The following is a 55,419-nucleotide window of genomic DNA, read 5'->3' on the forward strand; positions in this document are numbered from 1 at the left end:
GTCGGTGCTGGACTGTAGCGACGGGCGGCCGTGGGGTGGCGGGTCAGTGGTGGTCGCGGTGGTGTTGGGTGTGGCGTAGGACGGCGTCGGTGCTGGACTGTAGCGACGGGCGGCCGTGGGTTGGCGGGTCAGTGGTGGTCGCGGTGGTGTTGGGTGTGGCGTAGGACGGCGTCGGTGCTGGCGGTGACCTGGTCGATCTGGTCGGCCAGGGTGGGGTGGTGGTCGAGGTGTGGGCGGGCGGCGGCGAGGAGGGCGGGCAGGGCGGTGGCGTCGGGGTCGGCGAGGGCGTGGTGGAGGCGGTGGAGGTCCTCGGTCGCGGCGGCGGGCGCGTCCGCGAGGGCGGCCACCTGGGCCGCGAGGCGGCGCAGGTCGGCGGTGTTGTCCGCGGTCCAGCGGGCGACGGCGCGGACGCCGGCGCGGTGGTCGCGCTCGGCGCGGACGCGGTCCTCGCGGGTGTCGCCGCCGGTGGTGGACGCGGCCCGCAGGTAGCGGCGCTCGGCGGCCTGGCGGCTGGCGACGCCGAGCGCCGGGGCGAGGGCCTGCCAGCTCACGCCGGCGCGCCTGGCGGCGGCGATCAGCACCGGCTCCGCCTCGGCGAGCTGCTCCTGTGCCCGGCGCAGCAGCACGAGGGACTCCAGGATGGCGGCCGGGTCGACCGGGTCGGCGTCGCCGGTCGCGGCGCGTTCGGTCATCGCGGCGACGACGGCGACGGCCGCGGTCAGGGCGGTGTTCGCGCTGGTCGTCATACATGTCCTGCCTGATGTCGTAGGTTCGTTGACATTCGGCTTGTCATCGGAACGATGACATGCTACAACCAAGGTATCGCGCATTGACCAATCAGTCGAGACCCAGGAGGTGGCCCCAATGTTGATGCGCAGCGAACCCTTCACCGAGGTCAACCGGCTCGCCCAGCAGATCTTCGGCGCTCCCGCGACCGGCACGTGGTCCCGGCCGACGGCCATGCCGGCCGACGCGTATCGCAACGGCGACGAGTTCGTGATCGTGTTCGACCTGCCCGGCGTGGACAAGGACGCGATCGACATCGACATCGAGCGCAACGTGCTGACCGTCCGCGCGGAGCGGCGCCCCGTCGACCTCGGCGAGCACGCCCAGGCGACCCTGAGCGAGCGGCCGCTCGGCGTCTTCTCCCGGCAGATGTTCCTCGGCGACGCGCTGGACACGGACCGCATCGACGCGACGTACCACAACGGCGTCCTCGCGCTGCGGATCCCGATCGCGGAGAAGGCCAAGCCCCGCAAGATCTCGGTCGGCGGCCACACCGAGCACGAGCAGAAGGTCCTGAACGGCTGATCCCGGGCCCGCTCCCGGCGGCCGGTGGCACAGCGCCGAGCCACCGGCCGCCGTGGAGCGCCTCAAGCCCGGCGGGATCCCGGACGGGCGGCGTTGAGCGTCAGCGCGACGGTGAGCAGTGCCAGGCAGGCGATTGCGGCGTACAGACCCCAGCCAGGGCCTTGCGGGACCAGGCCGCCCTCGTCGAGGTAGAGGTGGTCGGGGTCCAGGCCTGGCGTCGTGAACGGGTCGCCCCGATGGATGTACGCGGTGGCGGACAGCTCCGGCGCGGTGTCCGGCTCCGGTAGCGGCGGCGGCTGGATGCCGCGCCACTGGCGCACGCACAGGACGATCGGTGCCAGGCTGGCCAGTGCGAGCATGCCGCTGACGCGGCCTGGCACCTCGCCGCGCGCCAGACGCCACCCGGTCCAGGTCACGGCGATGAGCAGTCCGATGGTGACGGCGACCGGCCACCAGCCCGAGGTCTCCCATGCGGTGACGGCGCCGATCCCGCCTTCGGCGAGCGCACCACCGTCGGCGATGTCCAGGGTCCACCACGGGGTGAGGCTGCTGACGAGGACCAGCGCCCCGGCCACGGGCACCGGCCAGACCCGCCAATGCTTCAGCCTCACGGCACCGCCCCCGATCCGGCACCGGGCCGATGCGACCGACCATACGCGCGCGGACGGCCACGCACGTGGGGATACGTCCGGAAGTCCTGGCGTACGTTGGGGGCGAGGGAGCGGTGGCCCGGTCTGCGGTTCGGCGCCGCGGTACCGGAGGCGATCGGCGCGCTCGGAGACGAGGCGCTGCTGGTACACCTGCTGCCGATGCTGCACGAGGACCGCCTCAGCGTGTCGGAGCGGCACGCCGTCATCACGGCCTTCGCGAACTTCGGCGAACGAGGGAGGGCACTGATCGGGGGCGAAGGGGGCGTGCGGCGGATCGAGGACGCCGACGACGCGTTCCTGCGCGGGCGGATCGAGACCATGCTGGGCGGGGCGTTCGACGCGTACGCCGGCGTCCTGCTGGTCGAGCCGTCGGCGCACGCCGCGTTCCAGCTCGCCTGGATCGACCGCGCGTACGGCGCACCCGTCACCGCGGCGCGCGTCGACTGGATCCGCGGGCTCGGCTTCGCCGGCGAGGACCTCCTGGCCGAGGTCGCGCGGCCGGTGGATCGGCCGCTCGAAGGGCTGCGCATCGAGTGGGACTGCGGCCAGCTCGGAAGGCACGACCCAGCCCGCGCGGCCCGCGCCGCGTCCGCGGGCCTGCCGTCGCTCGCCAACGGCTGGCTCCGCCACGAGACGTATGCCGAGGCCGCCCGCATCCATCTCGACGAGGTCCGGGCGGCCACCGATGCAGCTTCCTGACTACCTGCCCGGCCAGGACGCGCCGCTGGTCGACGCCTGCCCTGGCTGGAGGACGAGCTGTTCTGGCCCGCGTTCCTGGTCGCCGTCGGCCACGTGGGGACTGCTGCCCACCGATCCGGTGCACCTGCTCCTGGCACTGCCGGCGTTCGGCAAAGGCGAGAACGGCGGCGGCGACCCTGCCCCCGTGGCGGCCGCCCTGCGAGCCGTGGGCGCGACCACGGCGGTCGACGAGGTGGCCGCCGAGCTGCTCGCCCGTCGATCCTACGGGCGCTAAATTCGGGTCGTGGATTAAGGTTGCTTTAGATCTCTGTCGGGCATGGGGCGGAGGCGCCTACGATCACGGCGGTCGTGCACCGTCCGCGCTTGTGGGGAGTCATCCGTTGTCGTACGCGTCGAACCACGGCGTTCCCTGGCGGCTCGGCCGGAGCAAGGTGGTGATGGCGGCGGCGGGCCTGATCGTCGTGGCCGGCGCGGCCGCGGTCTACCTCGCCACGTCGCCCGGATCGGCGAAGCCCCACTCCGTTGCGGATTCGTCGCCGGTGCCGGCGGAATCCGGCGCTGTGATCGGTGCGGCGCCCGCGCCGTCGGGGTCCGCGTCGGCCGCCACGAGCGCGAGCGCCGCGGCGTCGAAGTCCGCCACCGCCAAGGCGCCCGCGACGGGGTGGATCCCGGTGGACGCGGCGGCGTGGAAGGCGCAGGTCGACGCGTACCAGGCGCTCAAGACCGACCCGGTGCCGGCGGGGGTGGGCAACCTGGCCGAGTTCCGGGCGGACTGCCAGTACAGCCACTCCCTCGCCGACGACCCGATCGTCTTCCCCGGGCTCCCCGGCTCGTCGCACATGCACTCGTTCGTCGGGAACAAGGCCGTCACCGCCGCCACGACGCCCGAGGACCTGACGAAGTTCACGGCCACGACGTGCAAGCCGGTCCAGGACCACTCCGCGTACTGGGTGCCGACGCTGTACGACGCCGCGACGAACAAACCCGTCGAGACCACCGGCTTCCGGGTCTACTACCGGTCGCTGATGAACACGTCGGCCGGTCAGCTACCGATGCCCAACGGGCTGCGGATGATCAGCGGCGACGCCACGAAGCGGCAGCCGACGCCGCGCGGGGCGCAGGGCCAGTTCTACTGCGCCTTCTACGGCCCCGGCGACCTCGACGGCGTCGCGCGCAGCACCAACGGCAACTGGCCCATCTGCGGCGGCGACGCCACGCTGCACTTCATGATGCAGTTCCCGGACTGCTGGGACGGCAAGCACCTGGACAGCCCGAACCACAAGGACCACGTCAAGCACGGCTCGGGCAACGCCTGCCCGGCCAGCCACCCGGTGAAGATCCCGGCGATCACCTTCGACATCCAGTACGGCGCGAAGGGCACCCAGCAGGGCTACTACCTGTCCTCGGACAAGGAGGGCAGGAGCGCCTCCTCGATGCACGGCGACGCGTTCGTGATGTGGGACGCCGCCACCATGAACAAGCGCACGAAGAACTGCATCCTGCAGCGCCGTACCTGCGACAACAACGGCTACCAGCAGTAGGACGGCGGCATCGGTTAGGCTCTCCTTACTTTGCCACAGGGGGGATTGGCCGTGCCGTTCGTGAACGTCGGTGCCGTGACGCTGAACTACGAGGAGTCCGGCAGCGGCGACGCCGTGGTGCTGGTCGCCGGCACCGCCGCGCGCGGCCGCACGTGGCGGCTGCATCAGGTGCCCGCGCTGGTCGCCGCCGGCTACCGGGCGATCACCTTCGACAACCGCGGCGTGTCGCCGAGCGACCCGGCGAAGACCGGGCTCACCGTCGACGACCTGGTCGCCGACACGGCCGGCCTGATCGAGCGGCTCGTCGGCGGGCCGTGCCGGCTGGTCGGCTCGTCGATGGGCGCGCACGTCGTGCAGGAGCTGCTGCTGGCCCGGCCCGACCTGGCCACCCAGGCGGTGCTGATGGCGAGCCGGGGCCGCCCCGACGCGATGTCACGGGCGCTCGCCGCCGCCGAGCGCGCCCTGTACGACGAGCGCGTCCGCCTCCCCGGCGTGTACGACGCGACGACGCGCGCGGTGCAGAACCTGTCGCCGAGCACGCTGCAGGACGAGCAGGCGGTGCAGGACTGGCTCGACCTGTTCGAGATGTCCCCGGCAGACGTGACCGACGCCGGCCTGCGCCCGCAGCTCGACGTCGAGCTCGACACGGACCGGCTCGGCGCGTACCGGCGGATCGGCACCCCGACGCTGGTGCTGTCGTTCGCGGACGACGTGATGGCGCCGGCGGCCCGCGGCCGTGAGCTGGCCGGCGCGATCCCCGGCGCCCAGTACGCCGAGATCCCCGCCGCCGGCCACTACGGCTACCTGGAGCAGCCCGACGCCGTCAACGACGCGATGCTGACGTTCTTCAAGGGCTGAGCAAGGCTGATCAGCGCACGACCAGCTGTACCAGCAGCAGGTGGCCGGAGTGCGTCTCGACCTCGAACATGCCGGTCGTGTCGGCGCGGAACTCCAGCGTCGCCGGCCGGCCCGCTTCGAGGACGGCCTTGCGGTCGTAGCCGTGGACGTGCAGCTCGTCGGGCACGTCGGAGGTGACGGTGAGCCGGATCGTGCTGCCCTTGCCCACCTCGACCCGGCCGACGGGCGGCTCGACCCGGCCGCCGGTGATCGAGACCGTGATCGACCGGTCCTGTGGTGGTGTTTCGCCGGTACCGCCGCGGAACAGCACCCAGGCGACGACGCCCGCGGCGATCAGGATGGCGACGGCGACGAGCCGGAAGACGGCGTCGCGCGACCGGGTGGGCGCGACCTCGGTGGTGGTGGGCACGGCGGGTTCCTCACGGGAGCAGGGCAGGGCATGGCCCGGTGCGCCGCACACCGGTAGCCCGCCCCGGCCGCCGAGCCGGAGATGCGGACGGGCGTAAGCCTAACGGCCCGCCCGCGTCCGGGCGAGGGTCACCTGGTGCGGCGTCGCCGCTGCCAGACCGCGATGCCGGCGGCGACCACCGCGGCCGCGCCCAGCGCCGCCCACAGCAGCCCGGCGATGCCGCCGCCGTCCTCGTTCTTGGCCGCCGGCTCGGCGGCGGCCGTCGACGGGGGCTCGCTGGAAGGGGCGGCGGACGGCGAAGGCGAGGGCGACGGCGCCGCGCTCGTCGGGGCCGGCGCGGCGTTGGTGAACGTGAACCTGCCCTCCAGCGGGTGCCCGTCGCCGGCGGCCGTGCGCCACACGACCGTCACCGGACCCGGCGGCAGCGGCCGGACCGCCTGCGTGAGGGTCTTGTTCACCGATCTGGGGGTGCCCTCGCCGTACGAGACGCCGTCGGCACCGGTCACCTCGACGGTGCTCGCCTGCTGTTTCACCATCTCCGTGAACGTCAGCGTCACCGCGGCGATCGGCGTGCTGACCGTGGCGCCCGCGGCCGGGTCGCTCTTGGTGAGCGTCGTGTGTGCCCACGCCGGGGCCGGCGGCAGCAGGATGAGGAGCGTCGCCGCGGCGGCGGCCAGGGTCGCGCGGAGCGTCGCGTGCAGTCGCATGCGCCAATCCTGGCATGGGGCGCGGCGCGGACCTGGAAGCCGGTGGTCACAGCGGGCCGCATCCACTGTGACCACCGGCGCTCATGGGGTGCTACCTGCGGAAGACGAACCAGTCGACGTTGACGAAGTCGGCCGGCTGCCCGCTGCTGAAGCGCAGGAACACCGTGTGCCGGCCGGTGACCTGCGACGTCAGGTTGCCCGGGATCTCGCGGAAGCTGCTCCAGCCGCCGGTGTCGGCGACGGCGAAGCTCGCGACCGGCGCGTTGCCGACGTTGTCGAGGCGGACCTCGACGGTGCCGCTGACGCCGCCGGCGGCGCCGGAGGAGACGCGGGCGAGGAAGTCCTTCGGCGAGGTGGTGCCGAAGTCCACGTTGTCGTAGCGGGCCCAGTCACCGTTGGCGAGGTACCCGATCTGGTCGCTGCCGGGCACGACGCCGGACTGCGCGTTGTAGGACTCGGCCTGGATGGTGCTGTAGGCGCTGCGGCCGCCGCCGGTCTGGGTCGCGCGAACACCTCACCGTCCTCGCCAAGGCCGTCGACCTGGCCGGCGCGGCGGCCGCCGGGCGCCCCCCGGACCACGCCGGCGCGACCGCCGCGCTGCTCGCGCTCTACGCCCTGCAGGCCCAGCCGGAAGGCCTGCGGATCGTGGCCCGCGCCGTCCAGGAGTACGTCCAGCAGGTGCCCGCCGCCGACGTCGCCACGGCCCGGCGCCTCGACGGCTGCGTCCAGGAGCTGATCCTCGCCGTCGTGCGGGTCCGGCAGGTCGCCAACTTCGGCGACCGGTGGCGGCTGCGCTCCACGGTCGGCGCCCACTACGACCTCTCGATGGCGCTGCTCTACAACCGCCGATCCGACCCGCGGGACCTCGGCTGGCTGTCCGTCACCCCGGCGACCGCCGGCTCCCTCGGGCTCTGGGCCGCGGCAGGGCGGCTCGACGTCACGGACGGCTGGCGCCGCCACCCCGGCCCGGCGATCGGCGGCGGCACCTTCGAGGTGCGCGCGTTCCCGCCGGCCGGGCTGATCGACGCGGCCGGTCCAGGCGAGACGGTCTTCGTCGTGCCGGCGAAGGTCAACGCCAGCGACCGGGGTCTGCTCGCGGTCACCGGCGTCGTCGAGAGCCAGGTCGAGGACGGCCGCCGGCCAGCTCGTGCGGATCGGCGTCAGCATCGGCTGCACCCCGTGCGGTGACCGCGCCACCGCCGACGAGATCCTCTCCGCCGCCGACACCGCCATGTACCAGGCGAAGACCGCCGCCCGCTGAGGCGTTGCATCGCCGCCGACGCCTCGACAGGTGCCGTGCCTGTGCGACGGTGTCCGCGCTGTCAAGAAATTTCGGATGGCCTCAGGAAGATGCCGCTTTCACGGTACGTGTCGCGAATCCGGCGTAGCGTCGACGCGGGCTGCTCATCCTCCCTTTCGTCGCCGCCGTGAAGACACCGCACGTAGGATCGCGCCGCCGGCATGATCTCCATTTCGAAGACTCGGAGCAGATGTTCTTCGTCATGCTCACGAGGAGCCCTGATGGAATCAAATGCGACCTGGAGCGCGCGAATGGTAGCGTCCCCGACGCGAACCGCCTCGATCTGCATTCCGGCGTCAGGATGCCCTCGGGCGATTCTCTGCAACCGCCGTCGAAGCTCTGTCATCCACCGCGCCTGAAGGCCTGCCCATTCGCTGTTGAGATCAGACGGCGTGCCATCCGCGGACAGCACGGGAAGGCCAAGCGCCAACACGCCGGCATCCAATGTCAGGGTTGCGACATCGACGATCACATTGACCGCCTCGTCATGCCACTGCCTACGGTCTGCCCGTCGTTCTTCCGCAGCCTTGGTGATGGTCTGGACCTGCAACAGCACCAACCCTCCCGCGAGAGTAAGCAGCGAAGTAAGCGCCGCGGCGGCAACCGCTCCCCAAGTCATGGCCCAACTGTCGCACCGACGCACCACTCGGCGAGCGTCAATCACTCCGGGGGCGCCGTCGGCCCACGCACCGCGGCCCGCCCTGGCAGAACGTGACCGCGGCGGTTCGCCTCCGGGATACTTCAGGCGAACGTGAACAGGATCTTTCCGTGGCGTCCCGGTGCCATCGCGTGTTCGATCGCCTCGTGGTACTCGTCCAGGCGGTAGGTCGCGTCGACCGGGACGGTCAGGTCGCCGTCGGCGACGAGGTCGTTGAGTGCCCGGTAGGTCTGCTCGATCTCGGTGCGTGGAGCGTGGCGCAGCCAGTTGAGCAGCCAGAACCCGGTGTGCGTCACCTCGTTGAAGATGAGGTCGTGGGCGCGGACGGCGGGCGGCGCGTCGGTCGCGAAGGCGTAGCTGACGATCGCACCCCCGAACCTCAGCGCCGCGGCGAGGTCGGCGACCGTTCGTCCGGCCGTGGCGTCCAGGGCGAGCCCGAGCTCCGCGCCGTCCAGCGCGTCCGCGATCTGCGCGGGCAGATCGTCTCCGGCGACGATCACCCGGTCGCCGCCGGCGTCACGCACCGTTTCGGCGGCGGCCTCGCGTCGCACGACGTTGAGCGTCTTGAAGCCCCGCAGCCGGGCGAGGGCGATGACGCACAGCCCGACAGCGGAGTTGGCGGCGTTGAGGCCGACCCAGTCGCCGGGAGCCAGCGTGGCGAACTTGTGCAGCAGCAGGTACGCGGTCGCCGGGTTGATCGGCAGCATGGCGAGTTGCAGCGGGTCGCCGTCCTCCCGGATCGGCACGACGTTGCGGTACCCCGTGGTCACCTGGTCCGCCCAGGTGCCCTGCTCGTAGTTGGGCAGAATGACCACCTTCCGCCCGACCAGGTGCTGGCCCGCACCCCCGCCGGCGTCGATCACCCGACCCACTCCCTCGCCGCCGAGCGGGCTCGGCAGCGACGGCCGCATCCCATAGTCACCCCGGACGAGCAGCAGGTCGGACGGATTGACCGGTGCGGCCTCCATCTCGACCAGGACGTCGTCGGTCCCCAGCGCCGGGTGGGCCGTGCGCTCCAGCGACACGGACCGGCGCGGATCGCCGTACGACGTGACAAGCAACTGCGACATGAGCCCTCCAGGCCGGCTGCGCACTACCTCAGCGGTATGCCCCACCCACACCACGGCATGCCGCTGAAGCGGGTGATCCGGCGCCGGTCGCTCCTGCCATGAGTTGCCGACTCATCGCAGGACGTTCGGTCAGCGGCAATCAGCCGCCTCGCGGCCCAGGTGGCCGCCCTCGCTTCACCCGCCGCGCCTCCAACACCTTCCGCCACAGCTATCGTGACGCGATGGACGAGGCTCAGTTCTCCATCGACGGCGGCGACCCGCTCCGCGACGGGATGCGCCTGTCCGTCCGCCTCCGCTACGACTTCACCGTGACCGACGCCGCCCGCCTCCTTGCCGCCGCCCGCCGGCTCCACCTCGACCTGCACCCAGAGGCGACACCCGAGGACGCGGCCGCCGTCGTCACCTGCGCCGCCGACGCCATCTTCACCGTCCTGGAGCACGCCGGCGTCGGTGAGCCCCTCGAAGCCCGCCTCGCCGGCTTTACCACCGACGGCCTGGAAGCCGGCGGCTTCCGCGCCCAGGCCGTCATCGACGAACCGGACCCCTTGCCGGCCGGCTGGGACTGCTTCCGCACCGGCGACGTCTTCGCCCTCCCACCCTCCTCGACCGCCTGACCATGTTCCGCTTCGGTATTCAGTGGTTCGCCGGCGAGCCGGTGCGCTGACCACCAGTGCATCGTCCATGGCGTGAGGGGGCGGCCGGGCGCCCCGTCGGCGGGTGGCTAGGGCAAGATTTTACATATCCGGGTGTCCGGTTCGTGCACTACAGTGACTTCTGTTCATAGAGTGCCATCTTTGTAGATGGAAGTCTTTACTTTTGCTCGCCCCGTACATAAGTTGGCAGCGAATCGACAGAAGTCGATTGATGTCTCGTGACGGGGGATGCCGGGTGGTGATCGACCCTGCCCGGCGCACGGCCCCCTCGCGAGAGAGCGGAGGGGGATGGATGTTCCGTCGACGTACGTCGCGCAGATCGATGCTGGTGGGGGGTGCTCTGGCGGCATCGGCGGCCGGGTTCGGCACCGCGCTGACGCCCGCGCTCGCCCGGTCCCCGCAGCAGCAGGGCTTACCCGCGATGGCCGTGGGGGCGACCCGCAAGGTGACGATCTACGCCGAGGCGCTGCCGGGCAACCTGTACGGCTACGGGCTCGCCCCCGGACAGGCCACCGTCCCGGGGCCGACGCTGGAGATGTACGAGGGCGACACGCTCGAGGTCACCCTGGTCAACACGACGAACCAGCGGCTGTCGATCCACCCGCACGGCGTCGACTACAGCACCGAGTCCGACGGCAGCCCGCTGCACGCCTCGTTCAACAACCCCGGCGAGACCAGGACCTACACCTGGCGCTCGCACGAGATGACGGCCGCGGCGGGGCGGCGGTTCATGCCCGGCAGCGCCGGCTACTGGCACTACCACGACCACGCGATGGGCACCGACCACGGCACCGGCGGCGTGGCGCGCGGGCTGTACGGCGCGCTGACCGTCCGCCGCCGCGGCGACATCCTGCCCGACAAGCAGTTCACCGTCGTGTTCAACGACATGCAGATCAACAACAAGGTGGCGCCGGACACGCCGATGTTCGAGGCGAACCTCGGGCAGCGGGTCGAGTGGACCGCCATCGGCCACGGCAGCCTCTTCCACACGTTCCACCTGCACGCCCACCGGTGGGCGGACAACCGGACCGGGATGCTCGAGGGCCCCGCCGACCCGAGCCTCGTCATCGACAACAAGGACCTCAACCCGGGCAGCTCGTTCGGGTTCCAGGTGCTCGCCGGGGAGGGCGTCGGGCCGGGCGCGTGGATGTACCACTGCCACGTCCAGGCCCACTCCGACACCGGCATGGCCGGCCTGTTCCTGGTGCGCGACGCCGACGGCAGCATGCCGCCCGGCGCCCAGGAGGCCATCGACCGTTTCCACGGCCACGTGCACGACCCCGCCGCCGCAGCGGCAGCCCAGCCGCACGGCCACGTGCACGGCGGCTGACGACCCACCGACGAAGGAGCCCGATGAGGTTCACCCAATGGCGGCGCGCGGTCGCCGCCGCCGTCGCGCTGACCCTGCTGAACACCGCCCAACCGACCTTCGACGCCCAAGCGGAAGCCGCGCCGCCCGCCGAACAGCCGAAGGTCCTGCTGTTCCACGGCCCCGCCATCGAGCAGCTGGACCCGGTGGCCCGCGCCGCCGAAGAGATCACCGAGGTAGGAGCCGACAGCGGCATCGAGGTGACCGAGTCGGAGAACCCCGCCGTCTTCACCGCGGACAACCTCGCCAAGTACCGCGGCGTCGTCTTCCTCTCCGCCGCCGGCGCGGTGCTCAGCCGCGACCAGGAGACCGCGCTGCAGGCCTACGTCAAGGCCGGCAACGGATTCCTCGGCATCGGCGACGCCGCCAAGGCCCAGCCCGACTCGACCTGGTTCACCGGGCTCATCGGCACCCGCCCGGTCGGCGCGATCCCCAACGCGCTGCCCGTCAGCGCCGTGACCGCCAGTGCCGAGAACCCGCCGAACGAGACGAAGGAGAAGCTCACCGACGGCAACTCCGGCACCAAGTGGCTGACGTTCGCCACGACTGGCTGGGTGGCGTACCAGCTGAGCTCCCCGGAGGCCGTGAACGGCTACGCGCTCACGTCGGCCAACGACTTCCCCGGCCGTGACCCGAGGGACTGGACCCTGCAGGGCTCCACCGACGGGCAGACGTGGGTCGACCTGGACCGGCGGACGGGGCAGACGTTCGCCGAGCGGTTCCAGACCCGCCGGTTCGACATCGCCAACACCACCGTGTACCCGCGGTACCGGCTGAACATCACCGCCAACAGCGGCGAGCCGAGCATCCAGCTCGCCGACCTGCGCCTCTTCGCCGGTGCCGCCGAGCCGCCCGCGCCGCCGGTCGTGCAGGCGGGCGTGGTGGACGTCCTGGACCGGCAGCACCCGGCGACCGCGTCGCTGCCGCTGAAGGTGACCCGCTCCGACCGCTGGTACAACTGGGATCCGAACCCGGTCGGCACGGTGCACACCGTCGCGCAGGTCGAGGAGTGGAAGCACGTCGCCGGCTCCGGCGCCAACGGCCCGTTCCACCCGGTGTCGTGGTGCCGCGACTACGACGGCGGCCGGTCCTTCTACACCGGCATGGGCCACACCGAGGGCAGCTACGCCGAGCGGGACTTCCGCGCCCACCTCGGCGGCGCGCTGCGCTGGACCACCGGCGTCGAGCGCGGCGACTGCCAGGCGACGATCGCCGCCAACTACCGCGTCGAGCGGCTCACCGCCGCGAACCAGACCGGGCAGCTGGACCAGATCGGCGAGGCACACGGACTGACCGTCGCCCCGGACGGGTCGATCTTCTACGTCGGCAAGGCCGCCTGCCCGAGCGGGCCGGTCGTCGACTGGGCCAACCCCAATGTCGGTCTCGGCTGCGGCACCATCCACCGGTACGACCCGGCGGCGAAGACCGTGAAGCTGCTGACCACCCTGCCGGTCATGGGCAACCGCGGCAGCGGCTCGGAGCTGGTGAAGAACGAGGAGGGGCTGCTCGGTGTCGTCGCCGACCCCGGCTTCGCGCAGAACGGCTGGCTGTACGTGTACTGGATGCCGCACGCCTCCATCAACCGGGAGACCAGGATCGGGCAGCGGACGATCTCGCGGTTCACCTTCGACAAGTCGGCGCAGAGCATCGACCAGGCCACCCGCAAGGACCTCATCCAGTGGCCGGTGCAGATCCACAGCTGCTGCCACGCCGGCGGCGGGATGGCGTTCGACGAGGCCGGCAACCTGTACGTCGGCTCCGGTGACAGCAACTCCTCCGAGGGCTCCAGCGGCTACTCCGGCAACAACTGGACCGCCGAGTTCGCGGGCACGTCGTTCCAGGACGCGCGGCGCACCGCCGGCAACACCAACGACCTCAACGGCAAGATCCTGCGCATCCACCCGGAGCCCGGCGGCACGTACACGATCCCGTCCGGGAACCTGTTCCCGCCCGGCACCGACAAGACCCGCCCCGAGATCTACGTGATGGGCGTGCGCAACATCGCCCGGCTGCAGTGGGACCCGGTCCGGAACTGGCTCACCGCCGCGTGGGTCGGCCCGGACGCGGCGGCGCCGAGCCCGACGCTCGGCCCGGCCAAGTATGAGACGGCGACCGTCATCACCGAGGCGGGCAACCACGGCTGGCCGTACTGCATGGGCAACGGGCAGCCGTACCGCGACCGCAGCGACACCGACGCGACCGTCCTCACCGGCTGGTACGACTGCGCCCACCCGCGCAACACCTCGCCCCGCAACACGGGCCTGGTCGACCTGCCGCCGGTGAAGAACAACATGATCTGGTACTCGCCGGACGGCGGCGGCCCGGTCTTCCCCCTGCGCGCCGACGGCAGCGGCGTCCCGACGTACGTCGCGGCCGACGCCACCTACACGCAGCCCTACCTGCGCGGCGGCGGGCAGGCCGTCATGTCCGGCCCCAGCTACCACCGTGAGCTGGTGAACCAGAACAGCGGCGTCGCGTGGCCGGCGTACTGGGACGGCAAGTGGTTCATCGGCGACGAGTCCAACGCCAGCAACCGGATCGCGGTCACCGTCGACCCGGCCGGGGTGGCCGCGGCGGCGCCGCCGGTCTTCGCCGAGTCGCTGCGCGCCATCATCCCGTCCGGCAGCGGCGACAACCGGCTGCAGAGCTGGATGGACGCGAAGTTCGGCGCGGACGGCGCCCTGTACATGCTCGACTACGGCGGCGGCTTCTTCAGCCTGCACCCCAACCAGAAGCTGATCCGGGTGGCGTACCAGGGCGGCCCGGCGACCCCGGTGCCGGCGGCGACGGCGGTGGCGGTGCACAACAAGCCGCTCACCTACGCGTTCAACGGCTCCCGCTCCGGCGGCGTCTCGTGGCGCTGGGACTTCGGCGACGGCGGCACGTCCACCGAGGCGAACCCGCGGCACACGTATGCGAAGGTCGGCTCGTACACCGCGAAACTCACCGTCACGTATGCCGGCGGGGCGACGGTCGAGGTGCGCACCACCGTCGACGTGGACTGCGCCGTGCCGGACAGCGGCGCCACGGTCCGCCTCGGCGACACCGACACCGGCGTCGCCAACCGCACCGCCGGCGGGCACTGCACCGTCGACGACCTCATCGACGACGAGAGCACCTGGGCCGACCACGACGGCTTCGTGCGGCACGTCTCCGCGGTCGCCGACCGCCTGATGGCCGCCGGGGTGCTCAACGGGCGGGAGGCGGGGACGCTCACCCGCACCGCGGCCGCCGGACCGATCGGACGGACCGGCGACACCGGCTATGACGCGATCTTCGACGGCACCCCGGAGTCGCTGCGCGGATGGGTGCAGGCGCCGTCGGGGCAGTTCGTGCTCCAGGCCGACGGGACGCTGCGCACCGACGGCGGGCTCGGGATGCTCTGGTACGGCGCGAAGCAGTACGGGGACTTCTCGTTCAAGCTCCAGTTCCGGGACATGGCCCCGGGGACGGCCCGCGCCAACAGCGGCGTCTTCGCCCGGTTCCCCGACCCGCGGACGCCCCTGGAGCAGCGGCCGGCGGGCAGCTGCGGGACCGTCGGCTCGGCCCGCACGTCCCAGGCCTGGGTCGCCATCTACTGCGGGCACGAGATCCAGCTGTACGACGGCGACACCGGCGAACCGCAGAAGACCGGCTCCATCTACAACTTCGACCCGGTGCCGACGACCGGGGGCGCGACCGCGAAAGGTGTGTGGAACGAATATGAGGTCCGCGTCGTCGGGCAGCACTACACGATCGCGCGCAACGGCGTGGTGATCAACGAGTTCGACAACACGCCCGGCAAGCAGTCCTCCCGCGCCGGCGACCCGTCCACGGATCTGCGGCAGTTCACCAGCGGCTTCCTCGGCCTGCAGAACCACGGCACGACCGACATCATGGAGTTCCGCAACCTGCGGGTGAGGTCGCTGTGATCGCGCGTCGGGTGTTTCTGAGCGTGCTTCTGGCGCTGTTGCCGATGCTCGTGGTCGGACCTTCGCCCGCGCGTGCCGCCGACCAGGTCCTCACCTGGACGACCGACGGGGAGATCACCCGGTACAAGACGGCGCCCACCGAGGCCGTGGCCGGGTCGGCGACGATCGTGTTCGAGAACAGCGCGGCGACCGGCAACACCACCGGGATGCCGCACACGCTCACCTTCGACACCTCGACGGAGGGGTACAACCACGACGTCAGCGTCAACATCCTCGCCAACCCGTTCGACGCCGGCAACGGCCGGCACGAGGTCGCCGTCACGCTGACGCCCGGCCGGTACCGCTACTTCTGCTCCATCCCCGGGCACAGCCTGATGGTCGGCGAGCTCGTGGTCACCGGCGGCGGTGGTGGGGACACCACCCCGCCGACGGTCACCGCGACCGTCACCGGCACCTTCGCCAAGACCGTCACGGTCACCGCGACCGACAGCGGGTCAGGGGTGGCGTCGGTGGAGTACCAGCTCGACGACACGAGCTTCCAGCCCTACACCGCGCCGGTGGTGGTGACCGCGGTCGGCGACCACTCGGTGCAGTACCGCGCCACGGACGTCGCCGGCAACACGTCGGCGACCGGGTCGGTGTCGTTCAGCGTCACCGAACCCGGGCCGGTGGACACCACGCCGCCGACCGTGACCGCCGTGGTCGCCGGCGACGGCACCAGGTCCGCGACCGTGACGGTCACCGCCACCGACAGCGGATCCGGGGTCGCCACCGTGGAGACGCAGCTGGACGGCGGTGCCTGGGTGCCGTACACGGCGCCGGTGACCGTCACCGCCCCGGGCGCGCACATGCTGCACCACCGCGCCACCGACGTGGCCGGGAACCGCTCGCCGGAGGGCATGGTGATGTTCACCGTCACCGAGCCGCCGGTGGAGGACACCACGCCGCCGACCGCGACCGCGACGGTGACCGGGACCGGCCCGGCGACCGTCACGATCACCGCGACCGACAGCCAGTCGGGGGTCCGCTCGATCGAGTACGCCCTCGACGGCGGGGCCTGGACGGCGTACAGCGCTCCGGTCGTCGTCAGCGCCGCTGGTACGCACAGCGTCGCCTACCGGGCCACCGACCAGGCGTCGAACGTCTCGGCCCCGCAGACCGTGACGTTCACCGTCGTGCCGCCCGGCACCGACGCCTGCCCCAACTCCGACGACCGGCCGACCGTCGTCATCGGCGGGGTCGACTCCGGGGTCGCCAACGTCGACACCGGCGACGGCTGCACCGTCAACGACCTGATCGCCGAGCACGCGGGCTACCCGTCCCACGCCGCCTTCGTCCGGCACGTCGACGCCGTCACCGCGCCCCTGGTGACCAGCGGCGTGCTCACCCGCCGGAACCAGGGCGCGATCGTGCGCGCCGCCTCCCGTTCTTCCGTCTCATGAGGAGCCGTTCCATGCGTCGTTCTGTCACCACGGTCGCCGCCTTGTCGCTCGTCGCGGTGTTCGCCACCCCCGCGGCGCAGGCGAACGCGGGCCTGATCACGTACTGCGTCGGCACCGGCGGCGCCGTGACCGTGCCCAACGACCTCTACGTGCCGGCGGGGGAGTCCTGCTCCCTGGAGGGCACGACGATCACCGGCAACGTCCAGGTGGCGGCCGGCGCCAACCTGGTCGTCTCCGGCGGCACGATCAGCGGCGAGGTCCGGATCGCCGCCGACGGCTACCTGGACGCCACCGGCACCAGCATCGGCGGCCAGGTGGTGCTCGCCGCCGGCGGGTTCGGCGTGTATCTGCGCCAGGGCAGCAGCGGCACGGTGACGGTGCGCCCGAAGGGCACCGCCACCGTCGAGGGCTTCCTGTTCATGGAGGGCACGAAGGTCAACGGCAGCGTCAGCGTCAACGTCGGCGAGGCCCGCCTCGACCAGCTCACCGAGGTCACCGGCAACGTCAGCAGCAGCGGCGCGTACTACACCGACGTGCACGACTCGTTCGTCGACGGCACCCTGTCGGTGCTGAACAACTCCACCGGCAGTGTCGTGTGCGGCAGCGCCGTGAAGGGCAAGGCGACGTTCGCCGGCAACCTCGGCGGCGTCCAGCTCGGCCCGAACGGCACCCTCGACGGCTGCGCGTCCGGCGGGTACTGGGGCCGCGACGTCAGCATCACCAACACGATCGGCGGCGTGTCCCTCGAGGACAACATCATCAGCGGCCAGCTCCAGCTCGGCGGCAACACCCCGGCGGCCCGGGTCGGCGCCGACAACCGCATCCGCGGCGGGGTGACCGGCGAGCAGTCCCAGGCCGCGGCCCGCGCCTCGCTCGTCGCCGCCGACCGCGTGTCAGCGGGTGAGACCCGCGCGACGACCCGCCGCACCGGCGCCGTCGGCGAGGCGGTCGCATCGGGCCCCGCCGACCTCTGACGCACCACCGGGAAGGGCCGCGGGCATCGCGCCCGCGGCCCTTCAGCCGAAGGCGACGCTCGCCGCCGCCGGCACGTCGGTGACGGCGGCGGTGTAGCGGAACACACCTTCAGGCGGCGGCCGCGGATCGTCGCGCCGATCTGGATCGAGGCGGTGCCGCGGGCGCCGTCGACGTCGCCGTCGGTGAGCGACGCCCTGCTCAACGCCGCCCGCATGCGCGGCAGCTCGGGATCCGCCGGGTCCGCGACGGCGACGGCCCGCGCGGCGGTGCCGACCATGGCGGCCAGGTCGGCGGGGTCGCCGTGCTCCTGAAACCGGGCCTGCAGGCAGAGCCGCAGCAGGGTCAGCCGGGCGGCGAGCTCGGGGTGACCGTCCACGGTGACCGCGACCGCCCGCCGGAGCGCGTCAGTGGCGGCGTCGAGGGCCTCCGGCCGGTCCGTCCGCCAGTACTCCGCGAACGCCGCCGTGCCCTCGGCCACGAGCGTCTCCGCCGGGTTCCCGACGTCGGAACGTGTCCGCTCAGTCACGATCACATTCTCGGCGGTGCATCGACGTTCGGGCAATGCACCGGAGCGACTTCGATTGGATACGCTGTTTCCCTTCAGGGAGGATGCGGATGCGGTACGTCGTGATCGGGTGCGGCAACGTCGGGATGGAGCTGGCCGGGCGGTGGTCGGCGGCGGGGCACCACGTCGTCGGGACCACCACGTCGCAGCGGCGGGTCGCCGAGGTCGGCGCCGTCTGCGCCGACGTCGTCGTCCTGCGCGGCAGCGACGAGGACGCGGTCCGGCGGGCGACCCGGGACGCGGACGCGGTCGTGCTGACCGTCAGCCCGCGGGTCAGCCGCGCGTTCGACGCCCGCGAGCGGGTCGCGGAGTACGCGGACACGCTGATGGCCTCGGCGGCGACCGCGGCCCGCGTGCACCCGCGGGTCGTGTTCACCAGCTCCGTGTCCGTCTACGGCGCCGGTGAGGGACCGGTCATCGACGAGGAGAGTCCGCTGACCGTCAGCGACGACGCGTCGCCGCGCAACTTCATCGCCGCGGAGCGCGCCGTGCTGGGCGGCGGCAACGGCGCCGTGGTGAGGATTCCCGACGTGTACGGGCACCCCCGCGACCTCGACTACCCGTCGCGGGTCAGGATGGCGCACGAGCTGCTCGGCGGCAGCGTGCCGTTCGCGCCGGACGCGCTGCTGTACCGCATCGACTACCGCGACGCCGCCGCCGCGCTGGACCTGGTGGTGTCGGCGGGGCTCGCCGGCGTCTACAACGCGGTGCCCGACGCGGTCGTCCCGCCCACGAACCGGCAGGTGTTCGGGGCGATCTGCGCCGCCGAGGGCCGGCCGGACCTCACCTACCGGAGCGAGATCTGGACCCCGGTCGTGCCGGTGTCGTCGGCGAAGCTGCGCGCCGAAGGGTTCGCCTTCGCCTACTCCTGAACCGTCACGGTGCGGCTGGTGGCGGGGCCGGCGTGGAACGTGTACTTGCCCGGCGGGGTCACGAAGCCGCCGGACCAGTACGCGAGCGCCGTCAGCGGCACGTCGAAGCGGACCTCGCGCGACTCGCCCGCCGCCAGCGGCACCCGCTCGAAGCCGACCAGCTTCCGCGCGGGCGCCGGGACCGGCCAGCAGTCCGGGGTGACGTAGAGCTGCACGACCTCGTCGCCGGCGCGGTCGCCGGTGTTGGTGACGGTCACCGTGGCGGTCAGGCCCGCCACGCCCGCCTCGGCCGCCACGACGTCGAGGGTGTGGCTGAAGGTGGTGTACGACAGGCCGTGGCCGAACGGATACAGCGGCTCGTCGCGGTGGTACTGGTAGGTCCAGCGGGACCCGATGATGTCGTAGTCGGCGGGGTCCGGCAGGACGGTGTCGGCGCGGTACCACGTCTGCGGCAGCCGGCCGCCGGGGTTGTGCGCGCCGAGGAGGACCTCGGCGACGGCGGTCCCGAGCTCCTGGCCGGCGTGTGAGGTCCACAGGATCGCCGGCACGTGCTCCTGCGCCCAGTCGATCGCGTACGGGTAGCTGGACACCAGCGCCAGCACCGTGCGCGGGTTGGCGGCCGCGACCGCTCGCAGCAGCCGCTCCTGCTCCGGCGGCAGGGCGAGCGAGTCGCGGTCGACGGTCTCGCGGCCGTTGATGTGCGGGTCGTTGCCGAGCACCACGACGACCCGGTCCGCGGCGCGGGCGGCGGCGACGGCCTCGTCCACGCCGGACGTCACCAGTTCCCGGACGAACCGCAGCGCACCGTCCGTCGCGCCCGCGACCAGGCGACCGTCGGGGCCTTCGCTCACGTACCGCCCGAGCGCGTTGGACCAGAGCAGGAACTCGCCGGGGCCGGCGGGGTGCAGCTCCCACAGCTCCCGCACCACCCACCCGTCGGGGGTGACCGCGGTGGCGGCGACCGCGTCGTCGTCGCCGACGGTCAGGTAGCGGCCGGAAACGGTGTCCTGCAACGTGTGCACGGCGACCGGGCACTGCACGCTGGTGCCCCAGTCGTGGTGTGCGAAGACCGTCCCCTCGCCCAGCGTGCCGTCCGCGCCGAGGTGCCGTCCGTCCGGTGTGGACAGCCTGACGTGGTCGGCACCGTCCACGGTGGATGCGGCGCCGAGCGCCGACGCGACGGTGACCGCGTAGGGGAGGGTGCCGCTGTACCAGTCGGTGAGCACCCGGTCGCCGAGATGCCCGATGACCGCGACGTCGCCGGGATCCGCCCACGGCAGCGCGCCGGGGGAGTTCTTCAGCAGCACGATCCCCGCGCGGGCGGCGCGCGCGGCGAGCCGGGCGTGCGCGTCGCAGGCGATGACGTCGCGGCGGATCCCGGCGTACGGGTCGTGCGCCGGGTCGAACTCGCCGGTGCTAGCCCGCATCCGCAGGATCCGGCCGACCGCGGCGTCGACGTCGGCCTCCGTGATGAGCCCTTGCTGCAGGGCGGACGTGAACCGGGCGATCGTCGGGCCGCTGTCGGGCCCGTTGTCGGTGTAGCTGTCGACCCCGGCGCGCAGCGCGGCGGCGTGCGACTCGGCGTGGCTCGTGAAGTGGCGCTCGGTCTCGACGAGGTTCGACGGTGCCTGCGCGTCGGAGCACACCACGAGGTCGGGCGCCGCCGCGCGCAGCACCGACGCAAGCAGCGGGTGCACGTGGTTCGGGACGCCGTTGACGAGGTTGTAGGCCGGCATCACCCCGGCGGCCACGCCCGCGCGCAGCGGCGCGATGAACCCGGGCAGCTCGTGCTCGTGCAGGACCCGCTCGGGGACGGTGACGTCGACCAGATCCCGGGCGGTCTCCAGGTTGTAGGCGAGGAAGTGCTTGAGGACCGGCGCGGTCCGCCACACCTCGGGATGCGGGCCGCGCAGCCCCGTGCAGAACGCGACCGCGAGCTCGGCGGTGGCGAACGGGTCCTCGCTGTAGCCCTCCTCGTTGCGCCCCCACCGCGGGTCGCGCAGCAGGTTCACCACCGGCGCCCACACGTTGAGCGAGGCCCGCCGATGCGGCTCCGGCGGGTCGTGGTGGAAGGCGCGGACCTCCGTCGAGGCGGCCTCGCCGACCGCGCGCACCAGGGCCCGGTCCCAGCTCGCGCCGAGCCCGACGGCCTGCGGGAAGACGGTGGCCGTGCCGAGCCAGGCGACGCCGTGCAGCACCTCGCAGCCGGTGTGGAACGCGGCGATCCCGAGCCGCGGCACGGCCGGCTGCGACTGGTGCAGCATCGCGATCTTCTCCGCCAGGGTGAGCTGTCGCAGCAGGTCCGGCTGGGTCATGGGTCCCCACTCTGCAGGAAGGCGGGCGCTGTCGAAGCGCTTCGATGATCGGTCGCGCGGCGGCGGCTGTCAAACGACACGAAACTTTCACGCTCCGTGGCACGGTTCGCGCGGTGGGACGGGGGTCGGCGTCGATGTCCTTGTCGGACGCGGATCGATGCCCTACGGTCTGGCAGTCGACCGCCGTCGAAGCGCTTCGACAGCGCCCAGCAGCACCTCGGCAGCACTTTGACGGCAGTCCGTGCGCACCGTGCCCCGATCGCCATCGTGCACCTCGATCACCCGGAGGGTGGAACCACCATGCAAAGCGGAGCGACCCCGGGGATGAGCCGGCGAAGCCTGCTCACCTCCGCCGCCGTCATCGCGGCCGTGCCGCTGCTCGACGCCTGCGGCAGCCCCAAGGAGAAGGCCTCGGGCACCACCGGCGAGGGCGACCTGGCCAAGGCACTGCCCGCCTACGCGGCGAGCGACCTGGTCAAGCCCGACATCCCCGTGGTCGCCGGCGCCAACGGCGCGTCCACCGACCCGGCGTTCCTCGCCTACCCGGCCAACCCGCCGAAGACCGTCACCGGCCAGGTCGGCAAGGGCGGCACGTACGTGACGATGACCCCGCTGTGGGGCGCGATCCCGCCCTCCAGCGGCAACGCCTACTACGACGCGGTCAACAAGCAGCTCGGCGCGACCGTGAAGCTGCAGCCGGCCGACGGCAACACCTACGCCGACCTGCTGCCGCCGCTGTTCGCCGCCGACAAGCTCCCCGACTGGATCAACATCCCGACGTGGACCATGACGAAGCTCAACTTCGGCGAGGCGGTCCGCACGAAGCTCGCCGACCTGACCCCCTACCTGGCCGGCGACAAGATCAAGCAGTACCCCAACCTCGCCGCGCTCTCCACCAACGCGTGGGTCGCCGGGGTGTGGAACGGCAAGCTCTACGGCCTGCCGATCTACTCCTCCAACGCCGTCATCGCCGGCATGTACTACTACCGCAAGGACCTCTTCGACAAGGCCGGCGTCTCCGCCGATGTCAAGAGCACCGCCGACCTCGAGGCGATCGGGAAGGCGCTGACCAACGCGAACGCCGGGCAGTGGGCGTTCGACGACCTGTTCGGCAACGACGCCGCGTACATCTGCCAGCTCTTCGGCTTCCCCGCCACCGGCTACCCGTGGACCACCGAGTCCGGCGGCAAGCTGCAGCACCGGTACGAGACGGAAGGCATCGTCGAGGCGCTCAACTGGCACGCCAAGATGGTCAAGGCCGGCTACCTGCACCCCGACGCCGTCGCCAACAACAGCCAGAACGGCAAGCAGCGCTTCTGGAGCGGCAAGGTCGCCGTCTGCGCCGACGGCACCGGCGCCTGGAACGGCGACGACGCCAAGTCCGGCTCGGCCGCCGCCCCCGGCTACAACCGGCAGGCGTTCAAGCTGTTCAGCGCCAAGGGCGACAAGCCCACCGTCCAGCTCGGCAACGGCGCGGGCATGTACAGCTTCCTGAACAAGAAGCTCAACGACGGCCAGATCAAGGAGCTGCTGGCGATCGCCAACTACCTCGCCGCGCCCTACGGCTCCGCGGAGTGGCTGACCGTCAACTTCGGCACCGCCGGCACCCACTACACGATGACCGACGGCAACCCGCTGCTGACCGAGCAGGGCAGCAAGGAGATCGCCACCACCTACCAGTTCCTGGCGTGCCCGGCGTCGGCGAGCACCGTGCAGTCCGGCGCGGTCCAGGTCACGAAGGACGCCGCCGCCTGGCAGGCCGACATGGTCAAGTATGCGGTGAAGCCGCTGTTCTACGGCATGAACGTCAGCGAGCCGTCCCAGTTCTCCGCGCTCGGCGGGCCGATGAACGACATGATCACCGACGTGAAGCTGGGCCGTAAGCCGATTTCCGCGTGGACCGACGCCGTCAACAGCTGGCGCAAGCAGGGCGGCGACGACCTGCGCAAGTTCTACGACGGCATCCGCGAGAAGTACGGCACCGGCAAGTGAACGCAGGGACCCGGTGACGCTCACCAGGCCGGCCGCGGTGACGCGGCCGGCGACCGTCGCGCGGCCGGAGAAGCAGTGGCGGATCCGGCTGCGCCGCGACCGCTCGCTGCTGCTCATGACGCTGCCCGCGGTCGCGCTGCTCGCGGTGTTCGCCTACGCGCCGATGTTCGGGCTCGTCACCGCGTTCCAGAGCTACGACATCTACTCCGGGTTCTGGTACAGCCCGTTCGTCGGGTTCGACAACTTCGAGCGGCTCCTCACCGACTCGATCTTCTGGCACGCGCTGAGCAACACCCTCGTCATCAGCGCCGTGCAACTCGTCCTGTACTTCCCGGTGCCGATCGCGCTCGCCCTGGTGTTCAACGAGGTCACCAACGCCCGGATCCGTTCGTTCGTGCAGTCCGTGGTGTACCTGCCGCACTTCTTCTCCTGGGTCCTGGTCGTCACCGTCTTCCAGGAGATGCTCGGCGGTGCCGGCGCGCTCAACACGATGCTGCGCCGGCACGGCTGGGCGACCTGGGACATCATGACCAACCCCGACGCGTTCAAGTACCTCGTCACCGCGCAGGCCGTGTGGAAGGAGGCGGGCTGGGGCATCATCGTCTTCCTCGCCGCGCTCGCCGCCATCGACCAGAACCTGTACGAGGCGGCCGCCGCCGACGGCGCCGGGCGGTGGCGCCGGCTGTGGCACATCACGCTGCCCGGCATGCGCGGCGTCATCATGCTCATGCTCGTCCTGCGCCTCGGCAACGCCCTCACCGTCGGCTTCGAGCAGATGCTGATCCAGCGGCAGGCCGTCGGCCGGGACGCCTCCGAGGTGCTCGACACGTTCGCCTACTACTACGGCGTCGTCAACAACAACTTCAGCTACGGCGCCGCCGCCGGCCTGTTCAAAGGCGTCCTGTCACTGATCCTGGTGCTCGCCGCCAACAAGCTCGCACACGCCTTCGGCGAGGACGGACTGTACCGGAAATGACCACTGCCACGAGGCCGGTCTGGGAAGAGCCGCCCACCGTCGCCGGGAAGGCCGGCAAGGGTGCCGTGCTGATCCTCGTCGTCGCCGTGATCCTGGTGCCGCTCTACTCGATCGTGCTCACCAGCTTCTCCACCCAGGCGGCGATCAACGAGGCCGGCGGGCTGGTCACGGTGCCGACGGAGCTGACGGTGGAGGCGTACCGGCAGATCTTCACCAACCAGCTCGTCACGCACTCGCTGCTGGTCAGCCTCGTCCTCACCGTCGTCGGCACGGCCCTGTCGATGGTGGTGACCGTGCTGTGCGCCTACGGGCTGTCGCGGCGCGGGTCGCTGGCGCACCGCGGCATCCTGCTGTTCCTCGTCGTCACCATGTTCTTCAGCGGCGGGCTCATTCCGTCGTTCCTCGTCGTCACCGCCCTGGGCGGCTACGGCGAGTACTGGACGATGGTCCTGCCGGCCGCGGTGTCGGTGTTCAACATCCTGGTGATGCGCGGCTTCTTCAGCGGCACCGCGCCGGAGCTCATCGACGCGGCCCGCATGGACGGTGCGGGGGAGTGGCGCATCCTGTGGTCGGTGGTGCTGCCGACGTCCCGGGCGGTGACCGCCGTCATCGCCCTGTTCTACGCCGTCGGCTACTGGAACTCGTTCTTCAACGCGCTGCTCTACCTGCCCGACAACGGCAAGTGGCCGCTGCAGATGATCCTCTACACCTACACGTTGCAGGGCAGCGCGATGCCCGGCGGCGGGGTCACCGGCACCGGGCAGTACGCCGGCCATCAGCAGATCGCCCAGCTGTCGCTGCAGATGGCGGTCGTCACGCTCACGCTCATCCCGATCGTGGTGGCGTACCCGTTCGTGCAGCGGCACTTCACCAAGGGCATGCTCACCGGCGCGATCAAGGGCTGAGCGGTGCCGGGACTGCACGACGTCACGCGCGGGCGGCTGCTGTACGGCGGCGACTACAACCCCGAACAGTGGCCGCCGCACGTGTGGGCCGACGACGTGCGGCTCATGCGGGAGGCCGGCGTCAACCTCGTCACCGTCGGCGTCTTCGCGTGGGCGGCGCTGCAGCCCGCCCCGGACCGCTACACGTTCGACTGGCTCGACACGGTCCTGGACCTGCTGCACGGCGGCGGCATCGGCGTCGCCCTCGCCACGCCGACCGCCACGCCGCCGCCGTGGCTGGGGCACCGGCACCCCGACACGCTGCCGCAGGGCCCCGACGGCGTCCGCCGCCTGTACGGGTCGCGCAACCAGTACTGCCCGTGCGCCCCCGCGTACCGGTCCGCCGCCCTGGACATCAGTGACGCGGTCGCGGCCCGCTACGCCCGGCACCCGGCGCTGCGCCTGTGGCACATTGGCAACGAGTACGGGACCGTCTGCCACTGCGGGCACTGCGCCGGCCGGTTCCGCGGCTGGCTGCGCGACCGGTACGGCGACCTCGACGGCCTCAACGACGCGTGGGGCACGGCCGTGTGGTCGCAACGGTACGGCGACTGGGCGGAGGTGCTGCCGCCGCGGCGCGTCCAGTACGTCATCAACCCGCTGCAGGACCTGGACTACCAGCGATTCTGCGACGACATGCTGCTGGAGTGCTTCACCGCCGAGCGGGACGCGGTCCGCGCCTACAACCCGGCGGTCCCGGTCACCACCAACTTCATGGACCTCTACCGGCACACCGACGGCTGGCGCTGGGCGGCGGCCGAGGACCTGGTGTCCCTGGACACCTACCCGGACCCGAACGATCCCGCCGCCGCGATGCGCGCGGCGATGTCGAAGGACGTCGTGCGGTCCCTCGGCGGCGGGCCGTGGCTGCTGGCCGAGCAGTCGCCGGGCGCCGCCAGCTGGCGGCCGGTCGCCACCCCGAAACGCCCGGGCCTCAACCGGCTGTGGTCGATGCAGGCCGTCGCCCGCGGCGCCGACGGCGTCCTGCACTTCCAGTGGCGCGCCTCCCGGCAGGGCGCCGAACGCTTCCACGGCGCGATGCTCCCGCACGCCGGCCCCGACTCCCGGGTGTTCCGGGAGATCCGCGCGCTCGGCCGGGAGCTCGCCGGGCTGTCCGGGGTCGCCGGCTCGCTGGTACCGGCGGACGTGGCCATCGTGCTGGACTGGGACGCGTGGCGGGCGGTCGAGCTGGACCACCTGCCGCACGCGGAGTTCCGCTACACCGACCGGCTCACCGACTACTACGCTCCACTGTGGAGCGACAACGTCACGTGCGACTTCGTGCCGGGCACAGGCGCGCTCGGCGGCTACCGGCTGGTGCTGGTGCCGAACCTGTACCAGGTGAGCGCCCGCACCGCCGAGCACCTGGCGTCCTACGTCGCCGGCGGCGGGACGCTGGTGGTGGGGCCGTTCAGCGGGGTCACCGACCCGTCCGAGCGGGTGTACACCGGCGGCTGGCCCGGACCGTGGCAGGACCTGCTCGGGGTGCGGGTGGAGGAGCACTGGCCGCTGGACGCGCCGATCGCGGTGACGTCGTCGTCGCTCGGCGACTTCACCGCGACGATGTGGGCGGAGTGGACCGAGGCGCGCGGCGCGGAGACCGTCGCGGCGGTCGCCGGCGGCCCCCTGGACGGGCGGCCCGCGGTGCTGCGCAACAGCTTCGGCGCGGGGACCGCCTGGTACGTCGCCACGATCCCGGCGCCGGACGCGATGCGCCGGCTGCTGCGCCTGGTCTGCGCCGAGGCGGGGGTGGCGCCGGTGCTGCCGGACCTGCCGCCGGGCGTGGAGGCGGTGCGCCGCGGCGACCTGGTGTTCCTGCTGCACCACGACACCGGCGAGGTCGAGATCCGGCGGGTGTCGTGAACCGGCACCAGCTGTCGGCGCCCGCGCCCGCCGCGGAGTTCCACGACGGGTTCCCCCTCGGCAACGGCCACCTGGGCGCGATGCTGCACGGGCGGCCCGGCACCGAGTGGATCGACCTCAACGCCGACACGTTCTGGTCCGGCGGGCCGCTGCCGGCCGCGCCCGGGCCCGACCCTGATGTGCTGCCCCGGCTGCGGGAGGCGATCGCCGCCGGGGACCACGCGGCGGCCGAGGCCCTGGCCGGGCAGCTGCAGGGGGCGGCGTGGACCCAGTCCTACCAGCCCCTCGGCCGCATCGAGTGGGACTACGCCGCCGCCGACGACGTCACCGGGTACGGGCGCGAACTGCACCTCGCCGACGCGCTCGCCGTCACCGGCTACGCCACCGGCGACGGTGGCGGCGACCGGGTGCGGCTCACCGCGTTCGTCTCGGCGCCCGACGGTGTGCTGGTCGTGTCCGCGACCGGACCCGGCACCCTGGCCGAGGCCGTGCCACCGCGGCTGCGCACGCCGCATCCCGTGACGCGCGCCGTCGTCGACGCCGGCGCCGGGCCGTGCCTGGTGTGGACCGGGCGGGCGCCGGCGCACGTGCTGCCCGACTACGTCCCGGCCGATCCGGGCGTCGAGTACGCCACCGACCCCTGCGACGCCGCCGGCACCGTCGCCGCAGGGATGGGCTTCGCCGTCGCCGCCGCCGTCCGGCACACCGCCGGCGAGACCCGGCTCGTCGTCGCGGCCGCCACCGGCTTCCGCGGCCCCTTCGAACGGCCCGGCGCCGACCTCGCCGCCATCGCCGGCGCCGCCCTCGCGCCGGTGACCGCCGCGCTCGGCGCGCCGACGCCCGTGCTGCGGGCGCGGCACGTCGCCGACCACCGCCGGTACTACGACCGGGCCGACCTGGAGCTCCCGTCCGTCGACCGGTTCTTCCACCTCGGCCGGTACCTGCTGATCGCCGGCTCCCGCCCCGGCACGCAGCCGCTGAACCTGCAGGGCATCTGGAACGCCGACGTGCGGCCCGGATGGAGCAGCAACTGGACCACGAACATCAACGCGCAGATGAACTACTGGGCCGCCGAACCGACCGGCCTCGCCGACCTGCACGAGCCGCTGCTCACGCTGACCCGCGACCTCGCCGCCGCGGGCACCGCGACCGCCGCCGGGTACTACGCCGCCCGCGGCGCCGCCGCGCACCACAACACCGACCTGTGGCGCTTCACCGCGCCCGTGCCGGGCGACCCGCAGTGGGCGAACTGGCCGTCGGCGCTGCTGTGGCTGTCCGCCCACGTCTGGGACCACCACGACTACGGCGGCGCCGCGGACGTGCTGCCCGTCCTCGAGGCCGCCGCCCGGTTCACCCTCGACATGCTGGTGCCCGACCCTTCCGGCGCCCTGGTGTTCAGCCCGTCCACGTCCCCGGAGCACCACTTCCGGCACGCCGGCGGGCACGCCGCCACGTCGTGGGGCTGCGCGCTGGACCAGGAGCTCGCACGGGAGGTCCTCACCCGGTACGCCGCCCTCACCGGCTCCGCCGAGGCGGCAGAGGTCCTGCGGGCCCTGGGGGCGCTGCGCCCCGTCCAGGTCGGCACCGACGGCTGCCTGCTGGAGTGGTACGACCAGCGCCCACCCCGCGAGCCCGGGCACCGGCACCTGTCACACCTGTACGGCCTCTACCCGGGCACCCGGATCACCGAGACCGGCACGCCCGCGCACTTCGAGGCCGCCCGGCGGGCGCTGCTGCTGCGGCTCGCGCACGGCACCGGGCACACCGGCTGGAGCCGCGCCTGGGTGCTGTGCCTGGCCGCCCGGCTGCGCCTCGCCGCCCTCGCCGAGCAGACGCTGACCGCGTTCGCCACCGACCTGTGCTCCGCGTCGCTGCTGAGCCTGCACCCGGACGCGGGCCGCGCCAGCGGCTGGATCTTCCAGATCGACGGCAGCCTGGGTGTGGCCGCCGGCATCGTGGAAACCCTGGTGCAGAGCCACGCCGGCGCTGTCAGCCTCCTGCCCGCGCTGCCCCCGTCGTGGCACACGGGCCGCCTGCGCGGCATCCGCTGCCGGGGCGGCCACGTCGTGGACCTGGCCTGGTCCGACGGGCGCCTCTCGGCGGCCCGGATCGTCGCCGGCCGCGCCGGCCCGCTCGTGGTGGAGCTGCCGTCACGGCTCGCCGTCACGACCGCGGCCGGCGGCCAGGTGTCCGTGACCGGCGAGCCCGGCGCCCCGGCGGACAGGTGCCGGGTGCGGTGGCCGGCCGTCGCCGGGCAGGAGTACCGGCTCGCCTGACGGGTCGAGCGGTTTCAGGCCGACGGCCAGGCGGGCGGGGGCGGGGCCTGGGTCGGGACGACAGGGCTGCCGGGCGGCACGGGCCGCGGCGCGAACGGCGGCTGGCCCGGCACCGCGAACGGCACGGGCGGGGCGGCGGCGTCGCGCCGGCCGCCGATGGCGCACGCGGCGCCCGCGATCATCAGGCCGATGCCGGCCAGGATGAAGTTGGTCGCGATGGAGAGGTCGCCGCCGGACAGCTCACCGCGGCAGTTCTGCGAATCGCCCTGCCGCGCCGGCGGGTAACACGTCCACTGCGCGTTCTTCTTGTCGTCGCCCTCGGCCATCGAGCCGAGCGTGCCGAACGCGATGGCGATCGTGCCCGCGATGATGAAGAGGATCTGCATAGCCTTGGCGCCTGCTGACATTCCCGCGACCTTAGAGCAAACCGCCGCGCGCCGCTGCCCGCCTGTGAAACCAAGATCGCACAGGCGGGCGCCCATGGCCGTGCGTCTATACTGCGGGCGTGGTCGACCTCACGCCGGACTCGCAGGCGCGGCTGGTCCACCGTGGCACGCCCGCCGCGGACGGCGTCCCGATCGGCCGCGCCCGACCGGCGACCGGGCGGACCGAGGTCACAGTGGTGTGTGGCGTGTGCCAGCGGCCGGTGCCGGTCACGATCCTCAGCGCGCGCACCGTCCGGTGGCGTCGGATCGGACTCACGGCGCTGCTGGTCACCGCCGGCGCGGGAAATGATCGCGGTCGCCGTCTGGGTGTTCGAATCCGACGCGCTGCCGACGCCGGTCGGCGTCGTGCTGCTGGTCACCGGCCTGCTGTCGATGATGGCCACGATCGAGATCGCGGCGCCGATGGACGACGGCGTGCGGCTGCTGGAGCGGCCCCGCCGGCACGAGCTCGACCGGCCCGGCTGGGATGGCCTCGGCGACGACGGGATGATGGCGGAGGCGTCCTGACGGGCGGGCGCCGTCAGGACGCGTGCGCGTCGATGCGGGCCAGGAGGTCGCGCAGGGTGCGGTCGGAGCCGGAGCGGCCCGCCCGTGCCATCGCCGCGATCGCCACCGCGTCCGACCTCGCCGCCGGCGGTGGTGCGGTGTTCGGCAGCGACGGCCGCGCGGTGCGGCTCACGGGCCGGGCCGTCGACCCGTCGACCGCCCGCCGGCTGTGGGACGTCAGCGCCGCGCTGACCCGGCACGCCGGATCGCGGCCGAGCCGAGGTCGTTGAGGACCGTCATGTCCGGCGCCCCCAGCCGGGCGTCGGACATGACGACGACCACGACGTAGTGACCGGCGGCCGCGACGAAGTACCCCACGTAGCGGTCGCCCTCGTCGTAGTTGCCGGCGAACAGGGCCATGTCCGGCCCCAGGTGGTCGACGGCGACCGGGTGGAAGCCGTCGCCGCCCCCGCCGACACCGCAGCGGTCCAGCTGCGCCTTGAGTTCCGCCAGGTACGAGCGGGCGCCGTCGCCCCGGTAGCGCGCGACGTTCTCGTACACCCGGAACCGGTCGCCGTAGTCGGCCGCCTGGCTGTGGCCGGCCGCCGGGCGGGGCACCGGCGTGTCCGCGCACGGCTGTGGCAGCAGCGGCCACGCGAAGCCGTCCTCGACCGGCCCGGGCACCGCGCCGCCGAGATCGGCCGGCTGGAGCATGACGCGCTGCGGCACCGGCCGGGGCGCCTTCGGTGTCGGTGCTTTCTGCATACCCGTACAGATGCCGCGGGCGCCCCGTTCGTTGCGTCGCTTGACAATAGGCAGGTAAAAACCTGCATAATGGGGTCGTGGACCTGGTGTTCAAGGCCCTGGCCGACCCGACCCGCCGGAGCATGCTCGACAGCCTGCGCAGGCAGGACGGACAGACGCTGAGCATGCTCTGTGCGGGCCTGTCGATGGCCCGCCAGTCCGCCACGCAGCACCTGCAACTGCTGCAGGACGCCAACCTCGTCACCGTCGTGCGCCGGGGGCGCGAGAAGCTGCACTACCTCAACCCCGTGCCGATCCATGAGCTGCAGCGCCGGTGGATCGCGGCATACGAGGAGCCCCGGCTGCGCACCCTGGACGCCGTCAAACACCTCGCGGAGGGAAGTCCGATGAAGACCGAGATTCCGACGTACGTGTACGTCACCTACATCAAGGCGACCGCCGAGCAGGTGTGGCACGCCCTGACCGACGCCGACCTGACCGCCGAGTACTGGGGGCACGCCAACGTCTCCGACTGGCAACCCGGCTCGACCTGGGAGCACCGCCGCACCGACGGCTCCGGCGTCGTCGACGCGGGCGGCACGATCCTGGAGGCCGTCCCGCCGACCCGGCTGGTCATGACGTTCGACAACTCCACCGTCACGTTCACCGTCGAGCCGAGCCAGGACATCGTCCGGCTCACCGTGACCCACGAGAAGCTGGCGACGAAGGAGGACCTGGACGCGATCTCCCTGGGCTGGCCCGCCGTCCTCGCCAACCTCAAGTCGCTGCTGGAGACGGGCCGTCCGCTGCCGCAGGCCCCGTGGGAGATGCCGGCCTAACGGGTCTGCGGATCCCTGCCGATCGTCATGAACGGCAGCGGGCAGTCGGCGCAGGTGCAGTTGGTCAGGCTGTCGCAGCGGGCGTCGACGACCTCCGTGAGCGTGGCCCGGATCGCGGTGAGGTCGGCGATCTTCGCGTCGACCTCGGCGATCTTGTCCAGCGCGCGCTGCCGGAGGTCCGGGGTCGGGTGCCGGCGGCTCCCGGCGTCGAGCAGGTCGGCGACCTCGTCGAGGGTGAACCCGAGCCGCTGCGCGGCCTTGATGACCGTGAGCAGCGCGACGGTGTCCGGCGGGTACAGCCGGTGCCCGCCGTTGGTGCGGACGGGGTCGGCGAGCAGCCCGCGGCGCTCGTAGTACCGCAGCGTCTGGATGTTCACGCCGGCCTGCTCGGCGACCTCGCCCGAGCGCAACCCCGCCTGCTCCTGTGACATGGTTGGAGCGTAAACCCGTACCCAGGTACCGGATGCAACCAGCCACGGAGGTCGGGGCGATGGTGGACGAGGGACGAGGACGGGCGAGCCGTGAGCTCGTCTATCACAGCCCGGATGAGCTGACTCCGCCGCCGTGGCCGCCGCAGGAGGGCCTTGAACCGCCCGGTCCCGGCGTTCGTGAGCCCCGCCGGCCAGGTCCGCGCGACGGCGGACCCTCGACAGGTGGAGCGCTGCCGGCCTCCGAGCCGGCCGACCACGGGTAGAGGGCCGGGTCAGGGCGAGCGGCGGGCGCGCTTCGCGGCGTACAGGGCGGCGTCCGCGCTGGTGTAGAGGTCGCGGGCGGTGTGCGCCTGGCTCGGGGCGTGCGCCGCGCCCGCGCTGATCGACACCGGCACGACCCGCCCGTCGGGGAGCGTCAGCGGGCGGGCGCGCACCGCGTCGACGAAGTCCTTCGCGCGGGCGGCGGCGATGTCGAAGGAGCAGCCGGGCATCAGCACCGCGAGCTCGTCGCCGCCCAGCCGGGCCACCACGTCGACGGTGCGGCACCGCTCGCACAGCGTCGCCGCGATGTGCGTGAGGGCGTCGTCGCCGACGGCGTGGCCGTACGTGTCGTTGATCTCCTTGAACCAGTCGACGTCGATGAGCACCAGCGCGGTCTCGGCGGCGTCGCGGTCGACGGCGCGCTGGACCGCGTCGTCGAGGATCCGCCGCGTCGCCAGGCCGGTCAGCGGGTCGACGTCCGCCAGGCGCCGCAGCCGGCCGACGAGCCGGTCCTGGGCGATGCCGGCCCGGGCGAGCGCGGCCGCCATCAGCGTGAGCGTGCTGCCGACGAACGCCAGGTCGAGGGCCGCGTCGCCGGCCGGCAGCAGCGACAGCGCGACGACCGCCTCACCGGCGAGCGCCGCGGCGGTGACGGCGACGACGCCCGGGATGCGCAGGTGGACGGCGGCGAAGAGGACCGGCAGGTAGAAGTACAGCAGGCCGGTGACGCCGGCGTTGCCCGTGCCGAGGTCCAGCAGGACGATCGAGCCGCAGCCGATGACGGCGGAGGGCATCTGCAGCAGCCCGACCGCCCGGCGCGCGCCGGCGAAGAGCAGCACGGCGCACACGGCGGCGAGCGCGGCGCCGAGCGTGGTGAGCACCGGATCGACCGCCCGCGGGCCGAGGACCGCCTCGCCGACGTAGATGGCCGACGGCGTCGCCGCCAGCAGGCCCGTCGCCAGGTTGCGCTCGGGGCCGCCGCGGCGGGGCCCGGCGGCCCGCAACACGGACCTGACGCGCGCGGAAGTTGTCACGCCTCCAGAAGCCGTCACACCTTCAGACGTCTTCACGCCTTCAGATGCGGAAGGTGGCGACGACGGTCCGCAGCTCCGACGACATGCGCTCCAGCTCGGCGTTGAGGCGCAGCGCGCCGGAGACGCCGTCCTGGGTCGTGCGGGCCGCGTCCGCGACGCCGGTGATGCTGCGGGCGATGTCCGACGAGCCGGTGGCGGCGGCGTTGACGCTGCGGTCCATCTCCGCGGTCGTCGCCGCCTGCTCCTCGACCGCCGCCGCGATCGTCTGCTGATACTCGTTGATCTTCGAGATGATCCCGGTGATCTGCCCGATCGCGTTGACCGCGTTCTGCGTGTCCAGCTGGATCGCCTCGACCCGGCGGGAGATGTCCTCCGTCGCCTTCGCGGTCTCCTGCGCGAGGTCCTTCACCTCGCCGGCGACGACCGCGAACCCCTTGCCCGCGTCCCCGGCGCGGGCCGCCTCGATCGTGGCGTTGAGCGCGAGGAGGTTCGTCTGCTCGGCGATCGACGTGATCACCTTGACGACGTTGCCGATCTCGGTCGACGACTCGCCGAGCCGGGCCACGGTCGCGTTCGTCGACGTCGCCGCCTGCACCGCGTCGTCGCCGACCCGCACCGCCTGCGCCGCGTTCTGCGCGATCTCCCGGATCGACGCGCTCATCTCGTTGGACGCGGTGGCGACCGTGTCGACGTTGCGCGACACCTGCTCGGCGGCGGTCACGATGCCCTGCGCCTGGCTGCTGGACTGGCTGGCGTTGCGGGTGAAGCCCTCGCTCACGTCGCGCAGCTCACCGGACGCGCCGGACAGCGCGGTGGCCGACGCGTCCAGGGTGCGGACGACGCCGTGGATCGACCCGGTCGCCTGGTTCAGCGCGTCGGCGATCAGCCCGAACTCATCCTTGCGGTTGAGGTCGAGCCGGCGGGTCAGGTCGCCGGTGACCATGGCGTCCAGGTGTGTCAGGACCTTCCCGGCGGCCTGAATCAGCGGCCGGATCCCCAGGTATGCGGAGAACGCGTTTCCGACGGTCAGCACGGCGATGAACGCGACCGCGGCGCCGAAGCCGATGTCGACGGCTCCGGTCGCGTTCATGAGCCAGAAGCCGAGGGCGCCGACGCCGATGGTCGACACGGCCTGGCCCATGACCCCGACGAACATGATCGACCGGGCCGGCCGACGGGTCTGCTGGAAACTGTCCGGCACAGCGCTCTCCTCCGCACGACGTGACCCTCGGCGGATCGGCAACATTCAGGCCGCGTTGAGGAAATCCAGCCCGAGTCCTCGCCGGCCGATCCCATTCAGGTCCGCCTCCTGGAAGCGGTTGGGCCAGTCCTTCTCGTAGTGCTCGGCGGGGAAGTCGCCGGGGCTCTCACCGGTGCGGAACGCCTCGCGGACCGACGCCGCGTACCGCTCGTTGCGCGGGCACCAGGGGGCGGCCGGGATGTACATGACGTTGCCCCAGCCTCGCTGCGCCTCGACCGGCGCCACGCTGTGGATCATGTCGCAGTGCCACCAGACGGAGTCGCCGGCCTTCACGTCTGGGATGCCGGACAGCGCCTCCATGAGCGGCGCGTGCCACTTGTGCCCCGCCGGGAAGACCTGGTTGACGGTCACGCCGCACATGTCGTCGTCCGGCACGTCCGGCAGCAGCGGGCGCAGCATCAGGTACGCCATCGCCTCCGGGATCGGCACGGTGTGCAGCACGCCCTGGTCGTGGTCCATGTCGGACAGCGCCGTCCAGCCCTGGAACGTGCGGAACGCCGAGCACATCGTCGATCCCGGGTACTGCGGGCCGGCGGTGCGGTGGGCGGCGTCCCACGGGTCGTACTGCTCGACGCTGCCGTCGAACAGGTGCCGGAACGCCTGCTGGTAGGCCTGCGTCATCCACAGGTCCAGGGTGCCCGGGTCGAGGTGCGTGCCGAGGCCGGCGGAGTCGGCGCCCTCGGGCCGGCGGCGGATCCGGTCGGGGTACAGCGAGTCGCGCCCCGGGTCGAACCACTGCACGCCGTCCGACTCGTGCTTCCACTGGCCGTTCAGGAACGCCTGCACCGTGGCCATGCGCTCGCTCTGCCGCGCCTGCATCTGGGCCGGGGACCAGTAGATCGGGTAGATCTCGGGCTTGGAGCCGACGCTGCCGAAGAAGTCGTCGCCGGGGCCGCGGTACTGCTCGAAGAACCGGTTGCTCTCCACGTAGTCGACGATGTCGCGGTCCCAGCCGAGGGCCTGCTCCCGCTCGAAGTGCCCGCGCACGACGAGACAGCCGCGCCGCTTGAGGCGGGCCAGGTCGGCGGGGGAGACGGTGCCGGCGGCGATGTCGGCGTAGTCGATCACCGGCCAGATCGTCTCGCCGCTCCGGCGGGCCGCGCCGATCTCGTCGACGGCGTCCTGCACGCGGCGCTCGACGACCGCGAACACCTCCTCGACGGTCCGGCCGGACGCGGCGATGCGCTCACGCAGGGCCGTCTTGACCTCGCGGGTCGCCGCCCTGAGATCGGCGGGCGTCTCCTCCCAGTGCGGCAGTGCCACGGTCGTCCCCTTTCTAGGTAGGTGTCTTTACTTGTATCACTGTACGACCGGACGCACTCCCAGGCAAGGCTCCTGACTAGAATGCGGGTCGTGGATCTGGTCCGTTCGGTGACCGACGAGCACGTGCTGCGCGCACTCATGGAGCACCGCCGCCTGACCAGGGCCGAGCTCGCCACGGCGATCGGCATCTCGAAGCCGACGGCGGGGGAGAGCGTGCGCCGCCTCGAGGAGCGCGGCCTGGTGGCCGACACCGGCGAACGCACCCCGGGCGGCCGCGGCCGTGGCCGGGTGGGCTCCTACTACGCGCTCGCTCCCGGTGTGGGGCTGGCCCTCGCGGTCACCATCGCGCCGGAGGGGGTCGTGGCGGCGTGCCTGGACGCGCACGGCGACACCCTGGCGCGCGACACCCGCCCGATCGGCCGCCCCGCCCACCCCGATCAGGTCGCCGCCGCCCTGCGCGCCGCCGTCTCCGCGGTCTCGTCCGCCGCGTCGGCGTTTGCGGCCGATGTACCGTCGGCCGCGGCCACCTCTGCCGCCACCGCGTCCGATGCCGGCGGCGCGCCCGGCGCCGTCGGTGCGTCCGGCGAGCCTGGTGCGTCCGGCGGTGCCGGTGGCTTCGGCGGTGCCGGTGGCTTCGGCGGTGGTGGCGGGCCGGTGCGGGTGGCCGTGGTCGGCGCCGCCGACCCGGTGGACCGGGCGACCGGCCGGCTGGTGCAGTTGCCCGACGCGCCGTTCCTCGTCGGCGAGCTGGACCCTGTCGGCGTCCTGACCCCGTTCGTGACCGGGCCGGTGATCGTCGACAACGACGTCAACTGGCTCGCCCGCGCCGAACGCGACCGCGCCGGCGACCGCCGCGACTTCGCCTACCTGTACCTCGGCGAGGGCCTCGGCTGCGCGATCGTCAACGACGGCGAGATCCGCCGCGGCCGGACCGGACTGGCCGGCGAGATCGCCCACCTGCTGACCACCGGCCCGCAGGGCCGCGCCGTCCGCTTCATCGAGCTGTTCGCCGAGCTCGGCCTGCGCCGCGACGGCTCCACCGCCATCGACGTCGACCGGCTCCTGGACCGCTGCACCCCGGGCTCACCGGCCGCCACCGCCGTGTGCGACGCGGTCGCCGGCGTCGTCGCCGCGACCGTCGCCCTCGCCGACCCGCAGGAGATCGTCATCGGCGGCACGTGGGGGCCGGCGCTCATCGACGGCATCCGCGCCGCGACCGCCCGCACCCCCCGCCCCGTCGACCTCCGCCCCGCGACCGTGACCACCGACCCGGTCCTGACCGGCGTCCGCGCCGAAGCGCTCGCCGGCCTCCGCGCCGCCATCACCGCCGCCGCGCTGTGAGCGCCGGCCGCTGCCCGGCTGTCCGGCCTGCGGGAGGGAGGCGCTCGGATCGCCGCCGAGTGGGTTTCTGGGCAGGGTTCGGACCGGTAGGCTCTGTGCGCGCTGCGACTCCGCGTTCGACGGCTGGTCAGCGGACGATCTGTCGTGTTCCCGGGGGTCGGCGTGGCCTTGCTGGACACCGGTCCCCGGCAGCAGGCGTATCTGTTGGCCTTGCTGCTGGCTCAGGTGGGCAGGCCGATCAGCGCGAACGAGTTGATCGACCTGATCTGGGGCGACGGCGCTCCCAGCAGCGCGCTCAACCTCATCCACAAGTACGTCGGCGCGTTGCGGCGGCTGCTCGAACCCACGGTCCCCTTCCGCAGCACCGGCTCATACCTGCACCGCCGCGGCAGCACCTACCTGTTCACGGCGCCTTCCCGCATGTTGGACCTGGTCGCCTTCCGGGAGCTCGTCGAGACCGCGAAAGAAGCCCCGGCAGAGCATCGTCACGAAACGGCGCTCGATCGCTACGTCGAAGCGCTCGGCCTGTGGCAGGGCCGTGCGGGCGACGGACTCACGCATGGACCGACCGCGTTGCCGATCTTCGCGGCCCTCGACGACGAGTTCCACGCCGCGTGCGCCGCAGCGGCCGACCTGGCGATGTCGCTGTGCCGGCCGGTGCCCGTGCTGCCGGCGTTGCGGCTGGCCGCATCGATGGCGCCGTTCCACGAACCGGTGCACGCCGGCCTCATCACCGTCCTCGGCGCCGCGGGACGCCGTGCGGAGGCGATGGCGGCGTTCCGCACGGTCAGCGACCGCCTTGCCGACGAGCTCGGTGTCGAGCCCGGCCCGGCGCTGCGGGCCGCATATCTGCAGGTACTGGCGCAGCCGCCGACGTCGCCGGTCGTGACGGGTGCGGACGTCGGGGGTGACGGCGCGTCGGCGCCGGCGGCCGGGCTGGTCGGCTGGGCCGAGGAGCTCGCCGTCCTGCGGCAAGCCGTCGAGACGGCACGCACCGGCCGCTCGGCGCTCGCCGTCGTCGAAGGCGAACCGGGCGTGGGCAAGACCCGCCTGCTGCAGGAAACCGCCGCCGAGGCGAGCCGGCTCGGACCACACCATGGCGGCGTCGATGGCCGGTGACGCGCGATGGGCGATGTGGGCGGCCGAGCGGTGGATCGCGGCCGGCGCCGACCGCTCCGGCGTCGCGCAGGAGCACTACATCTGGCTGGACCGGCTCTGGGCCTGTGCACTCACCGGCGACGACCCGGCCGGCAAGGCGGCAGAGGCCGGACAGCTCCTGGCCGCGACCCTCCTCGACCCGCCGCGATGGGGCATCGCATACCACTACGGACTGATCGCCGAGATGTGGCTGGCCGCCGACATGCCCGACGCGGCCGCAAACCGCCCTCGACCGAGCCGACCAGGCCCTCACGACCCACGGCCAACGGTTCGCCGAAGGGCTCCTGCTGTTGGTGCGCGCGCGCCTGCTGCACGCCCGCGGCGAACCCGTCGACGCCGTGCGAGCCGCCGCCGAAGCAGCCCGCGCCCGATCGGACGAACGCGGGGCCTACCTCTTCGCGCGCCGCTCCGAGCGGTTCCTGGCTGAGATCGACGCCGAAATCGACAAGGAACCGCCGGACAGCTGATCGCATGACGGCGCTCCACGAGGCATGGGCGGAAGCCGTTGTCAGAGGGTGTCGCGCAGGAGCAGGACGGGGCAGTCGGCGCGGAGCAGAAGGTGGTGGTTGACCGGGCCCAGGGACGGGGCGGGGCCGGCGTCGAGCACGACGAGCTGGGCGCTGCGGGACGCCGCCACCAGGACGTCCGCCGGGTTTCCCGCGGTGAGCTCGACCTCCACCGGCACCGTCGGGAACAGCGTCCGCAGGCGGGTGACGGTCTCGCTCACGTCGGCCCGGACCAGCGTGCCCAGCCCGGCCGAGGATGCTTCCACCGGTGTCCGGGGCGGGGTCGGGGCGCGGACCGCGACGAGGGCGCAGCCGCGCCGGTGCGCCTCCTCGAAGCCGGCGGCGAGGACCCGCTCCGCCGCCGCGGGGTCGGCGATGCCGGCGACCACCGTCCCGATCGCGGTGTCGGCGCGGCCCCGGACCACGGCGACCGGGCCGGTCGCGTACGTGGCGACGTGCACCCCTACCGACCCCGGCAGCGCCGACGCGAGCGCGCCGCGGCCCTGCGAGCCGACGACGAGCAGCGCCGCCGACCGCGCCTCGGCCAGCAGCACGTCACCAGGGGCGCCGGGCAGCGCGCTGCCCCGCACGTCGAGCGTCGGCCGGCCGCCGCGGGCGTCGGCGACGGCGGCGGTCACGACGGCCCACGCCCGCTCGCGGCCGCTCACGTCGGGGCCGGTGGGCGTGCCCGGCTGGCGGTGGTGGACGGACACGACCCGCAGCCGCGCGCCGGTCCGCGCCGCCTGGCTCGCCGCCCAGCGGACGGCCCACGCCCCGCCCGCCCCGCCGTCGGTCCCGACGACGATGTCGTTGTGCTCCATCGGTGCTCCAAGGGTGGTGGCGGCGGCTGGCTCCTCCACCCTCGCCGGTGACAACCGGCAGCGGCAGGGCCGAAGGTCCCGTGCCGCGTCACCAGCCGCCGTCGATGAACGCCGCGAAGGCGGGGTCCGGGTCCAGGGCGGTGCCGACGTTCGCCGCGGCCACCACCGCGAGGGCGAGCGCCACGACCGCGAACAGCACGCCGTGCGAGGCGAGGACCCGGCGGGCCGGGCCCGAGGGCCCGCGGCGCCGCCAGAGCACCACGCCGGCCGACAGCAGGCCCGCGGCGACGACCGCGGCGATCACCGCGATCACCCAGTGGTAGAGCGCGTAGTCGTCGATCATGCGGGACAGTGCGGGCGACGGTGCCTGGTGTGCGTGCACGACGCCGGTCAGCTGCTGCCGGACGTCGGCCAGCACGCCGGCGAGCGGGGCGTCGGGCGGGGTGTCGACGAGCAGCGGCAGCAGCGACGCGAACGGGGCCGCCGCGCCCTGCAGGTTGGCCATCACGAGCACCAGCGCCGCCAGCGCGAGCCCGGTGACGAGGACGCCGCCGAGGAGCAGCCGGCGGCGCGGAGCGCCCACGTACATCCGCCACAACCGCACACCGAGCGGCACCAGCACGGCGAGCAGCACCGCCGCGATGACCGCCTTCGCGAGGTGGTAGCGCAGCCAGTAGTCGGCGATCCGCCGCATCGCCGGGGTCAGCTCGCCGCCGCCGGACCCCCAGAACCCCGCGAACGCCCCGCGGACCGCGCCGCGCAGTGCGCCCTCACTGGTGTAGTCGCCGCCGGCGAGCTGGGCCGGAGCGACGACGAACAGGACGACGAGTGTCGCCGCCGCCACTGTACGGGTGGGCCGTAGCCGGCCATCGGTGCTGCGCAAGGTGTTGTCCTCCGGTCTCGTTCAGTCGTGTGACTCGACGGTATGAGCGGGCCGCGGGCGCTCCCTCGGCCGCGTGGACGATCCGCGCGCAACTTTGGATTCCTTTCGCCGGGACCGCCCGCGCGGCGGTCTAGGGTGGGTCTGCGAACGGGAGGTGATCATGGAAGTGCTGCGCAGGCCGCGGGTGGCCGACGCGCTGCTGGCCTGCGGGCTCGCCGTGGCGATGGTCCTGCTGCGGCAGAGCGCCGGCCCGCCGGACTGGCCGCGGGCGCCGTTCTCGCCCGCCGACCCGGTCACCGCCGCCGTGCTGTGGGCGCTGCTCGTCGCACAGGCCGCGCCGATGCTGTGGCGGCGCACGCACCCGTGGGCGGTGATGGCCGCGGTCAGCGTCGCGTACGTCGCGTTCGAGCTCGTCGACCCCGCCATCAGCTTCCGCGACGGGCTGCCGCTCGGGTTCGGCGTGTACGCCGTCGCCCGGTACGCGCCGCCGCCGGTGAGCCTGCTGTCCGTCGCCGTCGCGGGGTTCGCCATGTTCGGCCACGACCTGCTGCTCCGGCCGATCACCGGCCCGCCGCTGCCGCCGGCGCTGCGCCCGGGGGTCATCGAGGTCACGGTGGCCGTCGGGCTGGTGGCCGGGCTGTGGCAGCTGGGCAGGTCGCAGCGGCACATCCACTCCGACGCCGCCGCGCTGCGGGACCTGACCGCGCTGCTGCGCGCCGAGCAGCAACGCAGCGCCGCCCGCGCCGTCACCGCCGAGCGCGCCCGCATCGCCCGCGACCTGCACGACCTGGTCGCGCACCACGTCAGCGCGATCGCCGTGCAGGCGCGGGCCACGGCCGAGGCGCTGCCCGAGGACCCCGCGCTCGCCGGCCGCGGCGTCGCGGGCATCGGGACCGCCGCCGACACGGCGTTGCTGGAGATGCGCCGGCTGCTGCGGCTGCTGTCGGACGACGACGCGACGCGGGACCTCCTGCCGGAGCCGTCGCTCGCCCACCTGCGGCAGCTGACCGGCGTCGCGTCCGCCGCCGGGTGCGAGGTGGACCTGGAGGTGTCGGCCGGCCCCGACGTCCCCGCCGCCGTGCAGGTCTCGGCGTACCGGGTCGTCCAGGAGGCGCTGACCAACGCGCTGAAGCACGCGGGTCCCGTGGCGGTGCGGGTGGCCGTACACCAGCGGAAACACCAACTGGAGGTCGGCGTCGTCAACGATCCGCCGGTCGCCGGCCACCAGCCGATGCCGGGCGCGGGGCTCGGCCTGATCGGGATGCGGGAGCGGGTCGCCCTGTTCGGCGGCACCCTGTCGACCGGCCCGCTGGCCGACGGACGCTGGCGGGTCGAGGCGACGTTCCCATGGGAGGGGGAGGGCGGGCCGTGACGGTCACCGTGCTCATCGCCGACGACCAGGACATGGTCCGCGCCGCGCTGCGCGCCATCCTCGACCGGCGGCCCGACCTCGAGGTCGTCGGCGAGGCGGCCGACGGCGAGCGGGCCGTCGCCCTCGCCGCCGAGCTGCGCCCCGACGTCGTGCTCATGGACGTGCGCATGCCCGGCCTGACCGGCGTCGAGGCGACCAGGCGCATCATCGGCGCGGCGGTGCCGTCGAAGATCCTCGTGCTGACGACGTTCGACCTCGACGAGTACGTGCAGTCCGCGCTGCGGGCGGGGGCGAGCGGCTTCCTGCTGAAGAACGCGTCGCCCGAGCAGCTCTGCGACGCGGTCCGGGCCGTCGCGGCGGGCAACGCGGTGCTCGCACCGGCCGTCACCCGCCGCATCGCCGAGGCGTTGCAGGCGCCACCCGCCTCGGCCGACGGCCGCACGGCGCTCGCCGCGCTCACCGCCCGGGAGCTCGAGGTGCTGGTGCTGGTCGGGCGCGGGCTGTCCAACGCGCGGATCGCCAGGACCCTGGACCTGTCGGAGTCGGGCGTGAAGAGCCGGGTCAACCGCATCCTCACCCGGCTCGGCCTGGAGAACCGCGTCCAGGCCGCGCTCCTCGCCCGCGAGGCCGGTCTGCTCGACGAGCTACCCTGACGCGATGCCCATCGATGAGACGCTCGGCGTCCTCGCGCACCGCGGCGGGCTCGTCGTGCGGCGGCCCCAGCTCAGCGTCGGCATCGTCGGCGCCGTCTCCCGCCCCACCGGCCTCGAGGTGGAGCTGCTCGCCCGCCGCCCCCTCGACCGTCGCGGCGCGACCGAGCGGCAGGCAGGCATCCGCGCCGGACGGGAGGGCGTCGTGCCCGCGCCGCGGCGCCTGCTGCCGGCGTACGACGAAGGCCTCGACCTCCGCGTCGGCCGGCTCGACCCGGACGGGCGCGCGCACTGGGTGTTCGGGTCGCGCACCAGCTCCAGCAGCGGCGACCACTCCGGTGGCACCCACGGCCCGAGCCTGCGCACGACGGTGCGTTTTCCGCCACTGTACGACCATGCCTCGCTCGTCCTGGCCTGGCCCGAGATCGGGTTCCCCGAGTCCATCGTGGACCTTCCGCTGCCACCGCGGGACGCGGTGGAGCGTGGCACGGTCTCGATGTGGGACGCGCCGGTCGACGCCGGGCCCGCACCTGACTCGCTGCGCCGCCGCACACACGACGCGCCGCACCCCGGGCCGGCGGTCGAGGCGGGCCGGATCGTCGCCGGGCCGCGGGTGCTCAGCCGCGGCGCCGACGCTGTGGTCGCGCTGACCCGCCTCACGGCCGTCGAGGGGGTCCTGTCGGCGGAGGTGCTGAGCGTGGCCCGGGGCCCGCGGGCGGGCGCCATGTCCGTGGTCCCGGGCCCCGGCCGCCCACCGGGCCTGCCCGGCGCCACGGTCGCCGTCGTCCACGACGGGGAGGCGGTCTGGGCGCCGCACGGCAGCGGCGGGTCCAGCGGCGGCCCCGACGTGTTCCGGTCCCGGATCGAGTTCGTCCTGCCCGACCCCGGCGGCGCCGAGCTCGGCCTCATGGTCGCGTGGCCGGCCGCCGGCCTGCCCGAGGTCCTGGTCCCGCTGCCGCTCGACGCCCGCTGAGCCGCTCGGCGGCCGCTTCGAGCAGCAGACCTCCCACGCGGTCGCCGTCAGACGACGCAGAACTCGTTGCCCTCCGGGTCGGCCATGAGGACGTGGCTGGGCACGCCGCCGACGGTCGCCTCCCGCACCACCGTCGCGCCCGCCGCGACCAGCCGCTCCACCGTCGCGGCGACCACCGGCCACCGCTGCTCCTGCGGCCGGTCCCGGCCACCCACCTTGAGGTCGAGGTGCAGGCGGTTCTTGATCACCTTCGCCTCCGGCACCTTCAGGAACGTGAGGCTCGGCAGGACCCCCCGCGGATCGTGCAGGTAGGCCGCGTCACCCCACTCCTCGGGCGGCACCTCCCACCGGGTCAGCCACTCCTCGCGGCTGGCGAACCCTTCCGGCACCGGCGCGTCCACGTACCCGAGCGCCTCCCGCCAGAACGCGGCAAGGCGCCCCGGGTCGGCGCAGTCGACCGTGACTCCCCAGACGACAGTCATGCTCCATCGATACCGCACCTTGCCGCGCCGCGCCCGGTGAACCACCGGACGTGCGATCCTGGATCGGGCTTTTCCGGACGGGGAGAAGGCGGCGGGTGGAACGGTTCATCACGGCGGAGCGGACGTGGGCCGAGCGCAGCCGCTGGCACGTGTACGTGCTGCCCGACCTCGACGCCGACCCCGACCTGCGGCGGCTGGTGCGGCAGAGCGGCGAGGTCCTGGAGCGGTATCCGGCGTCGATGTCGATCGTGCCCGACCGGTGGCTGCACGCCACCATGCAGATGGTCACCGGTCTGGCCGGTGACGACGTCGGCGAGGCGCGGCGGGCGGCGCTGATCGGGGCGCTGCACGACGAGGTCGGCGGGCTCCCGGCGTTCACCGCGACCGCCGGCGCCGTGCAGGCCGGGCGGGCGGGCGTCGCGGTCGACCTGGACCAGGACCTGCCGGGTGAGCCGTTCGCGGTGCTCGGCGAGCGGGTCCGGGCCGCGATCCGGGCCGTGTTCGGCGACGACGGGCTGCGGTACGACCCCGGCATCCCGCACATCAGCCTCGCCTACGGCATGGGCGCCGCCGACTCCGGCGAGATCCAGGAGCACCTGCGCCGGACGGTGCGGCCCGGCCGGGCACGGCTGACGGTCGGGTCGGTCTGGCTGCTCGACGTCGTCCAGGACGCGGCCCGCAGCCAATACCGGTGGCACGAGCCGCTCGCCCGGATCCCCCTGCGAGGCTGAGCCACCGCGCGGCGGTGCGGCCGGGCCACTGCGTGGCGGTGCGGGCCGGTGGCGTCGCGCAGCGCGGGCAGGGCGCGACCGGTGCCGCAGCCGGCATCGACCACCGTGTCACCCGGGGCGAAGCCGGACTGGGCGACCGCGGCCGCATAGGCGGGCAGGTCGTCGCCGAACCTGGTGTCCCAGGTCGCGGCCCGGCCGGCGAAGAACGCCTGGGACTCGCTGCGGTGCCACACGTCGCCGTCGACCAGCCGGGCGTCGAGGTGCCGCAGCGCCGGCCACGCGGGGTCGTACAGGTCGATGACGGCGTCGGTGTCGTCACCCTGGAATCCACCGGAAGCGCCGGAAGCGCCGGAAGCGCCGGAAGCGCCGGAAGCGCCGGAAGCGCCGGAAGCGCCGGAAGCGCCGGAAGCGCTGGAAGCGCTGGAAGCGCCGGTGGTGGCAGCCGGTGGCGTGCGCACTCAGACCGTCAGGTGCCACGACGGGGCAGGGAGCCGGTGCCGCCAGCCTGGTCCGTCGGCGATGACGACGGTGTCCGGGGTTCTGGTGCACCAGCCGTCGCGGTCGCTCGTGCAGGCCGCCGCGGTCAGCCGGACGCAGTGCCGCCCGCCGGCGTGCAGGTGGGCGGCGAACCGGTCGGCGACCTGGGCGGCGCGGCCGTCACCGCCGTCGACGACCACCCTGGCCGCCCCGCGGGGCAGGGCCGCGGCGAGGTGCCCGAGCACGGTGTCCCAGCGGCGCCGCTGGTCGTCGGCGGTCATCCCTCCATCGTGCAGGTGCGGGCCCTGCACCGGTAGCCGGTGGCTGAGATGCGAGCCGGAAGACCGGCATCCGCTCGCAGATGCCGGTCCAGCAACCTTACGGGGCGGCCCGTCCCGCGTAGCGGGCGCTGCTGCCCAGCTCCTCCTCGATGCGCAGCAGCTGGTTGTACTTGGCGGTCCGGTCCGAGCGGGACAGCGAGCCGGTCTTGATCTGGCCGCAGTCCAGGCCGACGGCGAGGTCGGCGATCGTCGTGTCCTCGGTCTCGCCGGAGCGGTGCGACATCACCACCCGGTAGCCGGCCCGCTGCGCGGTCCGGACCGTCTCGATCGTCTCGGTCAGCGTGCCGATCTGGTTGACCTTGACGAGGACCGCGTTGGCGTAGCCGCCGTCGATGCCGGCGCGCAGGCGGGCGGGGTCGGTGCAGAAGACGTCGTCGCCGACCAGCTGGAGGCGGTCGCCGGCCCGGGCGGTGAGCCGCGTCCAGCCGTCGATGTCGTCCTCGGCCATCGGGTCCTCGATGGAGGTGATCGGGAAGCGCGCCGCCAGCTCGACGAGGTAGTCGATGTGCTCGTCGACCGACCGCTTGCGGCCCTCGCCGGCGTAGTCGTAGACGCCGTCGCGGTAGAACTCCGAGCTGGCCGGGTCGAGGCAGATCGTGATGTCGGCGCCCGGCCGGTAGCCGCTGTCCTCGACGGCCCGCAGCACGAAGGTGAGCGCCTCCTCGGCCGTGGCGAAGTCCGGCGCGAAGCCGCCCTCGTCGCCCACGTTGGTGCTGTGCCCGGCCGACGCCAGCGACCGTCGCAGGGTGTGGAAGACCTCGGAGCCCATCCGGACGGCCTCGGCGAAGGTCGGCGCGCCGATCGGGGCGATCATGAACTCCTGGAAGTCGAGCGGGTTGTCGGCGTGCGCCCCGCCGTTGACGATGTTCATCATCGGCACCGGCAGCAGCCGCGCCCCGACCCCTCCGACGTAGCGGTACAGCGGCTGCCGGTGCGCGGCCGCGGCGGCCTTCACCGTCGCCAGCGACACGCCGAGGATCGCGTTGGCGCCGAGGCGGCGCTTGTCCGCCGTGCCGTCCAGCGCGATCATCGTCTCGTCGACCAGCGCCTGGTTCTCCGCGTCGAGGCCGGTCACCGCCGCGGCGATCGGGCCGTTGACCGCGGCGACGGCCTCGGTCACCCCCTTGCCGTGAAACCGCGCGGGATCGCCGTCGCGCCGCTCGACCGCCTCGTTGGCGCCCGTCGACGCGCCCGACGGCACCGCGGCCCGGCCGGTCGCACCGTCGGCGAGGACCACGTCGACCTCCACCGTCGGGTTGCCCCGGCTGTCCAGCACCTGCCGTCCGATGACCCGGCTGATCGCCGTCATCGATCCACCTCCCGTGTTTCGTCGCTTGCTCGACCGGGCCCAGACTGGCAGACGGCGGCGGTCCTGCCACCGCGACGATCAACACGTTGACCTGTACCCCAGGGTCCGGGTTTAAGGTCGCGGGATGCGGGTGGGTGAACTGGCGCGCCGGACCGGGACGACCGTGCGGGCGCTGCGCTACTACGAGTCCGCGGGGCTGGTCGTCCCACGGCGGCTGAGCAACGGCTACCGCGAGTACGAGCCGATCGCGGTCCGGCTCGTCGAGCAGATCCGGCAGCTGACCGCGCTTGGCCTCACCGTCGAGGAGACCCGCCCGTTCGTCGACTCGATCGTGGGCGGCGCCGACGACACCGACGTGTGCGCCGCCGCGCTGGCGACCTACCGCAGCACCATCGCCACCCTGCAGGACCGCATCGGCCGGCTCACCGCGCAGCGCGACGCGCTCAACAGCCGTCTCGACACCGCCACGGCACGCGTCGCCACCGGCGCCTCGTCGCCCGGCGCCGACCCGTCCCGCCTCGTCGGTGACCGCCTGCCGGGCCTCGCGTTCTACTGCACCGACGGCCGCCCCGTGGACCTCGGCGCGCTCGGCCCCGGCCGGACCGTCATCTTCGTCTACCCGCTCACCGGCCGCCCCGGCGTCGACCTGCCCAAGGGCCTCATCGAGGTGCACGGCGCCCTCGGCGGCACCGAGCAGGCGACCTGGGTGCGCGACCACCACGCGGAGCTGCGCAACGCCGGCGTCGACCGGGTCTTCGGCCTCTCCGCGCAGTCCACCGGATACCAGCGCGAGCTCGTGCACCGCCTGCGGCTGCCGTACCCGCTGATCCCCGACCCCCGGATGACCCTGGCCGCCGCGCTGGAGCTGCCGACGTTCACCGCCGGCGACATGACCCTCTACGAACGCCTCACCCTCGTCGTGACCGACGACGTCGTCGAACACGTCTTCCACCCGATCCCCGAGCCCGCCTCCCACCTCCTCGCCGTCATGCAGTGGCTCACCAGATCCGCCCGGTCTGGTAGAGAAGGGCATGGCCATTGACGGACGACTCGCGGGGCAGCTCAGCGAGGCGCTGCTGGACGCCTTCAGTCCCGAGCGTCTCGACGAGATGCTGTACTACCGGCTGTCCAAGCAGCGGGCCCGGATCACCATGGCCGACAACCTGGAGACGCGGGTCTTCCACCTGATCAGGGCCGCCGACTCCGAGGGCTGGCTGGACCATCTCGTGGTCGCGGCGCGCCAGTCCCGGCCGGAGCACGCCGGTCTGCGGCAGGTGGCGGAGCTGCGGTCCCTGACGCCCGGCACCGGCGGGCTGGAGACGATCCTCAGCGCCGGCGACGTCGACATCCACCCGGCGCCGTGGCGGACCCGGCTCGGGGTCCTCGAAGGACAGGTCGGTCTGGTGGAGATCGCCGGCGATCCGGCCGGCACGTGCTTCCTCATCGGCCCGGACCTGTGCATGACCAGCCACCACGTGGTCGCCGCGGCGCGGCGCGACGAGGTGCGGATCGTGTTCGACCACAAGCGGGACACGGCCGACCAGGAGGTGTTCGCCGGCACCGCGGTCGAGCTCGCCGACGACTGGCTCGCCGCGTCGGCCCCGAACAGCCCGTCCGAGTGGTCGCGCGGCGGCACCGACCTGCCGGACCGCGCCGAGCTGGACTTCGCCGTGCTGCGCCTCGCCGAGCCGATCGGCGAGATGCCCGTCGGCGGCACCGGCGAACCGGCCTCGGCCGACCGGGGCTGGATCGACGTCGCCGGCCGCCGTCCGCCGCGCCCCGGCGACGGCATCGCCGTGCTGCAGCACTTCGGCCGCCGGCCGCTGCAGCTGCGCTTCGGCAAGGTGACCGAGGTCAACGCCAACGGCACCCGCCTGCGCCACACCGCCGACACCGACGGCGGGTCGTCGGGGTCGCCATGCTTCACGCTGGACTGGCGGCTCGTCGCGATCCATCAGGCGGGCGACCCCGCCACCGAGTCCTGGGAGGTTCCGACGGGCAACCGCGCCGTGCCCATCCTGCCGGTACTGGGCCTGCCGGCGGTGTCAGCACTTCTCCGTCGGCGCTAGGCTGCTCACCTGCACGTCGGCGACGGTACCGTCGGCACGCCGGACCCGGACGGCGCCGGGCGTGCCGGACTTCAGCAGGGTCCCGCACACGATCGACTGGTCCTGCGACGTCACCTTCACCAGCGGCGAGGCGGGCTCCGCCGCCGGCATGAACCAGGTGAGCCCGATCGCGACGACGAGCGCGCCGAGCGACGTCGCGGACGCCCGGGCCGCACCGCGGAGCCGCCGGCCGATCGCCTCCGGCAGATCCTGCTGGGCGGTGTACCAGGCGAGCAGGTCGGCGTCGTCGGCGATGGTGCGGGTCTCCGGCTGTCCGTACGCCGCGCGGTACGCCTGCTGGATCGCGACCGCGGCCGCCCCGACCGCCACCACGACGGCGACGGCGGTCCACACCTTGCCGGCCACGTCCAGCGCGGCGACCTGGTCGGCGCCGAGGCTCACGCCGACGATGCCGAGCACCCCGAGCAGCGCGGTGGTCCCGGCGATCCACTTCTCGGCCCCAGCCTTGAGCCGGTCGACCCGCCCGGTCTGCGCGATGCGGTACGCCTCCGCCGCCTCGGCGAGGTACGGGTCGTCCGCCGGCCGGAGCGTCACCGTGCCGTCCGCCGCGACCTCGGCGTGCCCCGTCCAGGTCCGTCCGCAGCCCTTCGGCGGTGACGCCGGCTGCCCCGCGTGCTCCTGGCCGCAGGTGCAGGCGAACCCGGCGGTGACCGAGGTCGCCGGGTCCGGGTCGAACCCTTCGAGGTCGGTGGCGCGCAACGAGACGGTCGCCGTGCACGCGTGCCGGCACACGGGGCACGGCCCGGCGAGCCGCAGCGTCGACCCGACCTGGCTGCCGTGCCACTGCCGCAGCTGCGCGTCCAGCACGGTCACCCGCGCGGCGCGGTGGGCCAGCTCCGTCATCCGGACTCCTTCACAGGTAGGAATGCCTGCGGATCGCGGCGAGGGTCGGCGCGACCTCGTTCAGCGGCGGGATCTCGGCGTCCTCGTCGACGTCGTCGTCCGCGTCGGGTGGCTCGGCGGGAAGCCCGAGGACCAGCGCCGGGACGACCGCCTCGGGCAACGAGTCGTCGGGGCCGGGTCCGTCCCAGTCCTCGTCGTCGTCCCAGTCCTCGTCGGCGCCCCACTCGTCGTCATACCATCGCTGCAGGTCGGCGAGCTCTTGGTCGGTGTCTCCGAGGTCCAGCAGTTCGTCGTAGGAGACGACGCCGTGATCCGCCGGCTGGTTGAGCTCCCACAGCGTGCCGATCATCCAGCCGTCGAGGTAACGCCCGGAGTCCGTGGCCTCGCCGGAGTCGGGGAACGTGGTCAGGAGATCCCGGAAGTCCTCGTCCTCGAAGTCGTGTGGCGGCAACGGAAGCGCCCCGTCGAGGTCGCCGACTGGCCGGACGTCGTCGGGATGCTCGTGGGCCGCCAGGAACACCTCGCCGAGGTCCAGGTCGGTGGCGGCGAGCAGCTCCTCGCTCACCTGCAGCTGGTCACAGCCGCCGAGTCCGATGTCGGTGAGGGCCGGTAGGTGCGCGACGGCCCCGATGTCCACGAGGCGCGTCGAGCCGGACACATCCAGGAACTGCAGCTGCTCCATACCCTCGATGCCGCTCAGGTCGACGACCGACGACCGTCGCAGCGTCAGCGACTGCAGGTTGACGCAATTGGAGAGGGCGAGCAGATCGTCATCGTGGAAATCCTCGATCGTCAGATCGGTGAGCCAGGAACGGGTGAGCCGTTCGGTGCGCCAGTCGACCCGGACACCACCGGCCAATGTCAACTCGCGAATCCTGAACGCGGTCAGCGCGTGGATGTTGCGGAGTATGACCGGACCTCGGATCGTCAGCGTCGTGAGCTCGAGGAAGCCGATGAACGTCGTGCAGTCGACCTCGGCGAGGGGCAGGTGATCGGCGAAGCCGAGCGTCAGATCAAGGATCGTGTCGTTGGCATGCGAATCGCCCAGGTCGAACCGCTGCAGCTCGTGAAGCTCAACCTCGGACGCCAATACGGTCGGAAGCCAGTCGAGCGTCATGTCGGCCGGCCATGCCGGGATCGTGAGTGACGTGACGCGGGCTTGTGCGACGTGGCCGGCGAAGTCTGCGGTGATCACGTCCGGCACGAAGTGCAGGTCGAGGTTGAGCTCGTACGGAATGAACGGCAGGACGGTCTGGTCGCGGACGACGACCGCCGTGGTCATGAAGCTCGGGATCGCCTGCAGCACCATCATGCCGTACTTGCCGGGGGTGAACCCGCTCCACGCGTCGACGAGCTCCTGCGCCAGCTCGTGCCCGAAGCGCTGGGCCGCGGGGACCAGCGCCTCGATCGCGCGCTCGCTGCCGATGCCGACGATGGCCCGCACGCACAGGGACGCGGTGGCGGGGTCCTGCACCGTGTGCTGCAGGACGCGCCGGAGCAGGGGCAGCGCGGTCTGTCCCATCGCGACGACCGACTTCACCTCGTCGCGGCTGAGGGGCGGGATGCGCTGCTCCAGGTAGGCGGTGGCGCGCTCGTAGCTCTCCCGCTCCACCACCACGGACATCTCGAAGCACTCCGCCAGGAACTCGCGCAGCGGGGACCGGCCGGACGAGACCGAGTCGTCGGCGACGATCGCGTCGACGATGCCGTCGGTCAGGCGCCGCCACTCGACGGCGGACGTCTTCGAGGCCCAGCCGACCGCCATGCTGATGACGCCCTGCCAGTCCGCGTCGCGGACGTGGTCGAGCATGATGCGGGTGGAGCCCCCGGAGACGAGGTGGCGGGCGGCGAGGAACTCCTGGAAGGTGCGGTGGACGAAGTCGATCGTGCCCGGGGCCGGCTCGCGGAGCACACCTGAGCGCTCCAGCAGGTCGTGGAGGATCTGCCCGCCGGTCCAGTCGACGCCGCGGAGCATGCCGGCGACCAGGCCCAGCTGGCTGCGCACGTCGTCGCGGGGCGCCTCCGAGAGGCCGGAGACGACGAACCACTGGGCGAGGGACTGCAGCACGGCGGTGCGTTCTTCGGCGCCGACGCCGGTGGGTTCCACGCCCTTCTCGTGCTCACGGCGGCCGAGCATCATCTTCAGCGCGTCCTCGTACAGCGTGATGCGCTGCTTGGGCAGGCCACCGGGGCTCTTGTAGTTGAGGGCGCAGATGACCGCGCAGAGCAGGGGCGTGCGGGCCAGGTCGCGCAGCGCCGGCGACCTGTCGATCTCGACGACGAGGTGCGCGGCGCGGGCCCGGTGGGACTCGTGCTGGTCGGGTGGGAGCCGCTCCAGCGTCGCCGCGTGCCAGTCCTGGATGAACCGGAAGATCTCGCGGAAGCTCATCGTGGTCAGCGTGAGCGGGGTGAAGCGGTCGAGGTCGTAGGTGCCGCCGCGGGCCGCGGCCGGGCGTGAGGTGACGACCAGGGTGTTGTGTTGCTCGGTGACGGCGTGCCAGGTCAGGTCCTCCAGCCAGGCCTGGACCGTCGCGCGTTCGTCGGTCCGGACCTCGTCGAGGCCGTCGATCAGCAGGACCGCCCGGCCCTCCTCGAGGACCTTGGCGACCCAGCCGGCCGGCTGGCGCGAATGCAGGGACGCTCCGGCGACCTCGCGGGTGAGCTCCTCGATGGTGGGCAGGGCGCGCTTGACGTACCGCCGCAGCCGGACGAACAGTGGTATCCGGCCGTGCCAGGGATGCAGGTCACCGCCGGGCAGCTCGCCGCGGGCCATGCTGACTGCGGCCCACTGCAGGACGGTGGTCTTGCCGGAGCCGGCCTCGCCCTCGATCAGGACCAGCCGGCCGGCCGTCTGCAGCGCCGCGTCCACGGGCTGCGCGTCGTAGCCGACGGTGCCCTGCGCGGTCGGGCGCGGGACGGTGGCCTCGAGGGTGACGTACGCGGTGGTCAGGCTGTACCGGCGGACCTCGGTGAGCAGGTCGATGCCGAGGACCTCGAGGGTGTCCAGCGTCCGGGTGACCATGCGCAGGTACTGGACGGCATAGCTGTCGTTGGGGCGGCCCGAGTCCTGGTCGCGCTCCTGCGGCATCCGGCTGATCGCCATCCGGATCGTCGCGGCGGCGCCGCCCGACGCCGCCAGGTCGTGCAGGCCGGCGAGCGTCAACCCGGGCTCCGCGAGCGCCGCCTCGGCCAGGTAGGAGACGATCGCGCCGATCAGCGGCTGGAAGGGCGGGAGGCTGGTGGGACCGTGGTCCCAGGCCTGGCGTCGCCGGTCGGACTGCTCGGTCAGCAGCCGCAGCAACAGGTCCGGTTCGGTGCGCATCTCCGCGGTGATGGCCGGCCCGGCCAGGCGGAGCGTCGTGGCCACCGCGAAGGTGATCTCGTCGACGATGTCCACGACCTGCGTCGACATGAGCGGGATCAGCTGGAGCACCTGGTCCTCGACGTACTCCAGCAGGAGGTCGGTGACCTCCCACAGCTCGCGCCGGACGACGCGGGCGGTGGCGCCGGTCGACCCCGCGGCCGCGAGCGCGTCGACGGACCGGGCGGCGAGGACCTGCCCGTTGCCGGGGTCGTTGAGCAGCAGCAGCGTCCGCACCAGGTCGGCACCGAGGTTGCTCTCGATGCGGTCGTGAATGGTGCGCTTCCGTCCGACCGGCACCCGGCCCGACCGGCCTCGGCCCGCGTAGTCGCGTCCGGTCCCTTCGGCGAGCAGGGCGCCCTCGAGGGCACGCTGCTCGGCCTTCCGGTCGACCACGTGCGGGTGCCGCTCCGCCCACCTGGACAGCAGGGTCGCGCGCGGGACCCGCTTGAGCGCGGCGGCGACGAGATCCGGCAGCCAGCCCTGATCGTCGGCGTCGGTGATGACCCGGAACACGACGTCGTCCATGCCGACCACGTCGCCGACCATCCGGGCGAGCTTGATCTCCAGGTCGTACCAGAGCATCTGCTCGAACGGGCTCCGGGTCGGGAACGCGTCCAGCATCGCCTCGGCGAGGTCCTCGGAGCTCTTGCCCGAGAGGAACGGGACGGGCATCACGCTCCTGGGCGGCATTCGACCGGACCGATGTATCGCGAGTATAGGACCGGCGACGGTCGGTCACGCCCGACCGCCCCGGCGCCGTCCGGCCGGACTCAGCTGTCCGTCCGGCCGACCGGCGCCACCCGGTCATGGGCGGGTGGCGAGCTGGCGGTGGAAGGCGCGGGAGGATGGCGCCGAGCATCGGGGGCTGGAGGGGGCCGGAGAAGATGAGCGGGCCGCCGAGGGTGAACACGCGCCGGCGGGTCTCGGCGATCCGCCCCACCGCGCCCCCGCACCCGCACCCGAAACGCGAGGGTGATCAATGGGGCATCGGTGACCGTGCGTGCGGTTTCGGAGTACAGATAGATGCGGCATGATTTCCCGGTAGGCAACGCCGCGGCATCGGTGCCGCGGGCGGGGGAGGACCGCGCGTGTCTCATCGTGTCCATGTCGCGTTCGAGGAGCAGGCCCGGCGCACCCCCGACCGGGTGGCCGTCATCGCCGGGCAGGTCCGGATGCGGTACGCGGACGTGGCCGGCCGCGCGAACCGGATCGCCCGTGAGCTGCGCCGCGCCGGCGCCGGACCCGGCGAGCTCGTCGGGGTGTGCCTGGGCCGGGACGAGCACCTCCTGCCGGCGCTGCTGGGCGTGCTGAAGACCGGCGCCGCCTACGTGCCGATGGACCCCGCGTACCCGGCGGAGCGCCTCGAATACATCGCCGCCGATGCCGGGGTGAAGCTGATCGCGACGACCACGGCGACGGCGAAGGGCACGGTCGCGGTCGACGAGATCGGCGCCGACGCCGACAGCACCCCGCTGGGAGGCGACGAGGGCGACGGCAGCGACGCGGCGTACGTCATCTACACGTCGGGCTCCACGGGAAGGCCCAAGGGCGTCGTCGTCGAGCACCGCAACACGATGAACCTGCTGCGCTGGGAGGCGGCCGCGTACACGGCCGAGGAGCTGCGGGGCATGCTCGCCACCGCGTCGATCTGCTTCGACCCGTCGATCACCCAGCTGTTCCTGCCGCTGGTCACCGGCGGCACCGTGATCCTCGCCGAGAACCTCCTCGCGCTGTCCACGCTGCCCGCCCGCGCCGAGGTCACCACCGTCTACGGCGTGCCGTCCGCCCTCAGCGTCCTGCTCCGCGAGCCGCTCCCGGACGGTGTGCGGGCCGTGTTCGCCGGTGGGGAGCCGCTGACCCGGGCGCTGGTCGACCGGATCTACGCCAACCCGGGCGTGCGGCGGGTGCTCAACCTGTA

51 protein-coding genes and 1 pseudogene are annotated in these 55,419 nt (G+C 73.1%); 30 read left to right on the forward strand and 22 right to left on the reverse strand.

What is annotated here, in order from left to right; genetic code table 11:
- Positions 1–128: 128 nt before the first annotated feature.
- Positions 129–746: a hypothetical protein gene (locus AB0I21_RS35290; protein WP_360567739.1), complete on the reverse strand. Its 618-nt coding sequence runs from the start codon at positions 744–746 to the stop codon at positions 129–131.
- Positions 747–864: 118 nt separating this feature from the next.
- Between AB0I21_RS35290 and AB0I21_RS35295 the strand changes: the two genes are divergently transcribed.
- A complete protein-coding gene (locus AB0I21_RS35295; protein ID WP_360567741.1) occupies positions 865–1,311 on the forward strand; it encodes an Hsp20/alpha crystallin family protein in 447 nt (148 codons plus the stop codon).
- A 62-nt stretch (positions 1,312–1,373) separates the two neighbouring features.
- Here the strand turns inward: AB0I21_RS35295 and AB0I21_RS35300 are convergent, their stop codons facing one another.
- Positions 1,374–1,922, reverse strand: coding sequence for a hypothetical protein (locus AB0I21_RS35300; protein ID WP_360567743.1), 549 nt, complete (start codon positions 1,920–1,922; stop codon positions 1,374–1,376).
- Between the two features lie 96 nt (positions 1,923–2,018).
- Between AB0I21_RS35300 and AB0I21_RS35305 the strand changes: the two genes are divergently transcribed.
- The 4 genes from AB0I21_RS35305 (at position 2,019) to AB0I21_RS35320 (ending at position 5,059) form a co-directional block, all read left to right on the forward strand.
- The gene (locus tag AB0I21_RS35305; protein ID WP_360567745.1) at positions 2,019–2,660 is read left to right on the forward strand and encodes a hypothetical protein; all 642 of its coding nucleotides are present in this window, start codon (positions 2,019–2,021) and stop codon (positions 2,658–2,660) included.
- Positions 2,647–2,934: a hypothetical protein gene (locus AB0I21_RS35310; protein WP_360567746.1), complete on the forward strand. Its 288-nt coding sequence runs from the start codon at positions 2,647–2,649 to the stop codon at positions 2,932–2,934. Before AB0I21_RS35305 ends, AB0I21_RS35310 begins: the two co-directional genes overlap by 14 nt.
- A gap of 106 nt (positions 2,935–3,040) precedes the next feature.
- Positions 3,041–4,201 carry a DUF1996 domain-containing protein gene (locus AB0I21_RS35315; RefSeq protein WP_360567748.1) on the forward strand — a complete coding sequence of 387 codons (1,161 nt, stop codon included), beginning with the start codon at positions 3,041–3,043 and terminating at the stop codon, positions 4,199–4,201.
- Positions 4,202–4,252: 51 nt separating this feature from the next.
- Positions 4,253–5,059 carry an alpha/beta hydrolase gene (locus AB0I21_RS35320; protein WP_360567750.1) on the forward strand — a complete coding sequence of 269 codons (807 nt, stop codon included), beginning with the start codon at positions 4,253–4,255 and terminating at the stop codon, positions 5,057–5,059.
- Positions 5,060–5,069: 10 nt separating this feature from the next.
- Here the strand turns inward: AB0I21_RS35320 and AB0I21_RS35325 are convergent, their stop codons facing one another.
- The 3 genes and pseudogenes from AB0I21_RS35325 to AB0I21_RS35335 all read right to left on the reverse strand — a co-directional run.
- Positions 5,070–5,468: a hypothetical protein gene (locus AB0I21_RS35325; protein ID WP_360567752.1), complete on the reverse strand. Its 399-nt coding sequence runs from the start codon at positions 5,466–5,468 to the stop codon at positions 5,070–5,072.
- Between the two features lie 128 nt (positions 5,469–5,596).
- Positions 5,597–6,175, reverse strand: coding sequence for a copper resistance CopC family protein (locus tag AB0I21_RS35330; RefSeq protein WP_360567753.1), 579 nt, complete (start codon positions 6,173–6,175; stop codon positions 5,597–5,599).
- Positions 6,176–6,266: 91 nt separating this feature from the next.
- Positions 6,267–6,668: pseudogene (locus tag AB0I21_RS35335) on the reverse strand (carbohydrate-binding protein); the annotation flags it as partial.
- A gap of 152 nt (positions 6,669–6,820) precedes the next feature.
- On the opposite strand from AB0I21_RS35335, the gene AB0I21_RS35340 reads away from it, so the two are divergent.
- Complete coding sequence (locus AB0I21_RS35340; RefSeq protein ID WP_360567755.1) at positions 6,821–7,363, forward strand: hypothetical protein; 543 nt, start codon at positions 6,821–6,823, stop codon at positions 7,361–7,363.
- A gap of 134 nt (positions 7,364–7,497) precedes the next feature.
- On the opposite strand, the gene AB0I21_RS35345 is transcribed toward AB0I21_RS35340, so the two are convergent.
- Positions 7,498–8,031, reverse strand: a complete 534-nt coding sequence (locus AB0I21_RS35345) for a hypothetical protein (RefSeq protein ID WP_360567757.1) — start codon at positions 8,029–8,031, stop codon at positions 7,498–7,500.
- A 185-nt stretch (positions 8,032–8,216) separates the two neighbouring features.
- The gene (locus tag AB0I21_RS35350; protein WP_360567758.1) at positions 8,217–9,203 is read right to left on the reverse strand and encodes a zinc-dependent alcohol dehydrogenase family protein; all 987 of its coding nucleotides are present in this window, start codon (positions 9,201–9,203) and stop codon (positions 8,217–8,219) included.
- Positions 9,204–9,424: 221 nt separating this feature from the next.
- On the opposite strand from AB0I21_RS35350, the gene AB0I21_RS35355 reads away from it, so the two are divergent.
- The 7 genes from AB0I21_RS35355 to AB0I21_RS35385 all read left to right on the forward strand — a co-directional run bounded on the left by AB0I21_RS35355 (position 9,425) and on the right by AB0I21_RS35385 (position 18,990).
- A complete protein-coding gene (locus tag AB0I21_RS35355) occupies positions 9,425–9,817 on the forward strand; it encodes a hypothetical protein (protein WP_360567760.1) in 393 nt (130 codons plus the stop codon).
- Between the two features lie 361 nt (positions 9,818–10,178).
- Complete coding sequence (locus tag AB0I21_RS35360; RefSeq protein WP_360567762.1) at positions 10,179–11,186, forward strand: multicopper oxidase domain-containing protein; 1,008 nt, start codon at positions 10,179–10,181, stop codon at positions 11,184–11,186.
- Between the two features lie 23 nt (positions 11,187–11,209).
- Positions 11,210–15,136 carry a ThuA domain-containing protein gene (locus tag AB0I21_RS35365; protein WP_360567763.1) on the forward strand — a complete coding sequence of 1,309 codons (3,927 nt, stop codon included), beginning with the start codon at positions 11,210–11,212 and terminating at the stop codon, positions 15,134–15,136.
- 23 nt (positions 15,137–15,159) lie between these two features.
- A complete protein-coding gene (locus tag AB0I21_RS35370; RefSeq protein ID WP_360567765.1) occupies positions 15,160–16,578 on the forward strand; it encodes a plastocyanin/azurin family copper-binding protein in 1,419 nt (472 codons plus the stop codon).
- Positions 16,579–16,589: 11 nt separating this feature from the next.
- Entirely contained in the window at positions 16,590–17,552 is a 963-nt protein-coding gene (locus AB0I21_RS35375) for a hypothetical protein (RefSeq protein WP_360567767.1), read from the forward strand.
- Positions 17,553–17,735: 183 nt separating this feature from the next.
- Positions 17,736–17,864 carry a hypothetical protein gene (locus tag AB0I21_RS35380; RefSeq protein WP_360567769.1) on the forward strand — a complete coding sequence of 43 codons (129 nt, stop codon included), beginning with the start codon at positions 17,736–17,738 and terminating at the stop codon, positions 17,862–17,864.
- Positions 17,865–18,168: 304 nt separating this feature from the next.
- A complete protein-coding gene (locus AB0I21_RS35385) occupies positions 18,169–18,990 on the forward strand; it encodes an NAD-binding protein (RefSeq protein ID WP_360567771.1) in 822 nt (273 codons plus the stop codon).
- Here AB0I21_RS35385 and AB0I21_RS35390 read toward each other — a convergent pair.
- Positions 18,981–21,305 carry a glycoside hydrolase family 3 C-terminal domain-containing protein gene (locus tag AB0I21_RS35390; protein WP_360567773.1) on the reverse strand — a complete coding sequence of 775 codons (2,325 nt, stop codon included), beginning with the start codon at positions 21,303–21,305 and terminating at the stop codon, positions 18,981–18,983. The genes AB0I21_RS35385 and AB0I21_RS35390 overlap by 10 nt on opposite strands.
- Positions 21,306–21,629: 324 nt before the next feature.
- On the opposite strand from AB0I21_RS35390, the gene AB0I21_RS35395 reads away from it, so the two are divergent.
- Genes AB0I21_RS35395 through AB0I21_RS35415 form a run of 5 tightly spaced genes read left to right on the forward strand, consistent with a single transcriptional unit; the run spans position 21,630 to position 29,356 of the window.
- Positions 21,630–23,297 (forward strand): hypothetical protein, encoded by a 1,668-nt coding sequence (locus AB0I21_RS35395; RefSeq protein ID WP_360567775.1) that lies wholly within the window; start codon positions 21,630–21,632, stop codon positions 23,295–23,297.
- Positions 23,298–23,310: 13 nt separating this feature from the next.
- The gene (locus tag AB0I21_RS35400) at positions 23,311–24,273 is read left to right on the forward strand and encodes an ABC transporter permease subunit (protein ID WP_344506779.1); all 963 of its coding nucleotides are present in this window, start codon (positions 23,311–23,313) and stop codon (positions 24,271–24,273) included.
- Positions 24,270–25,178 (forward strand): carbohydrate ABC transporter permease, encoded by a 909-nt coding sequence (locus AB0I21_RS35405; RefSeq protein WP_360567777.1) that lies wholly within the window; start codon positions 24,270–24,272, stop codon positions 25,176–25,178. Before AB0I21_RS35400 ends, AB0I21_RS35405 begins: the two co-directional genes overlap by 4 nt.
- 3 nt (positions 25,179–25,181) lie before the next feature.
- Entirely contained in the window at positions 25,182–27,080 is a 1,899-nt protein-coding gene (locus tag AB0I21_RS35410) for a beta-galactosidase (protein ID WP_360567779.1), read from the forward strand.
- Positions 27,077–29,356: a glycoside hydrolase family 95 protein gene (locus AB0I21_RS35415; protein WP_360567781.1), complete on the forward strand. Its 2,280-nt coding sequence runs from the start codon at positions 27,077–27,079 to the stop codon at positions 29,354–29,356. The genes AB0I21_RS35410 and AB0I21_RS35415 overlap by 4 nt, the downstream gene beginning before the upstream one ends.
- A gap of 14 nt (positions 29,357–29,370) precedes the next feature.
- On the opposite strand, the gene AB0I21_RS35420 is transcribed toward AB0I21_RS35415, so the two are convergent.
- Positions 29,371–29,763, reverse strand: coding sequence for a hypothetical protein (locus AB0I21_RS35420; RefSeq protein ID WP_360567783.1), 393 nt, complete (start codon positions 29,761–29,763; stop codon positions 29,371–29,373).
- A 324-nt stretch (positions 29,764–30,087) separates the two neighbouring features.
- On the opposite strand from AB0I21_RS35420, the gene AB0I21_RS35425 reads away from it, so the two are divergent.
- Positions 30,088–30,309 carry a hypothetical protein gene (locus AB0I21_RS35425; protein WP_360567785.1) on the forward strand — a complete coding sequence of 74 codons (222 nt, stop codon included), beginning with the start codon at positions 30,088–30,090 and terminating at the stop codon, positions 30,307–30,309.
- Between the two features lie 13 nt (positions 30,310–30,322).
- On the opposite strand, the gene AB0I21_RS35430 is transcribed toward AB0I21_RS35425, so the two are convergent.
- Together AB0I21_RS35430 and AB0I21_RS35435 are read right to left on the reverse strand one after the other, a co-directional pair.
- Entirely contained in the window at positions 30,323–30,481 is a 159-nt protein-coding gene (locus AB0I21_RS35430; RefSeq protein WP_360567786.1) for a hypothetical protein, read from the reverse strand.
- Positions 30,482–30,525: 44 nt separating this feature from the next.
- The gene (locus AB0I21_RS35435) at positions 30,526–31,053 is read right to left on the reverse strand and encodes a hypothetical protein (RefSeq protein ID WP_360567788.1); all 528 of its coding nucleotides are present in this window, start codon (positions 31,051–31,053) and stop codon (positions 30,526–30,528) included.
- 77 nt (positions 31,054–31,130) lie between these two features.
- Between AB0I21_RS35435 and AB0I21_RS35440 the strand changes: the two genes are divergently transcribed.
- Positions 31,131–31,871: an SRPBCC domain-containing protein gene (locus tag AB0I21_RS35440; RefSeq protein WP_344506763.1), complete on the forward strand. Its 741-nt coding sequence runs from the start codon at positions 31,131–31,133 to the stop codon at positions 31,869–31,871.
- Here AB0I21_RS35440 and AB0I21_RS35445 read toward each other — a convergent pair.
- The 4 genes from AB0I21_RS35445 to AB0I21_RS35460 all read right to left on the reverse strand — a co-directional run bounded on the left by AB0I21_RS35445 (position 31,868) and on the right by AB0I21_RS35460 (position 36,121).
- Positions 31,868–32,302 (reverse strand): MerR family transcriptional regulator, encoded by a 435-nt coding sequence (locus tag AB0I21_RS35445; protein WP_360567790.1) that lies wholly within the window; start codon positions 32,300–32,302, stop codon positions 31,868–31,870. The two genes, AB0I21_RS35440 and AB0I21_RS35445, sit on opposite strands and share 4 nt — an antisense overlap.
- A 272-nt stretch (positions 32,303–32,574) precedes the next feature.
- Positions 32,575–33,597: a GGDEF domain-containing protein gene (locus AB0I21_RS35450; RefSeq protein ID WP_360567792.1), complete on the reverse strand. Its 1,023-nt coding sequence runs from the start codon at positions 33,595–33,597 to the stop codon at positions 32,575–32,577.
- A gap of 40 nt (positions 33,598–33,637) precedes the next feature.
- Positions 33,638–34,798 (reverse strand): methyl-accepting chemotaxis protein, encoded by a 1,161-nt coding sequence (locus AB0I21_RS35455; RefSeq protein ID WP_360567794.1) that lies wholly within the window; start codon positions 34,796–34,798, stop codon positions 33,638–33,640.
- A gap of 45 nt (positions 34,799–34,843) precedes the next feature.
- Positions 34,844–36,121 (reverse strand): DUF1479 domain-containing protein, encoded by a 1,278-nt coding sequence (locus AB0I21_RS35460; RefSeq protein WP_360567796.1) that lies wholly within the window; start codon positions 36,119–36,121, stop codon positions 34,844–34,846.
- Positions 36,122–36,211: 90 nt separating this feature from the next.
- Between AB0I21_RS35460 and AB0I21_RS35465 the strand changes: the two genes are divergently transcribed.
- From AB0I21_RS35465 to AB0I21_RS35475, 3 genes are all read left to right on the forward strand, one after another.
- The gene (locus tag AB0I21_RS35465) at positions 36,212–37,462 is read left to right on the forward strand and encodes an ROK family protein (RefSeq protein ID WP_360567798.1); all 1,251 of its coding nucleotides are present in this window, start codon (positions 36,212–36,214) and stop codon (positions 37,460–37,462) included.
- A 144-nt stretch (positions 37,463–37,606) separates the two neighbouring features.
- Entirely contained in the window at positions 37,607–38,581 is a 975-nt protein-coding gene (locus AB0I21_RS35470; RefSeq protein WP_360567800.1) for a BTAD domain-containing putative transcriptional regulator, read from the forward strand.
- A 332-nt stretch (positions 38,582–38,913) separates the two neighbouring features.
- On the forward strand, positions 38,914–39,087 hold the full coding sequence (locus AB0I21_RS35475) for a hypothetical protein (protein ID WP_360567801.1): 174 nt from the start codon (positions 38,914–38,916) through the stop codon (positions 39,085–39,087).
- 41 nt (positions 39,088–39,128) lie between these two features.
- Here the strand turns inward: AB0I21_RS35475 and AB0I21_RS35480 are convergent, their stop codons facing one another.
- Complete coding sequence (locus tag AB0I21_RS35480) at positions 39,129–39,947, reverse strand: universal stress protein (RefSeq protein WP_360567803.1); 819 nt, start codon at positions 39,945–39,947, stop codon at positions 39,129–39,131.
- 88 nt (positions 39,948–40,035) lie between these two features.
- A complete protein-coding gene (locus tag AB0I21_RS35485; RefSeq protein ID WP_360567805.1) occupies positions 40,036–40,830 on the reverse strand; it encodes a hypothetical protein in 795 nt (264 codons plus the stop codon).
- A 160-nt stretch (positions 40,831–40,990) separates the two neighbouring features.
- On the opposite strand from AB0I21_RS35485, the gene AB0I21_RS35490 reads away from it, so the two are divergent.
- The 3 genes from AB0I21_RS35490 to AB0I21_RS35500 are packed head-to-tail and all read left to right on the forward strand — an operon-like array spanning position 40,991 to position 43,825.
- Entirely contained in the window at positions 40,991–42,202 is a 1,212-nt protein-coding gene (locus AB0I21_RS35490) for a histidine kinase (RefSeq protein WP_360567807.1), read from the forward strand.
- A complete protein-coding gene (locus AB0I21_RS35495) occupies positions 42,199–42,855 on the forward strand; it encodes a response regulator transcription factor (RefSeq protein WP_360567808.1) in 657 nt (218 codons plus the stop codon). Before AB0I21_RS35490 ends, AB0I21_RS35495 begins: the two co-directional genes overlap by 4 nt.
- A gap of 4 nt (positions 42,856–42,859) precedes the next feature.
- Complete coding sequence (locus tag AB0I21_RS35500; RefSeq protein WP_360567810.1) at positions 42,860–43,825, forward strand: hypothetical protein; 966 nt, start codon at positions 42,860–42,862, stop codon at positions 43,823–43,825.
- A gap of 47 nt (positions 43,826–43,872) precedes the next feature.
- Here the strand turns inward: AB0I21_RS35500 and AB0I21_RS35505 are convergent, their stop codons facing one another.
- Positions 43,873–44,307, reverse strand: a complete 435-nt coding sequence (locus AB0I21_RS35505; RefSeq protein ID WP_360567812.1) for a VOC family protein — start codon at positions 44,305–44,307, stop codon at positions 43,873–43,875.
- 95 nt (positions 44,308–44,402) lie between these two features.
- On the opposite strand from AB0I21_RS35505, the gene AB0I21_RS35510 reads away from it, so the two are divergent.
- Positions 44,403–45,038, forward strand: a complete 636-nt coding sequence (locus AB0I21_RS35510) for a 2'-5' RNA ligase family protein (protein ID WP_360567813.1) — start codon at positions 44,403–44,405, stop codon at positions 45,036–45,038.
- A gap of 458 nt (positions 45,039–45,496) precedes the next feature.
- On the opposite strand, the gene AB0I21_RS35515 is transcribed toward AB0I21_RS35510, so the two are convergent.
- Entirely contained in the window at positions 45,497–45,796 is a 300-nt protein-coding gene (locus AB0I21_RS35515; RefSeq protein WP_360567815.1) for a hypothetical protein, read from the reverse strand.
- A gap of 97 nt (positions 45,797–45,893) precedes the next feature.
- The gene (eno, locus tag AB0I21_RS35520) at positions 45,894–47,165 is read right to left on the reverse strand and encodes a phosphopyruvate hydratase (protein ID WP_360567816.1); all 1,272 of its coding nucleotides are present in this window, start codon (positions 47,163–47,165) and stop codon (positions 45,894–45,896) included.
- Between the two features lie 124 nt (positions 47,166–47,289).
- Here eno and AB0I21_RS35525 point away from each other — a divergent pair, with 124 nt between their 5' ends.
- On the forward strand, positions 47,290–48,207 hold the full coding sequence (locus tag AB0I21_RS35525; protein WP_360567818.1) for a MerR family transcriptional regulator: 918 nt from the start codon (positions 47,290–47,292) through the stop codon (positions 48,205–48,207).
- Positions 48,197–49,234 (forward strand): trypsin-like peptidase domain-containing protein, encoded by a 1,038-nt coding sequence (locus tag AB0I21_RS35530; protein ID WP_360567820.1) that lies wholly within the window; start codon positions 48,197–48,199, stop codon positions 49,232–49,234. The genes AB0I21_RS35525 and AB0I21_RS35530 overlap by 11 nt, the downstream gene beginning before the upstream one ends.
- Here the strand turns inward: AB0I21_RS35530 and AB0I21_RS35535 are convergent.
- Together AB0I21_RS35535 and AB0I21_RS35540 are read right to left on the reverse strand one after the other, a co-directional pair.
- The gene (locus AB0I21_RS35535; protein WP_360567821.1) at positions 49,211–50,137 is read right to left on the reverse strand and encodes a hypothetical protein; all 927 of its coding nucleotides are present in this window, start codon (positions 50,135–50,137) and stop codon (positions 49,211–49,213) included. The genes AB0I21_RS35530 and AB0I21_RS35535 overlap by 24 nt on opposite strands.
- A gap of 10 nt (positions 50,138–50,147) precedes the next feature.
- Entirely contained in the window at positions 50,148–54,173 is a 4,026-nt protein-coding gene (locus AB0I21_RS35540; protein WP_360567823.1) for an NACHT domain-containing protein, read from the reverse strand.
- Positions 54,174–54,589: 416 nt separating this feature from the next.
- Between AB0I21_RS35540 and AB0I21_RS35545 the strand changes: the two genes are divergently transcribed.
- A partial coding sequence (locus tag AB0I21_RS35545; RefSeq protein ID WP_360567825.1) for an AMP-binding protein occupies positions 54,590–55,419 on the forward strand: 830 nt, incomplete at its 3' end.

It is taken from the genome of Dactylosporangium sp. NPDC050588, from assembly GCF_040654975.1.
Classification (GTDB): Bacteria; Actinomycetota; Actinomycetes; order Mycobacteriales; family Micromonosporaceae; genus Dactylosporangium; species Dactylosporangium maewongense.

Coding starts and splice junctions, on each gene's coding strand:
- AB0I21_RS35480 (WP_360567803.1), bottom strand. CDS start 39,947: ATGGAGCACAACGACATCGTCGTCGGGACCGACGGCGGGGCGGGCGGG.
- AB0I21_RS35355 (WP_360567760.1), top strand. CDS start 9,425: ATGGACGAGGCTCAGTTCTCCATCGACGGCGGCGACCCGCTCCGCGAC.
- AB0I21_RS35365 (WP_360567763.1), top strand. CDS start 11,210: ATGAGGTTCACCCAATGGCGGCGCGCGGTCGCCGCCGCCGTCGCGCTG.
- AB0I21_RS35405 (WP_360567777.1), top strand. CDS start 24,270: ATGACCACTGCCACGAGGCCGGTCTGGGAAGAGCCGCCCACCGTCGCC.
- AB0I21_RS35490 (WP_360567807.1), top strand. CDS start 40,991: ATGGAAGTGCTGCGCAGGCCGCGGGTGGCCGACGCGCTGCTGGCCTGC.
- AB0I21_RS35515 (WP_360567815.1), bottom strand. CDS start 45,796: ATGACCGCCGACGACCAGCGGCGCCGCTGGGACACCGTGCTCGGGCAC.
- AB0I21_RS35290 (WP_360567739.1), bottom strand. CDS start 746: ATGACGACCAGCGCGAACACCGCCCTGACCGCGGCCGTCGCCGTCGTC.
- AB0I21_RS35435 (WP_360567788.1), bottom strand. CDS start 31,053: ATGCAGAAAGCACCGACACCGAAGGCGCCCCGGCCGGTGCCGCAGCGC.
- AB0I21_RS35395 (WP_360567775.1), top strand. CDS start 21,630: ATGAGCCGGCGAAGCCTGCTCACCTCCGCCGCCGTCATCGCGGCCGTG.
- AB0I21_RS35505 (WP_360567812.1), bottom strand. CDS start 44,307: ATGACTGTCGTCTGGGGAGTCACGGTCGACTGCGCCGACCCGGGGCGC.
- AB0I21_RS35295 (WP_360567741.1), top strand. CDS start 865: ATGTTGATGCGCAGCGAACCCTTCACCGAGGTCAACCGGCTCGCCCAG.
- AB0I21_RS35500 (WP_360567810.1), top strand. CDS start 42,860: ATGCCCATCGATGAGACGCTCGGCGTCCTCGCGCACCGCGGCGGGCTC.
- AB0I21_RS35385 (WP_360567771.1), top strand. CDS start 18,169: ATGCGGTACGTCGTGATCGGGTGCGGCAACGTCGGGATGGAGCTGGCC.
- AB0I21_RS35390 (WP_360567773.1), bottom strand. CDS start 21,305: ATGACCCAGCCGGACCTGCTGCGACAGCTCACCCTGGCGGAGAAGATC.
- AB0I21_RS35310 (WP_360567746.1), top strand. CDS start 2,647: ATGCAGCTTCCTGACTACCTGCCCGGCCAGGACGCGCCGCTGGTCGAC.
- AB0I21_RS35350 (WP_360567758.1), bottom strand. CDS start 9,203: ATGTCGCAGTTGCTTGTCACGTCGTACGGCGATCCGCGCCGGTCCGTG.
- AB0I21_RS35420 (WP_360567783.1), bottom strand. CDS start 29,763: ATGTCAGCAGGCGCCAAGGCTATGCAGATCCTCTTCATCATCGCGGGC.
- AB0I21_RS35535 (WP_360567821.1), bottom strand. CDS start 50,137: ATGACGGAGCTGGCCCACCGCGCCGCGCGGGTGACCGTGCTGGACGCG.
- AB0I21_RS35445 (WP_360567790.1), bottom strand. CDS start 32,302: ATGTCACAGGAGCAGGCGGGGTTGCGCTCGGGCGAGGTCGCCGAGCAG.
- AB0I21_RS35360 (WP_360567762.1), top strand. CDS start 10,179: ATGCTGGTGGGGGGTGCTCTGGCGGCATCGGCGGCCGGGTTCGGCACC.
- AB0I21_RS35330 (WP_360567753.1), bottom strand. CDS start 6,175: ATGCGACTGCACGCGACGCTCCGCGCGACCCTGGCCGCCGCCGCGGCG.
- AB0I21_RS35425 (WP_360567785.1), top strand. CDS start 30,088: ATGATCGCGGTCGCCGTCTGGGTGTTCGAATCCGACGCGCTGCCGACG.
- AB0I21_RS35540 (WP_360567823.1), bottom strand. CDS start 54,173: ATGCCCGTCCCGTTCCTCTCGGGCAAGAGCTCCGAGGACCTCGCCGAG.
- AB0I21_RS35530 (WP_360567820.1), top strand. CDS start 48,197: ATGGCCATTGACGGACGACTCGCGGGGCAGCTCAGCGAGGCGCTGCTG.
- AB0I21_RS35375 (WP_360567767.1), top strand. CDS start 16,590: ATGCGTCGTTCTGTCACCACGGTCGCCGCCTTGTCGCTCGTCGCGGTG.
- eno (WP_360567816.1), bottom strand. CDS start 47,165: ATGACGGCGATCAGCCGGGTCATCGGACGGCAGGTGCTGGACAGCCGG.
- AB0I21_RS35525 (WP_360567818.1), top strand. CDS start 47,290: ATGCGGGTGGGTGAACTGGCGCGCCGGACCGGGACGACCGTGCGGGCG.